Genomic DNA, 56,988 nt, shown 5'->3' on the forward strand with positions numbered 1-56,988 from the left:
CATCAGGGCCATCGGCCCCACGTCGCGGCGGATGGAACTCTGGTTTGCCATCGATCAACCCCTGTGCGGCGAGGATCGCCGCTATCGAAAACCACGATAGTGGCAAAGTGGGCCGGGGCTGTCACGCCGCGCCGGCACCCCGGGCGTTCGCATCTTTGCCGCGGTGGCGCGACCGCACGCGCCGTGGGACGCGCCGCCGCCGACGGCCGGCCACCTCACCGCGCCGCACCATTTCCACGGCACCGGTCCTGCGGACGGCGGGCGCACTCCAGACGCCAGCCGCTCCTCCCGCGCACGCTCCAGCCGCCAATCCCGCGCACGGGCCGGCCGTCACTCCCGCCCGCATCCCAACCGTCACTGGCGCCACGCTCCAGCCCCCGCGCCCCCGCGCTGACGCGCCCCTCACCAGCGCATTCCCGGCCTTCACCCGAGCGCATTGCCAGCGCTCACCCGCGCCCCCGGCCGTCATTCCCGCGCACGCGGGAATCCACCTTCGCTTGCACGCTTCGCTTGCATGCCCCGCGCACCAGCCGGCTCCAGGCACCGTCGCCCCCAGCCGCAGCGGCAGGCTGCAGACACAGACTTCAACCGGATGCCTTCGCGCGCGGGGACTGCCGCCACTCGCCCCGCTACCGCGGCGGTGCGGGCGTTGCCCGCATGACCTTCGCCGTCTCAGCCGCGCGCCAGGCGCAGGTGGCGGCCACCCAAACCCGCGCGTCCGACGCGCAAGCCCCCGCGCACCTACCTCCCCAACCCGCCCTCCTGGCAATCATGGCGAACGTCGCCTGCAGCACGCGCTCGCCGCCTGGAACGCGATCCGTGCAGGTGGACGCCGCGCAGCCGAACCCGTTCACCGCACCGGCGCACGGGAGCGCAGGCGCGCCTCCACCCTCAGCATTCGATAACGTTCACCGCCAGGCCGCCGCGCGAGGTTTCCTTGTACTTGTCCTTCATGTCGCGCCCGGTGGCGCGCATGGTGGCGATCACCTTGTCCAGCGACACACGGTGCTTGCCGTCGCTTTTCAGCGCCATGCGGCTGGCGTTGATAGCCTTCACCGAGCCCATCGCATTGCGCTCGATGCACGGGATCTGCACCAGCCCGCCGATCGGGTCGCAGGTGAGGCCCAGGTTGTGCTCCATGCCAATCTCAGCGGCGTTCTCCACCTGCCACACGTTCCCGCCCAGCGCCGCGGTGAGGCCGCCGGCGGCCATCGAGCAGGCCACGCCCACCTCGCCCTGGCAGCCGACCTCGGCGCCGGAGATCGAGGCGTTCTCCTTGTAGAGAATGCCGATCGCGCCCGCCGTCAGCAGGAAATCGACCACGCCCTTCTCGTCGAAGCGCGCGCAGAAATGCTTGTAGTACATCAGCACCGCCGGCACGATGCCGGCCGCCCCGTTGGTGGGCGCGGTCACCACGCGACCGCCGGCCGCGTTCTCCTCGTTCACCGCCAGCGCGTACAGGTTGACCCAGTCCAGGATGGTCAGCGGATCCTTCAGCGCGGCCTCGGGCTGATTGCGCAGCTCCACCGCCATTGCCGGGGCGCGCCGCGCCACCTTCAGCCCGCCCGGCAGCACGCCGGGTGAGCGCAGCCCGCGGGCTACGCAATCCTGCATCGCCTGCCAGATCGTCAGCAGGCCGGCGCGGGTCTCGGCCTCGGGCCGCCACACGCTCTCGTTGGCCAGCATCAGCTGGGCAATGCTCAGCTGGTGCTTCTCGCACAGCGCCAGCAGCTCGTCGCCGCTGGAGAAAGGGTAGGGCTGCTCGGTGGTGTCGGCCACGATGCGGTCCTCGGCCGCCTCGTCGTGGTTCACCACGAAGCCGCCGCCGACCGAGTAGTAATCGCGCGTGGCCAGCTCGGCGCCGTCGGCGTCGTAAGCGGTGAAGCGCATGCCGTTGGTGTGGAACGGCAGCTTCTGGCGCTTGTTGAAAATCAGGTCGGCCTTCTCGTCGAACGCGATCTCGCGCTTGCCCAGCAGCATCAGCCGGCCGCTGGAGCGGATGCGCCTGAGCGCCTCGGGAATCGCGTCCGGATCGACCGTGTCCGGGTGCGCGCCCTCCAGCCCCAGCAGCACCGCGGTGTCGGTGCCGTGGCCGCGGCCGGTCATGGCCAGCGAGCCGTGCAGTTCCACCCGCACGCGCGCCACCCGGTCGAACACGCCCTTTTCCTCCAGCCAGCGCTCGACGAAGCGCGCCGCCGCGCGCATCGGCCCCACCGTGTGGGAGGAGGACGGCCCGATGCCGATCTTGAACAGGTCGAAGACGCTCACAGCCATAGGAAAAACAACGCAAAGTCGGGGAGAAGGGGTCGGCTATTCTACGCGGCATGCCCGTGAGGGCGTCTGTACGCAGGCGTGTGTTGATGAGCCACCTGATCCTCTACCAGCGCGACTACTGCCACCTGTGCGACCAGGCGCTGGCGGTGATGGCCGAGGCGCGTGCGCCGGATTTCGATAGCGCCTGGGTGGACGACAGCGCGGAGCTGGAGGCGCGCTACGGCACGCGGGTGCCGGTGCTGCGGGATGTGCGCGATGGGCGGGAGTTGGATTGGCCGTTCGATGCGGGGCAGGTGCGCGCATTCCTGGCGCGGCCGGCGCAGTAGGTCTGTCCGCCTGTCATGGTGCAGCGTGCATGGCGGGATCGTCCCGCCAATGCCGACATCTTCCTAGCCGTCACCCAGCGAAGGCTGGGGTCCAGTGTCTTTTTTCGTTGTGCGCCTTCTTGTGCCCGTGGAAGGAGCAACGGCGTTTCGAACCGCTTCGCGGCCCGAGTCACTTTCTCTTGCGTGGCCAAGAGAAAGTAACCAAAGAGAAGGCCACCCCGCTTGGCGCTTGCCGGGCATCCCTGCCCGGCAAGTCCGTGAGCCAAGGCCGGGCTTTTCGACAGGACTCCTGTCCTGACGAAAAGGAGCCGACATCCCTGTCGACTCCCCTGCGGGCCTCATCGACCCCACCTCACCGCCGCACAGGGGCCCCGGTAGAGCCGCGGGCCATCCTGGCCCGCACTCGGAACGCCACAGCTGCGCAGCGGCGAAAGCCGTAGAACCGAGAGCAAGAAAGCCCCGCTGCGAGCGGGGCTTTCTAATATCGCGAATGTCTCAATTCGGCCAGAAGCAGCCGGTCAGCGATCAGGTTAGCCGGCTCGGGCTTGGCCAGCGTCCTCGTCGGACCCATTATTACGATATCCGATACACGTCCTCTGACTCGCTATACGATGCAATGCCAGATTCTCGCAGCCTATTCCATACTTTCGTCGCATCACTAGTACGGTAGACGTTGCCGCCCCCCATACGAGGACTGGATGACACAATTCTTCCAAGCTCCCTATGTATCGCCGGCAATAACGCATCTGGTATTCCCATTGCGACATATGCTGGCTCTCCGTGGTGATACATTGCGGTCACTCTAACTTCTGCATCAGATACTTCTGAGACAGTTATTTCGAATGCTTCGTTAGATGCTAGCGGCGGGTTCGATCTTACCCGGTAGCACCACTCTTCTCGTAGGTCGTCCTTAGTCACTGAATACTGATAAGTTCTCGAGAGCCCGTCGCGACCAATGCACGTAATGGCTTCCATAACTCCTCCCAATGATGAGTTAAGCGGCGCGCATCAGCGGCAGCAAATTGTTAGAACTCAAGTCCACTTCCCTCACAAGCTCTTTCCAAGAGCTCCCCAGAAAACGGGAAGGCCCATATCCAATTCTCTGTACCGGGAAGGTCATCAGGTCCAACATCACCGAACCCCCGACCTTCGAACAGAATGCCTTGAAACTCGTAGTTGTGATCACCGGTCAGGGCAAAGACAGGGCCTCCGCTCATTCCGCCAAATCTATGCTCTGGGCCGGGCTGATCAAACGCATCTTGCAGAATTATCTTTCGGTCGGAAATACCGTGGCATGTTGCTACGACATGAAAAAGCCGATGCGACATCGTTTGGGGACTAACAACCTTCCGATGCGAACCGGGAAATCCGACCGCCAGTCCTTTCGAACCTGGCGCCAATAGTATCGGGGTCGATTGATTCAGGTTGATCGGGGTCTTGTCGCTACCATCCAAGAAGCATTCAGGCAAGCGAAAGATAGCAAGATCGAAGGGCACATGGGGATCATCTTGAGTGAAACGCGCAATTGGCATGGCACGAATTTGCTCATGTTTCTGCAGCGCCACAAGAAACACGTATTGATCGGTTTTGTCTTCATAGGCGTCGATCGCCTTCTTTACCACATGCTCGTTGGTGACGCCGAACAGGTGCCCTTTGTACCGAAGGAAAGTCAGAGTACCTTGGCCCTCGATGAAATTGTCGCTTCCTTTCCAGATGAGATTGGACAGCGTCCCGTAAAACAAGGCAGCGCAGTGGGATGCAGTGGGGCGCGATATCTCACGAGGCAGCTTGGTGTCCATTCCAGTTCTAACTAGCGAATATAAGGGCCGGCAGATCCGGGCATACACAATTGGTTATGCCAAGAGAGTCTGGCGCACCCCATTGCTCTTTCACGAGCTTATCATTGCCACGCCCGGGTAACAATCGGAGATATAAACGGATGGCGAGCCGTAGCCTTGAAGTGGCCGCTTTGGGTCGGAAGCGGTCTTCGACAAGGTGGAATTTCACTCCTTGACTCGCTACTAGGTAACGCGCATCCGCCCGGTAGCCCGAATCACAGCTTTGGAAAGCAGACTCATCGGCATCGTCTTAGTTAAGAAGAAGATGGGTAACTAGGGCAGGAAATCGTCTTGTAACATTGTCAAGAAATTGCTCGATCACTGGCAGTAGCATGTCGTCAACAGGCCTGTTGGAAATCGGCTGCCTATAAACACAGGCGGTCCAAATGTGGGGGAAATAGCGAACTAAAGAGCTGAGTCCTAGAAGAGAAGCGAGCATCAGGCTGAACTCGGAAACTTGGTCGCCGTCGATGCCTTCTACGTAGGCTTGGGTTCCGCCCCAGCCTCCCGCCAAAGGCGCGAAGTGGTCGAAGGGGTCGAATGCGACTCCAGGCGTATCGCAGCGATAGTGGCTTGCACTGTCTGTCAGAGGTGCGAATTCATGAGTGTCGGGCACAATGTTCTCGAACTGCAATACCGAGTTGTCCCAAGCCTTATCGGCAGCCTTGAGTCGCCATTGGCTCAAGAATGGAACCCTGTTTCTCACTGAAGTGATGACGCCTTGCAGCGATTCGGCACCATCATATAATTGCGGCACATAGATCCTAACGCCAAATCCGCCTTGACTATAGGTGTCGCTGTCAAATTGGAGATGTTGAGCCTTTGATGGTTTTCCAGTGCATAATTCGTAAACGGATTTCAAGTCAGGAATGCGCGAGAAGCAGTCGCTTAGTGTCAGCTCCAGATTTCCTAGTTTAACGGATGCTGTCGTCGGGATGACCTTCGATCGGGCGCTTGTGCCCTCGAAAAACTGAACATGGTTCTGCGATGCCACAACGTCGTTGAACTGCTGAAATAGCCCGAAGCCTTCCGCTTGAATGCAGAATTCAGCAATTTTTTCGCTGTGCTTCGCGGAGCATCGAAGTCCGTGGGACTGGCGCAAGTCCTCCGGCCTGCATCCTGTAAACGCGATCACAAGTGCCTTTGCATATGCGGCGGCACCGTAATAGAGCAGCAGAGGTTTTGTTTCTAATGTCGCGGAAGAAGCCGACTCCCAGAACAGACGACCATGTAGAAGGCACGACGCTGCGAACGACTTTTGACTGTCGTTAGCGTGGCCGCCCGAGTGTCTTCGAATCCGTTCACCAATTGCCGCACGACCTTCCAAGTAGCGCAAATCGACAGCAGTCATCTGGGGCTCTTCATTGTCGTGCGCATTTGCGGAAGTCCGTCTAGATCTGAGCGGATATGCATAGGGCGAACCTTCATAGTGTTTAGCCTTTACTCCACCGTGAATGTGGGCCTAGTAAACAGCGTTGGCGGTACGACATTCGACGCCAAGACGAGAACCAGCACAGCTACGTAGTGGTCTTCATTGTATGCCCCTCCCTTGGTCTAGAACTCTTCTCGTGGTCGCTTTTGGTCAGGTCCGCTATAGGTCAAAAGCGGTCGCTCACTTGCTTGATGACTCAGGATCAAGCGCTCCGCGCCTTCAAACGCTTGAGTATCTCCTCCCGCGCCTCGCGCAAAATCGAATCGCGATCCAGGCTCGCAACGACGTCCGCCACGGCGCGCTTGGCGCCCTGTTCGCCCCAGGATTTGCCGGCGATCAGATAGCGCTCGGCGGCGCGGCCGATGAGGACGGTGGCGTACCAGCCGAGGGCGCCTTGGGCGGCGGCGGTGGCGACGACGGAGAGGCCGGCGCTGACGCCCTTGAGGGCGGAGGCGACCAGGTGCATGCCCCAGATGGCGGCCATCAGCGCGGCGAGCTGGGCGGAGATGGTGGCGACGAGGCGGCCGGATTCGGCGCGGGTGAGCGGCAGGCCGTAGATGCGCGAGAGCTGCACGACCATCGCTGCGTCCAGGCCGGCGGCGGCGAGCAGGTCGGCGACGGGAATCGGGTTGAGTGCGACCGCCACGCCCTTGGCCAGGCAGTACTGGCGGATCAGCTTGGCTGCCACGGTGCGGCGGGTTTCGGCGATGCGGGCGCTGACCTGGTCGGTGAGGCGGCCGGCGTAGAGGCCGGCGTTGACGGCGGAGAGGGTCTTGCCCTCGCGCGCGGCGATCGCCAGCAGGCGTTCGCGCAGCGAGGCCACTTGCGGTGGCAGGGCCTGTTCGTGGATATGTTCGCGCTGGCGCGCGTCCACCTGCACCACGCGCTGCGGTGCCGGGCGTGCGGCCACGGCGATCACGTCGTGCGGTTGCACCAGGCCGGCTACGCGCTCGCGCAGATGGTCCAGCAGAGACTCGCGCTCGTCGTCGTGGTAGCGGTCGGCCTTGTTCAGCGCCAGCAGCATGGGGCGCTGGGTCTGCGCCAGTGTGCGCAGTGCGTCGAGTTCTTCGCGGGTGAGATCGCCGTCGCAGACGAACACCACCAGGTCGCTAATTTCGGCGACGTCGAAGGCGAGCTTCTCGCGGGCTTCGCCGTCCAGCTCGTTGATGCCGGGGGTGTCGATCAGCACCAGGCCGTCGTTGGCCGCTTCGTCCAGCGTGGCCTGTTCGGCCTCCACCGTGGTGCCGTGCAAAACGCCGACGGTGAACGCCTCGCGCCCCAGCAGCGCGTTGCCCAGCGCCGACTTGCCGGCGGACACGCGGCCGAACACGGCCACGTGCAGCTCGCCGTTCTCCAGCCGCGCCAGCATCGCCTCGATGCGGGCGAAGTCGGCCGCCATCTCGCTGCGCACCGAGGCGGGCACGGCCGGATCGTCGAGCAGGCCGCGCAGGCTCTCGGCGACGCGGCTGGAGGCATCGCCGGCACGGGGCGTGGGTACCTCGGCGGGCGTCGGCGCGGCTGGGCGGAACCAGCCACGCAGGCGCCGCCAGAGCGCATCGCGCTCCATCGCGGCGCTTACTTCGCCGTCAGCTGGAGGTGGCCGGTGACCTTCACGTCGTTGGCGATCACCGAGGTGTCGGCGTAGTCGCCGCCGCCCACGCCGAAGTCCAGCCGCTGCACGGTACCGGCCACGTCCAGCGTGGCGCCGGCGGCTGTGGGTTTGAAGTCCACCGTGAGGCTCACCGGCTTGGTCACGCCGTGCAGGGTGAGCGTGCCGTCGGCGATGACCTGGTTGCCGCTCTTGTGGAAGCCGGTGGTGACGTAGTGCGCCTTGGGAAATTTCGCCACGTCGAAGAAGTCGCTGCCGGGCAGGGCGCTGTCGCGGTCGCCATCGCCGGTCCTGGCGCTGGCGAGGTCCACGGTTACGTCGAACTTCGATGCGTCCAGATGGGCCGGGTCGTAGCTGATCGCCGCGTCGAAGCGCTCGAAGTGGCCGTCGAACGGCGCACCCTGGAAGCTGCCGCTGAAGCCGAGCGTGCTGCCGGCCGGTTGCATCGCGTAGTCCGTGGCCGAGGCGGCTGCCGGCAGGGCAAGGGCGCACACGAGCAGGGCAAGGCGATGGATGGCGTGCGTTTTCATGGGGTGTCTCCTTCGGGCGGGGCGACGCGGCGCGGACGGCCAAACGGAAGCATCCGGCGCAGCACGTTGTCGTTGTCGAACACGTGGTGCTTGAGCGCCGCGCCCACGTGCACCACCAGGATCAGCAGCAGCGCCCAGAACAGCAGCTCGTGCACTTCGTGGACGGTCTTGGCCAGCGCTTCGTCCTTGCCGGCGATGGCCGGCAGGTTGAACAGCTTGAACCACTGCAGCGGAAAACCGCGCAGCGAGTTGAACCACCAGCCGGACAGCGGTATCGCCACGATCATCAGGTACAGCACGCCGTGGGTGGCGTGGGCGGCGAGCTGCTGCCAGCGCGGTGCCGGCTCCTCGCGCGGGCGGCGGTCCAGCGCGCGCCACATCAGCCGCAGCGCGAACAGCGCCAGCACCGTCAGGCCGATCGACTTGTGCCAGGCGTACACGCTGATCTTGCTCATCGACGGGGCCATGTCGGTCATCAGCAGGCCCCACACGCCGTTGATCAGGATCGCCAGCGCCATGGTCCAGTGGAAGAACTTCGCGACACTGCCCCACTGGTGTTCGGTACTGCGCAGGCTCATGGGTGTTCCTTGCCGCTGGGGGTGGCCGGAGCCGGTGTGGCGTCCGCGCCGTCGTCGCGGATCGCCTCGATCTCCAGCCACACCACCACGTCGTCACCGATGGAGTTGGCGAACGCGGTGATGCCGAAGTCGCGACGGTGCAGCGTGGTGCGGCCGGAGAAACCGGCCACCGTGTGCATGCCGTAGATGGTGGTGGCCAGCCGGTTGAAGGTGAAGGCGATATCCAGTGGCCGGCTCACGCCGCGCAGGGTGAGCGTGCCGTGCAGCACGCCGTGGCGGTCGCCGGTGCGCTCCACCGAGGTGCTCGCGAAATGTGCATAGCGATGCCCGGCGCCATCCAGCAGCGCGGGCTTGAGTACGGCGCGATTCCAGTCCGCGTCGCCCATGTCCAGGCTGGTGAGGTCAATGTCCAGCTCGGTGGACGAGGATGCCCAGTCGTCCGGATCGAACTTGAGCCAGCCGCGGCTCACGTGCAGCCGTCCAAACGGCCGCGAGTAGCCGTCGTGGGTGATGCTGAAAAGCACCTGGCTGTGCACGGTGTCGTAGCGGTAGTTCTGCAGCGCGGCGTGGGCGGGGACAGCCCACGTCACGGCGGCAAGCGCGACGGCGACATGGCGAAGTAAGCGGAGCGAGCCCATCGCCGCAGTCTGGATGATTGTCGATGACGGTTCCAGCGTGCCTCGGCGAACAGATTGTCCTGCCCCGCGGTGGTTGGCCGCAGGGCAGGAGCCGCGCTGCGCCATGCTAGCGGTGGGCGGGCGGCCGCCGGCTCCTGCGGCAGCTCGCCGAAGGCCTTGCCGTGGCCGTCAGCGCCAGCGCGCAGGACACTCCCACGGCAAGCCCCATGGCCAGCGCGGTCAGCAGGCCGGTGCGGCTGGCGCCGGACACGGCGGCGAACATCAGCGTGAAGCCGGCGATCAGCACGGCAAATATGAAAATGCGCTGTCTTTTCATGCGGCATGCCCTCGACGGCGGCGGATCTCAATGCATGCCGCGTCGGATCGACAGCGTGGCGCTCACCACCAGGTACACGGCCATCATCACCACCAGGGCGTCCCACAGGCTGGCCGCCGGCAGCAGGCCGAGCTTCTCGCCCGATGCCCACAGCAGCAGCGCCGACTGCAGCACCCAGAAGCAGATGATCGAGCCGTCGGCCACCAGGGCGCGCAGGAACTCGTCCGACTGGCGCCAGATGGCGTAGTTCCAGAACGTCTGCAGGGCGAACAGCCCCACGATCAGCGCCATCGCAGCCATGCGCATGGTGCTGGATGCACCGCCGGGCAGCAGCCCCACCAGCACCGGCAGCGCGAGCAGCACGCCGGCGAGCAGCAGCACGACGCTTTGTGTGCGGTAGAAGCGCATCTGCGCCGGCGTGGCAGGACGCGGTTCGGCCGGGTCGGCCATGCGTCCGGCGATGCGGCGGTTGGAACCGGCCACCAGGATGGCCAGCCCGGTGGCGATCATCCACGCGGCAATCGCCAGGGCGGCCACGTCCGACCACGCCAAGTGCAGCCCGGGCGCGCCGTGCTTGACCAGCCGGCCGACGAGATAACCGAACGGCGCACCGACAATCATGCCGGCCACGGCCAGCACGGCAGTGTTGCGGCGCTTGCGTGACTTGGTAGCGGCTTCGTTATTCATGTTGGGAGGCTCCCGTTGCAGGGGTGAGATCGGGCCGGAAGACGGCCTCGACCGTCTGTCCGAACACGTCGGCAATCTTGAAAGCGAGCAGCAGGCTGGGATCGTGCTTGCCGGTCTCGATGGCGTTGACCGCCTGGCGCGACACGCCGATGCGGTCGCCGAGCTCGGCCTGGCTCCAGCCCTGTTCCGCGCGCAGCACGCGCAGCCGGTTTTCCATGGATCGTTTCTCCGCGAGGGGTCGCCGTGACGGCGACCTGGGGCAGCACCGCGCGAGCGCGGCGCTGCCGCCGTGGGCTTACTGCACCCGTTCGACCGTGTAGCCGCGCTGGGTCAGCAGCGCCTGCACGCTGTCCGGCCCGCCGTTGAGGTGCGCCGCACCTACCGCCACGAAGCTGGTGCCCTGGCCTTTCAGCCGCTGGTCCAGCGCGTCCGCCCAGGCGCGGTTGCGCTGGACGATCAGCGTGTCGTAGAGCGCCGGCGACTGCTTGGCCATGTACTGGCTGGTGATGCGGGCGATCGTCGGCACGTCGCCCGCCTGCCAGGCGGTGACCAGCTGGTCGAGCCGCTTGGCGCCGCCGTCGACGTCGTCCAGCGTGGCGCGCAGCATCGCCACTTCGGTGGCCTGGGGCATGTCGGCGAAGAAGTGCATCTGCTGCTGCATCGTCTCCAGCCCGCGCACCGGCTTGCCCAGCTCAGCCGACTTGGCCTTGAGCTTGATCTCGACGCCGCTCTTGGGGTCGTAGCCGGCCTGCAGCAGCGGCAGCGTGGCCAGCGACAGGCTGACCAGCCACGGGCGCATCGGCTCCAGCGCCTTTTCGCCGGCAGCGATGCCGGCAGCCTTGGCCGCCGCGTCCACCCGGGCGAGGTCGGCAGCATCGACCTTGCCCGACAGCGGGTGCGCCGGATCCAGCCCGAGCGACTGGATCATCGGCTGCAGCTTGGCCGCGTCATCGGCATCGGGTACTTCGAGCCAGAGGTCGTCGCTGGCGGCGAGCGCCTTGTCCAGCGCCGGCGTGTCCCACGGCTGCGCGGGGCGCAGCACGTGCACGGTGCCGTAGAGGTAGATGCTGGCGTGCGGCCCGGTCACCCGCCACAGCGCAGGGTCGGCCGCGGCCACGGTAGAGCACAGCAGGGCGCCCAGCCCCAGCGCGAGGCGCAGCAGGCGGGTGGAGAAACCGGAACGGCTGGCGCGGGTGGAACCGCTGGCAACGAGCATGGCGAGCACTCCGTGGCATGGATGGTGGAAGGCGCAGCGATCGCGCAAATGGAAGGTCGACGCGACATTGTGACAAGCAAACCTTACATTTGCCGCGACGCAGGTGTCAAGTAGGCCTTACATTGTGTCGTGATGACCTGACTTGGCGAGAGGGCGGTCCGACGCCGCGATGCAGGTGCCGTCGTCTCGGCGGCCGGGTTCGCGGGATCGGCCGCGTGCCTGATCAGTCCCGGGCGATGCGCGGCGCGCGTTCGCGCAGGGCGTCCGCCGTGAGCGTGGCCATCGCGGCAAGCCGGGTGCGGTTGCCGTCGGTGAGCAGGGTTTTCAGGCGGTCGCCCGCGTCGTGCTGGTCCAGCGCATGGCGCTCGCTGAGCGACGCGGCCAGCGCGCGACCCATGGCATCGAAGATCAGCGCGTAGGCGAATGCGTGCAGCACGCCACCGCCCAGCGTGCCCAGGCCCGGGAACGCCTTGAGCGCGTTGCCGGCAATCGCCAGCACGATCGAGCTGCCGGTACGCACGGTCAGCCTGGCCTGTTGCACGAAATCGTCGATCTGCACGTCGCTCACGCGCACCTCGTACAGCGCCGCCAGCTCGCGCGTCAGCGCTGCGGCGAGCGCGCCCTGGATCAGCAGGTCGCTGCCCGGTGCCACCGCGGCCATCGCGCCGACCACCGCGCGGCGGGCGTATCGGCGCACCACCTGCTCGGCCTGCTCGCTGCGCGTGCGCGCCTCGAGCGAGCCGGTACGTTCGTGCAGGCCGGCCAGCACGGCGTTCTCCCGCGCCGGCTCCAGCGCGTCCGCGCCCGGCGCGGTGAGCCGCGACAGTGCCTCGAGCAGGGGCCCGATCGCCGGCGCGCGCTGGCGCTGCACCCGTTCCGATCCCCCATCGTGCGCGAGCCGGCGCTGGAACTGCTCGCTGCCGCCGGCGCTGATCGCCACCACCGCGGCGGCCTCGGGCACGCGCTCGCGCAGGCGGTGCAGGAGCTGGTCCAGCTCGTCCGCGCGCCACTGGTCGGCCTTGTTCAGCGCCAGCAGCAGCGGCTTGCCGAACCCCGCCAGCCAGCGCACCTCCTGCGCCTGGCTGCGGCTGAGGTCGCCGGCGCAGAGGTAGACCACCGCATGCGCGCGCAACGCCTCGTCGCGCGCCAGCGCCTCGTGCGCCTCGCCGCCGGCCTCGCGGCTGCCGGGCACGTCCGCCAGCACCAGCGTGCGGCCGTCGGGGAGTTGCCCGTCGACGTGCGCCACCTGGCGGGTGGTGCCGCCGCGCACGTCGCTGGGTGCGATCGCCTGCGGCGCCAACGCGCGCAACAGGCTCGACTTGCCGGTGGAAATTTCGCCGAACAGGGCAACGTAGACGCGGCCGCTGGTCTTTCGCCGATCCAGCTCGCCCAGTTCATGCTGCAGCGGCTGCGTGTCGGCGCCGTGCTCGCCCAACCGCACGATGCGCGCCTGCAGGCTGGCGCGATCCGGCGCGCGCACCGGCCGCCGCCGGGGCGCGGGCCGCAGCAGCCACCACAGCACTGCCAGCCCGAGCGCAGCAAACCCCGCCAGCGCCGCCCCGAGGGTCCACTGCAGCCAGCCCGGCAGGGCGAGAAAACGCTGCGCCAGCGCCAGTGCGCGCTCGGCCGCGCCAAACAGCAGCCACAGCAGGGCGGCGATGGCGATGGCGGCGAGCAGCAGGCGCAGGCGACGGGACATGCCCCGATTCTAGGTGCAGCTCCCAGGCCCCTGTCATCGCGGGCAGACGCCATGGGTCGGCGGAGCGGGCTTTTTTTGGCATCATCTGCCGCTTGCGCCAGTCCGCGGGGAGCGTGTTGCGGCGGCGCAGGGCTGTAGGGGATACGTCTTATGCGGGCGGTTTGGCTTGGAGGATGGTTGGCGCTGCTGACAGCGGCCGGCACCGCCGTGGCTGCCCCTCCCGCAGGCTCGCCCGCGGCGTCGCCCGCCGTGGTGCCACCGGCGCAGGCATTGCCGCTGGCCACGCCGCAGTTTCGCCGCTACGGGCTGGCCGACGGCCTGCCCGGCGCGCTGGTCTACGCGGTGGCGCAGGATCACCAGGGCGCCATGTGGTTCGGCACCACCAGTGGTCTGGCCCGCTACGACGGCGTCGGCTTCACCGTGTTCCGCCATGACGTGGCCGATCCCGATTCGCTCGCCAGCAATCCCATCTACACGGTGACGGTGGATCGCGCCGGGCGCGTGTGGGCTGGCGGCGTGTCCGGCGGCCTGAGTCGCTACGAGCCGACCCGCGGCGGCTTCACGCACTGGCAGCACGACGATGCCGATCCGGCCAGCCTGTCGCACGACGAGGTGTGGTCGATCGCGCAGACGCCGGACGGCCAGCTGTGGGTGGCGACCGAGGGCGGGCTCGATCGGCTGCGCGAGGATGGCCGCCACTTCGACCACGTGCAGGACACCACCCGGCCAGCCGGTGCCGGCGACCGTGGCCTGGGCACCACCCGCGCGCTGCTGGCCGAGGACAACGGGCGCCTGTGGATCGGCACCGAGCAGGCGATCTACCGGCGCGACGGCGACGGCAGCCTGCATCGGGTAACGCTGGATCCGTCGCTCCGCGGCACGCCGGGCAAGATCTGGCGCATCGAGGGTGGCGGCAACGATGTGCGCATCGCCACCAGCGACGGGCTGCTGCAGATCGGCGACGACGGCGTCGCCCGACCGATCTCGCCGCAGCTCGATGGCGTGCGCACGATGAGCAGCCAGCGCGACAAGCGCGGGCGGCTGTGGCTGGGGACCAAGGACGGCGCGTGGTTGCGCGAGGCGGACGGCCGCTTCCGCGCCTTCCCCGGCCACCCGCTGCTGCCGGGCGGATTCCCCGCCGACTGGATCTGGCAGATCGCGCGCGATCGCGAAGGCGGCCTGTGGTTTGCCGTGGCCGACGGCGGCGTGGCGTACCTGGGCCCGAACTGGGACGGCTTCAGCCGCATGACGCACGTGCCGGACGACCCGGCCAGCCTCGCCACCACCGCCGCCGAGGTGGTGCAGCTCAGCCGCGACAACCAGCTGTGGGTGGGGGAGGTCGGCGGCATCGACAAGCTCGACCCGGCCACCGGCCACGTCGAACACGTGGTGCGCCACCTCGACGACTCGATCATCTCGCTGGCCGAGGACGCACGCGGCCAGCTGTGGGCGGTGGGGCAGGGCGCGCTGTACGTCGTGGCCGACGGCAAGGCGGTGCCGCTGGACGTCGGCGCCGACGGCCCGTCGCGACCCAACCGCGTGGTGGCCGCCAGCGACGGGCGCATCTTCGTCGCCTCCTGGGGCGACGGCATCTTCGCCATCGACACCCAGACCCGCCAGGTGCAGCCCGTGCCGATGCCCGACGGCGACCTGCTGCGGCAGGTGTCGGTGCTGTGCACGCGTGCCGGCGAGCCGTGGTATGCCACCGCCGGCGGGCTGCTGCGCTACGACGCGGACCAGCGCCGGATGGTGTTCGTGGAGGGCGTGCCGCGGCGGTTCGTGGTGGCCGTGGCGATGGACAGCAGCGGTTTCTGGGTGGCCTGGGAGAACGCGCTGGAGCACTACCGCTATGTCGACGGGCGTGCCCTGCGCGACCAGGTGGCGCCGGTGCCGGTGGACTGGCAGAGCCGCGACATCCTGGGCATGCGCGCCGACCGCGAGGACCGCCTGTGGCTGTTCGCCAACCAGGGCCTGTGGCGGTTCGAGCCGTCCAGCGGGCGGTTCACCCGCTTCGGCGCGCAGGACGGCCTGCTCGATGGCGAGTTCGACAATGACCGCACCGCGCTGCTCGCCAACGGCATGATCTACGGCGCCACCAAGAGCGGCGTGGTCGGCTTCAGCCCGGAGCGACTGGCCGCACGGCCGCCGCTGCAGGTGGCGCCGACGGTGGCGGTGAGCGCGATCTCGGTGCGTCGCGACGGCGCGATGCGCGCGCTGCCGCTGGATGGGCGGCAGGTGTCGGTGGGCTGGCACGATCGCGACCTGCGGATCGTGGCGCGGGTGTCTTCGTACATCAATCCGGCGGCCAACCGTTACCGCTTCCGGCTGCGCGGTTTCGACACCGACTGGGTCGACGTGGGCGCCCACGGCGAGCGCGAGTTCGCCGGCCTGGGCGCCGGCCAGTACACGCTGGAGATCATGGCCGCCGGCCCGGCCGGTCCGTGGGGCGCGCTCGCCGTGCCGCTGTCGATCCAGGTGCAGGCGCCGCCGTGGCTGCGCTGGTGGGCCTGGCTGGCCTACGCGGGCCTGCTGCTGCTGGGCGCGGTGTCGCTGGCGCTGGCCTGGCGCCGCCGCGTGGCGCAGCGCCACCGGATCCAGCTGGCCGAGCAGCAACGGTTCCTGGCCGAACAGGCCAGCGCCGCGAAGACCCAGTTCCTGGCCACGCTGAGCCACGAGATCCGCACGCCGATGACCGGCGTGATCGGCATGGCCGAGCTGCTGCTGACCACGCCGCTGCAGCCGGACCAGAACGACTACGCCCAGGCCATGCAGCGATCCGGCGTGATGCTGCTGAAGCTGCTCAACGACGCGCTCGACCTGGCGCGCATCGAGGCGGGCCGGTTCGAGCTCGATCCGGCGCCGTTCTCGCCGCGCCAGCTGCTGGCGGACATCGCCCACCTGATCGGTGCGCAGGCCCAGGCCAAGGGACTGGAGTTTGCACTGCAGATCGCCGACGACCTGCCCGCCACGCTGGTCGGCGACGTGGTGCGGGTGGAGCAGGTGCTGCTCAACCTGACCACCAACGCGGTGAAATTCACCGAGCGCGGGCGCGTCACGCTGGGTGCCGAGCGCTACCGCGACGGCGTGATGTTCAGCGTGCGCGACACCGGTCCGGGTATTCCGGAGGCCAGCCAGTCGCGGCTGTTCCAGCGCTTCGAGCAGGAGAACGGGCCGCAGCGGCGTGCCGGCAGCGGACTGGGCCTGGCGATCTGCCGCGAGCTGGTCACGCTGATGCGCGGCTCGATCGAGCTGGAGTCGCGGCTGGCGTACGGCAGCACCTTCCGCGTGCGCCTGCCGCTGCGCGAGCCGATCGACCCGGTGGCGCTGGCGCCGGCCGCGGGCGCGCGGCGCCAGCGCGTGCTGCACGTGCTGCTGGTGGAGGACGACGTCACCGTGGCGGCGGTGATCCGCGGCCTGCTCGAGCGCCAGGGCCATTCGATCACCTACGTCGGGCACGGCCTGGCAGCCCTGGTCGAGCTCGGCAACGGACCGTTCGACGTGCTGCTGCTGGACCTGGACCTGCCCGGCGTGGACGGCTTCCAGCTGGCCCGGTTGATCCGCCAGCGCGAGCAGCCGGGCGAGCACCTGCCGATCGTGGCGATCACCGCCCGCGCCGGCGGCAACGAGGAGGTGCTCACGCGCGAGGCGGGCATGGACGGTTTCCTGCGCAAGCCGCTGTCGGGCGACCAGCTGGCGCGGGCGATGGACCTTGCGATCGCCGCCGCCGCCGTGCCGGCCTGAGAGCGGACCACACGATGCCGCGGATTTGGCATCATCGGGCCCGGCCGTCCGCTGGACGGCACCGGGGAAAACACATGCGGGCATGGCTGGTGGTGTTGCTGGGAATGGCGTGGTTCGCCGCCCCCTCGCCGGTCCGCGCGTTCGATCCGCCGGTGGCAAGCGGCGCGCTGCCCACGCCGCAGTTCCGCCGCTACGGCTCCGCCGACGGGCTGCCCAGCAGCAGTGTCTATGCGGTGGTGCAGGATCCCACCGGCGCCATGTGGTTCGGCACCAAGGGCGGGCTGGCGCGCTACGACGGCGTGCAGTTTGAAACCTTCCACCACGTGGCCGACGACCCCGGCTCGCTGCCGCACAACACGGTCGGGTCGCTGCTGGTGGACCACCAGGGGCGCCTGTGGACCGGCGGGCTGGAGGCGGGCCTCAACCGGTATCTGCCGGCCACCGGCACCTTCGCGCACTGGGCGCACGATCCGGCCAATCCGGCCAGCCTGGCCACCGACAAGGTGTGGACCATGGCGCAGACCGCCGACGGCACGCTGTGGGTGGGCACCGAGGAAGGCCTGGACCGGATGCGTGCCGACGGCACGCACTTCGACCACCTCGCGCCGCCGGCGGACGCGGGTACGCCGGCGCGCTTCGGCGCGGTCGCCTCGCTGTTCGTGGATCGCCATGACCGGTTGTGGATCGGCAGCGCGCACGGCGTGTTCCGGCGCGAGCCGGACGGGCGCATCATCGCGATCCACGCCGAGCAGCCGACGCTGATAGACGCCTGGTCCATCGACGGCAATGCCGGCGACGACGAGATCCGCATCGCCGCCACGCGCGGGCTCTACCTGGTCGGCAAGGACGACGTGGCGCGTCCGTTCGAGGTGCCCGGCCTGCCGGCCACCAACATCATGAGCAGCGTGCGCGACCGCGACGGCCGGCTGTGGATCGGCACCCAGCGGGGCCTGTACCTGCAGCAGGCGCCGCACCAGCCGTTGATCGCGGTGATGGACAAGCCGGTGCTGTACGGCAACCTGCCCGGCACCTGGATCTGGAAGATGATCGTGGGCCGCGAGGGCGGGCTGTGGATCACCCTGTTCGACGGCGGCGTCGCCTACCTCGCGCCGGGCTGGCACGGGATGAGCCGCTACACGCACATTCCCGACGAGCCGGAGAGCCTGCGCGACTCGATGGCCACCGCGGTGGCCCACGCGCGCGACGAAACCGTGTGGGTGGGCGAGCGCGGCGGCCGGGTGGACAAGCTCGAGCCATCGACCGGCCGCGTGCAGCACGTGCTGTCGGGGCTGTACGGCGACGTGGTCGGCATGACCGAGGACGCCCAGCACAATCTGTGGATCGCCACCAAGGGCGCGCTCTACCGCTATGCGGCCGGCAAGCTGGACGAGGTCGATCCCGCGCATGCGCACTTCAGTCGCCCGCTGGAGGTGGAAGTGGGCCCGGATGGACGTCTGTACGCGCGCACTTTCGGCGAGGGCCTGTTCCGCATCGACCAGCGCACGTTGGCGGTCAGCCCGGTGCCTATCGTCGGCGCCACCGAGAAGGCGCGCTGGGGCAGCCAGATGACGCTGCGCTTTGGCGTGTTCTGGTACGCCGGCGACGGCGGCCTGCTGCGGCTGGATGCCCGGCACGAGCATTTCGAGCCGGTGCCGGGCGTGCGCAACGATCGTCCGGTCGACGCGTTCGACACCTCGCCGCAGGGGTTCTGGCTGGCGCGCAGCGATGGCCTGGAGCACTACCGGCTGGTCGGCGACGCGCTGGTGATCGATCGTAGTGTGCGCGCGGACGAGGGCTGGCCCTCGATCAACGTGGTCGACTTGCGCATCGATGCGCACGAGCGGTTGTGGATCTTCGGCAGCGACGGGCTGTGGCGGTTCGATCCGGGCACCGGCCGCTTCCGTGCGCTGGGGCTGCAGGACGGGCTGGCCAACGGCGAGTTCTTCCGTGGCTACAGCCACCTGGCCGACGGCACCATCTACGCGCCCACGTTCGGCGGCGTGATCGGCTTCAATCCCGACCGCATCGTCGAGCAGCAGAGCACGCCGCCACTGCACATCACCGGCGTGCGTGCGCGCCGCCACGGCAAGCTGCGCGAACTGCCCGCCGACGGCGTGCTGCGGATCGACTGGCGCGACCGCGAGATGAGCGTGGTGGCGCGCCTGTTCTCCTACATCGACCCCACCGCCAACCGTTACCGCTTCCGCATGGTCGGGCTGGACCAGGGTTGGGTGGAGGTAGGCAACCGCGGCGAGCGCGAATTTGCCGGACTGGTGCCCGGCGACTACACCCTGGAGGTGATGGGCGCCGGCGCCAGCGACCGCTGGGTCACGCTGGGCGAGCCGCTGCGCATCCACGTGGCCGCGCCGCCGTGGGCGCGTTGGTGGGCCTGGCTGGCGTATGCGCTGAGCGCGGTACTGGTGGTGGCCTGGGCGCTGTGGCTGTGGCAACGGCGGTTGGCGCAGCGGCACCGGCTGGCGCTGTCCGAACAGCAGCGCCAGCTGGCCGAGCAGTCCAGCGCGGCCAAGACCACCTTCCTGGCCACGCTGAGCCACGAGATCCGCACGCCGATGACCGGCGTGATCGGCATGGCCGAGCTGCTGCTGTCCACGCCGCTGCGCGCGGAGCAGAACGACTACGCGCGCGCCATGCAGCGCTCCGGCGCGATGCTGCTCAAGCTGCTCAACGATGCGCTCGACCTGGCGCGGATCGAAGCGGGCCGCTTCGAGCTGGAGCTGGCGCCGTTCGATCCGCGCGAACTGCTGCGGGACGTGGCCGACCTTACCGCGGCGCAGGCGCAAGGCAAGGGCATCACCTTCGAGCTGCAGGTCTCGCCGACGCTGCCGCCACGGCTGCTCGGCGACGCGATGCGGATCAAGCAGATCTTGCTCAACCTCACCGGCAACGCAGTGAAGTTCACCGAATACGGCGGCGTGGTGCTGGCGGCGGAGTCCACCAGCCACGGCGTGACCTTCAGCGTGCGCGACACCGGCCCGGGCATTCCCGAGGCCAGCCAGTCGCGCCTGTTCCAGCGCTTCGAGCAGGAGCGCGGGCCGCGCCGCGGCGCCGGCAGCGGCCTGGGGCTAGCGATCTGCCGCGAGCTGGTCACGCTGATGCACGGGTCGATCGAGCTGGAGTCGCGGCTGGCCCACGGCAGCACGTTCCGGGTACGCCTGCCCCTGCAGGAGACCACCGAGGTTCCGCCGCCGGAACCCGCCGCGCCGCCCGCGCCACCGGCCGCGGCCGTCGCCGACCATCTGCGCGTGCTGCTGGTGGAGGACGATGCGATCGTGGCGGCGGTGATCCGCGGCCTGCTCGACGGCCAGGGACACACCGTGGTGAGCGCGGTGCACGGCCTGGGCGCGCTGGCCGAACTCAGCACCTGCGCCTTCGATGTGATGCTGCTGGACCTGGACCTGCCCGGCGTAGACGGGTTTCAGGTGGCGCGACTGGTGCGCCAGCGCGAGTCGGGCCATCGGCGGCTGCCGATCGTGGCGATCACCGCGCGTTCGGGCGGCGACGAAGAGGTGCGCTCGCTGGCCTCGGGCATGGATGCATTCCTGCGCAAGCCGTTTTCCGGCGCGCAGCTGGCGCAGACCCTGGCGCAGGTGACGGCGTGGCGGTCGGCGCAGGACGCTCCGGAGCATCAGGCAGGGGCGCCGGCAGAGAGCTGAGCCTGCGTGCCCGGAGCGGGCGCGCGCTTACATGTCGAACTTGTTCACCTCGAACCCGCGCCGCGCGTACTCGCGCCAGCGGGCGCGCGAGCCGGTGCGTTCGGCCTCGTCGGCGGCGACCACTTCCAGCACGCGCTCGAACGTCAGCGTGGGGCACTCCTCGCGCAGGTTGATCACCAGCGGGCGGTCGGCCGTCTCCACGCCCGGCGGCACGATCAGCACCGCGGTGTCGGCATCGTCGTCGTCGCCGGCCAGCTGGTGCGGAAGGAAGGCGTCCTCGTCGAACGACCACAGCAGGTCGTCCACCGCCTCGGCCTGCTCGAAGTCACGCACCAGGATCAGCGTGGGCTGCTGTGCCGCGAATGCGCGCTTGGTCAGCTCGCACACCAGCAGCAGCGGCTGCTCGCGGAAGCGCGGCTTGTCGATCAGGTAGAAATCGGCGCGGGGCATGGGGTTACAGCGCAGGGAACGGGGAACGCGGAACGGGGAACGTGACCAGGGTGCGCAGTCGCCACTTCGGCGCTCGCTCCGGCTGCAGGGAAAAACGGCTGACGGCACGGCGTCGAGATGCCGTGCGTTCCCCGTTTCCCGTTCCCCGTTCCCCGCCCCTCATCAGCCGCGATCCAGCAGCCACTGCGCCAGCAGCGACACCGGGCGACCGGTGGCCAGACCCTTGCGGCCCTCGTCCCACGCCGTGCCGGCGATGTCCAGGTGCGCCCAGCGCTGGCCTTCGGTGAAGCGCGACAGGAAGCAGCCCGCGGTGATCGCGCCGGCGCTCTTGCCGCCGATGTTGGCGACGTCGGCGAAGCCCGATTCCAGCTGCACCTGGTAGTCGTCCCACAGCGGCAGGCGCCAGGCGCGGTCCAGCGCGGTCTCGCCGGCGGCGACCAGCTCGGCGGCGAGGTCGTCGTGCTTGCTCATCACGGCGGAGGCATGCTTGCCCAGCGCCACGACGCAGGCGCCGGTGAGCGTGGCGGCGTCGATGATGGTGTGCGGCTTGTAGGTCTGCGCGGTCCAGGTGAGCGCGTCGCACAGGATCAGCCGGCCTTCGGCGTCGGTGTTGAGCACTTCGATGGTGAGGCCCGAGAGGCTGGTGAGCACGTCGCTGGGGCGGTAGCTGTCGCCGTCGGGCATGTTCTCCACGCTCGGCACCACGCACACCAGGTTGCTCTTGACACCCAGCTTCACCGCCGCGACGAATGCGCCCAGCACGCCGGCCGCGCCGCCCATGTCGAACTTCATCTCTTCCATGCCCGGGCCGGGCTTGAGGCTGATGCCGCCGGAGTCGAAGGTCACGCCCTTGCCGACGAATGCGTAGGGCGCGTCGCCTTCGTTGCCGCCCTTGTACTCCAGCGCGATCAGGCGCGGCTTGTTGGCCGAGCCGCGGCCCACGGCCAGCAGCGAGCCAAAGCCGAGCTTCTCCATTTCCACTTCATCCAGCACGCGGCAGCTGACCTTGTCGCCCTCGCCATCGGCGAAGGCCTGCGCCTGGTCGGCGATGTAGGCCGGGGTGCAGATGTTCGGCGGCAGGTTGGCCAGCTCGCGCGCGAAGCGCACGCCCTCGGCGATGGCCAGGCCCTGGTCCAGCCCGGCGCGGGCATCGTCCGGGGCGGCGAACATCATCGTGGCCAGCTCGGGCTGGCTGCTCTTGTCGCGCGGCTTGAAGGTGGCCGTGTAGCGATAGTTGGCATGGTCGGCCGCCAGCACCGCAGTGCGCAGGCGCCAGCTGGCGTCGCGGCCGGGCACGTCCAGTTCGGTGAGGAACGAGGCGGCGCTGTCTACCGGCAGCTTGCCCAGCGCGCGGGCGGCGTCGGCGTTGATCCGCTGGAAGCGTGCCGCGTCGAACGATTTCTGCGGGCCCATGCCCACCACCAGCACGCGCCGCGCGGTGACGCCGGCGGGCGCGAACAGCAGCGTGGCGCTGCCACCCTTGCCGGTGATGTCGCCGCTTTCCACCTGCCGCTTGATGGCGCCTTCGGCTGCGCTGTCGATCCGCGCCGCGGCGCTGGAGAGCACGCCACCTTCGAACACGCCGACCACCACGCAGGCGGCATCGACGGTTTCGGGAGAGGCGTTGGCAAGGCTGAACTGAAGCGTCATGGAAGGGTCCTGCGGTGGGCGCCGGCATAGCCGGACAGGCTAGACTTGCGGTTTGCCAGCACCCTCGAGGGTGTGGCGCGGGACCCTCGATTCTATCGCATGCTGAGCATCCTCGACCGTTACTTCCTGCGCGAGCTGGGCCAGACCATGGCCGCCACCGCGATCGTGCTCGTCACGGTGCTGGCCGGCAGCAGCTTCGCGCACGTGCTGCAGCAGGTCGCCAACGGCAGCTATCCGGCCAGCGTGATGTTCCAGGTGCTGGGCCTGAACATGCTCGACGGGCTGTCGAACCTGCTGCCGCTGTCGGGCTACGTGGGTGCGCTGTGGTCGATGGGGCGCATGTACCGCGAAAGCGAGATGCACGTGCTGGCCTCGTCCGGCATGGGCGCCCGCGGCCTGCTGCGGCCGGTGGCGATGCTGGCCGTCGCCATCGCGCTGGCGGTGGGCGCGGTGTCGCTGTGGCTGGGGCCGTGGGCCTCGCGCACGTCCAATGCGCTGGTGGACGCGGCCAACCGCTCGGTGATTGCCGCTGGCCTGGACGCCGGCCGCTTTACCGAGCTGCCGGGCAAGGACGGCGTGATCTTCGTCGACACGCTCAGCCGCGACGGCAGCGAGCTCGGCAAGACCTTCATCGCCACCGAGCGCAAGGGCGACGACGGGCTCACCCACCTGCGCGTGATCACCGGCGACAGCGGCCAGCTGTATCAGGAGAGCGACGGCAACGGGCGCTTCCTGGCGCTGCTCGACGGCTGGCAGTACGAGCTGCCGCTGGGCGCGGACAACTGGCGGCGCATCCGCTACCAGCGCAACGACGCTTCGCTGACCAACGTGCAGGGCGGCGACAGCGACAACGATCCGATCCACAACCTCGACACCCTGGCACTGGCGCGCACCGACACCGCCGAGGCGCGGGCCGAGCTGGCCTGGCGGATCGGCTCGCCGGTGATGGCGCTGGTGCTGATGATGCTGTCGCTGCCGCTGGCGAAGCAGAACCCGCGCGAGGCGCGCTACGGCCGGTTGCTGCTGGCGGTGCTGGCGTTCTTCCTTTACGAGAACCTGCTGGCGCTGTGCAACGGGCAGATCAGCAAGGGCCACTGGCACAGCGCGTGGCCGATGTGGCTGGTGAGCCTGGTGACGTTCGCGATCGGCGCGTGGATCTTCCGCAGCCAGTACCAGCCGCGCCGCGTGCCCGCGCGCCGCCCGCGGGTGAGCGCATGAGCCCGATGCGCGTGCGCCGGGTCGACTGGCTGATCGGCACCACGGTGCTCGGCGCGCTGCTCACGGTGTGGTTCCTCATCGCCGGGCTCGACGCGGTGCTGCAGTTCCTGCGCCAGCTCGGCCACGTCGGTAAGAACGGTTTCACCGTCACCGACGCGGCGCTGTACGTGCTGGTGACCTTCCCGCGCCGGCTGTACGAGAACTTCGGCTACGCCACGGTGATCGGCGGACTGCTCGGGCTGGGCGGCCTGGCCGGCAGCGGTGAGCTGACGGCGCTGCGTGCGGCCGGCATGTCGCAACTGCGCATCGCCGCCTCCGCCGCGGGCGTGGTGGCGGTGCTGATCGTGGGCGTGGTGATCCTCGGTGAGACCGCCGCGCCGTGGGGCGACCAGCAGGCGCAGGCGATGCAGCTGCGCCAGAAGGGTGGCGCCGTCGGCATGGCCGGCTCCAGCGGGCTCTGGGCGCGTGACGGCAACCGCGTGATCAACGCCAAGGCCAGCCTGCTCAAGGAAGTGAAAGGCCACAACCAGGTGGAACTGGCCGACGTGCGCGTGTTCACCTTCGCCGACGACGGCGAGCTCACCCGGCTCGACTGGGCACGCGGCGCGCAGCACGACGGCAGGCACTGGACGCTCACCGGCGTGCGCACCACCACCCTGGACGCGGCCGGCACGCACACCACCACCGCCGCCAGCGCGCCGTGGGACGCCAAGCTCAACCCGCGCGTGCTGGAGCAGTCGCTGGTGCAGCCGCAGTACCTGCCGATGCGCGACCTGCGGCGCAACATCCGCTACCTGGAAAGCAACGGCCAGAGCCCGGGCGTCTACGCGGTGGCGTTCTGGACCCGCGCGCTGTACCCGCTCAACGTGCTGGTGCTGGTGCTGTGCGCGATGCCGTTCGCCTTCGGCAGCCTGCGTTCGGGCGGGCTGGGCAAGCGCATCTTCATCGGCATCCTGATCGCCATCGCGTGGTACTTCCTGCAGCAGGCGATGATCAACTTCGGCACCGTCTACGGCGTGCCGCCGCTGCTGGCCAACCTGCTGCCGGCCACGGTGCTGGCGATCGCCGCGTGGTTCTACTTCCGCCGCCATCGCTGAGTACCGGCGCAAGGCGCCGCTCAGTGCGTGAGCTTGTCCTGCTGCCCCAGCGCGGCGCGGCGTGCGCGCCAGGTCTGCGGCGTCTGCGGCTTGATGAACAGCGCGGCCAGCTCCGGGTGCTCGGCCTTGGCGCGCGATTCGATGCGGCCGATGCAGGCCTCGATCTGCGGCGTGGCCAGTGCGTCCTCGAACTCGGCGCTGAGCGCGGCGACCATCCGGTTCGGGCCCATCTGCACGGTCAGCACGCCGTTGGCGGTGCGCACGTCGTCATCGTCCCCGGCGATGCGCATCAGTGATTGCGCCACGCCGGGGCGGGCCGACTCGCCGATCAGCAGGCCCTTGGTCTCGCGCGCCATGAGCAGTGCCGAACACGCCAGCACCGCACCGATGCCCAGCGAGGCGATGCCGTCGAACACCGGCATCTGGAGCATCTGCGCCAGGCCGAGCCCGGCGGCGGCGATCAGCAGGCCCAGCAGCGCGGCGCTGTCCTCGAGCAACACCGAGAACACGCTCGGATCCTTGCTTTGCCGGAATGCCTCGACGTAGCCCTGCTTGCCCTTGCGCCGGCGGAACTCGCGCAGCGCCATCCACCATGAGCCGCCTTCGAACAGCACCGACACCCCCAGCACGATCAGGCTCGGCAGCGGATCCTCCACCGCCTGCGGATGGCGGATGTGCGACACGCCCTCGTAGAACGACACGCCGGCGCCCATCGACAGCACCAGCAGGGCCACGATGAAGCTCCAGAAATACAGCTCGCGCCCGTAGCCGAACGGATGGCTGTCGTCGGCCGGCTTGCGCGCGCGGTGCAGGCCGTACAGCAGCAGCACCTCGTTCATCGTGTCCACCAGCGAGTGCACGCCCTCGCTCAGCATCGCCGAGCTGCCCGAAAAGGCGGCGGCGGTGAACTTGGCCACCGCGATGGCGAGGTTGCCGACCAGCGCGGCAATCACCACGGTGTTCGACTCTCCCCCCTTGCGATCCTGGCTGGCCATGCAGTGCTCCTGAAGCGGGCGGAAGTCCCGACCATGCCCGCGCCGGCGTGGATGGCCCGTGGAAGCGCGCCCGTCCGATGCCGCGGTCGCGAAGCGTCGCCATGGCGTGTGGCGGCTTGTCCGGAGCGGGGCGCTGCGGTCATGCTGCGCGCTTGTTTGTTCTTGCATGAGGAGTGACGCCAGTGGCCTGGGTGGATCTGCGCAGTGACACGGTGACCCGACCGACCGCGGCGATGCGCGCGGCGATGGTCGAGGCGGCGGTGGGCGACGACGTCTACGGCGAGGACCCCACGGTCAACGCGCTGCAGCAGCGGCTCGCCGACGACCTGGGCTTTGAGGCCGGGCTGTTCGTGCCCACCGGCACCCAGTCCAACCTGGTCGGGCTGATGGCGCACTGCGAGCGCGGCGACGAGTACATCGTCGGCGCCGATGCGCACACCTACCGCTGGGAAGGTGGTGGCGCCGCCGTGCTCGGCTCGATCCAGCCACAGCCGATCCCGCAGGATGCCGATGGCACGCTGCCGCTGGACAAGGTGGTCGCAGCGATCAAGCCGATCGACCCGCATTTTCCGCGCACGAAGATCCTCGCTCTGGAGAACACCTGGTGGGGCCGCGCGCTGCCGCTGGATTATCTCGCGGCCGCCCGCGCATTCACCCGCGAGCGCGGCCTGGGTCTGCATCTGGACGGTGCGCGGCTGTTCAACGCCGCGGTGGCCTGCGGCGTGCCGGCGCGCGAGATCACGCAACACTTCGACAGCGTGTCGGTGTGCCTGTCCAAGGGCCTCGGCGCGCCGGTGGGTTCGGTGCTGGTGGGCTCCGCCGAACTGATCGACAAGGCACGGCGCTGGCGCAAGGTCGCCGGCGGCGGCTGGCGCCAGGCCGGCCTGCTCGCCGCCGCCTGCACGTATGCGCTGGATCATCACGTGGCGCGTCTCGCCGACGACCACGCCCGCGCCGCGCGGCTGGCCGAGGGGCTGGGGGCGATCGCCAACGTGAAGCTGCTCGGCCAGCACACCAACATGGTCTACGTCGACGTGCCGGTGGAGCGGCTGCGCGATCTGGACGTCCATCTGCGGGCGCACGAGATTCGCATCGGCATCGGCTACACGCCCACGCTGCGGCTGGTGACCCACCTGGACGTGGACGACGAGGGCGTGGATCGCACGGTGGCGGCGTTCGAGGCGTTCTTCGCGGGCTGAGCGCGCCAGTCACGCGTGCGCGTCGAGCGCGCAGGGTCGATCAGAAAATCGACAGGCCGGTCAGGCTGGTGAAGCGCTCCAGTGCCAGGCTGCCGGCCAGCGAGTTGCCCTTGGCATTGAGCGCCGGCGACCACACCGCCACCGCGAGCTTGCCGGGAATGACCCCGACGATGCCGCCGCCGACCCCGCTCTTGGCTGGCATGCCCACGTGGTAGGCGAAGTCGCCGGCCGCGTCGTAGGTGCCGCAGGTGAGCATCAGCGCGTTGATGCGCTTGGCCAGGTCCGGCGACAGCAGCGCCTTGCCCGACCACGGGCAGCGGCCCTGGTTGGCCAGGAACAGGAAGCCGCGGGCGAGATCCACGCAGCTCATCGCCAGCGAGCACTGGTAGAAGTAGAAATCGAGCACCGCGTCGAGCGGCTGGGCGAGGTTGTCGAAGCTGCGGATGAAGTTCGCCAGCGCCGCGTTGCGGTAGCCGTGCGCCTTCTCCGAGGCCGCCACCTCCGGATCGTCGCGCACGTCCGGGTTGGCCGCGCAGCCGCGCACCGCGGCCAACAGGTTGGCCCGCGCATCGGCATGGCTGGCCAGCACCACGTCGGCCACCACCAGGGCTCCTGCGTTGATGAACGGGTTGCGCGGCACGCCGTGTTCGACTTCCAGCTGCACCAGCGAATTGAACGCGCTGCCGGACGGTTCGCGGCCTACCCTGTCCCACAGCCGCTCGCCTACCGCCTGCAGCGCGAGGGTGAGCGTGTAGACCTTGGAGATGCTCTGGATCGAGAACGCCTCGTCGGCGTCGCCGGTGCGGTGGAGCTGGCCATCGAGGGTGACTACCGCCATGCCGAATTTCCCGCGCGGCACGCTGGCCAGCCGCGGGATGTAGTCGGCCACATGGCCCTGCGCCAGCCGCGGCCGCATCTCGGTCGCGATGGTGTCGAGGATGGCCTGGTAATCCGGCGCGCTCATGCGTGCCGGGCGTTGCACTGTCGGATCATCACGCCTTGCGCTGGTCGAACCGGCGGATGAAATCGCGCACCTGCGGGTAGACCGTCTCGCGCCAGCGGCGGCCGCTGAAGATGCCGTAGTGGCCGGCGCCCTCGATCACCCAGTGGGCGCGCGATTTCGCCGGGATGCCGGTGCACAGGTCGTGCGCGGCCTCGGTCTGGCCCAGGCCGGAGATGTCATCCAGCTCGCCTTCCACGGTGAGCAGGGCGGTGCGCTTGATCGCCGACGGGTCCACGCGCTCGCCCGCCACGTCCCACACGCCGCGCGGCAGCAGGAACTGCTGGAATACCTTGGCGATGGTGTCGAGGTAGAACTGCGCGGGCATGTCGAGCACGGCGTTGTATTCGTCGTAGAACTTGCGGTGCGACTGCGCGTCGTCGAGGTCGCCGCGCACCAGGTCCTGATAGAAATCCCAGTGCGAGTTGAGGTGGCGGCTGGGGTTCATCGCGATGAAGCCGGCGTGCTGCAGGAAGCCCGGATACACCTCGCGCCCGTGGCCCGGATAGTTGGTGGGCACGGTGTGGATTACGTTGCCCTTGAACCACGACAGCGGCTGGCGCGTGGCCAGGTTGTTGACGCTGGTGGGGCTGCGGCGCGGATCGATCGGGCCGCCCATCATGGTCATCGAGCGCGGGGTGGTCTCGCCGCGCGAGGCCATCAGCGAGATCGCCGCCAGCACCGGCACGGTCGGCTGGCACACCGAGATCACGTGCAGCGACTCGGCACCGATGTGGCGGATGAACTCCTGGATATAGGCGACGTAGTCGTCCAGCCCGAACGCGCCCTGGTTCAGCGGCACCATGCGCGCGTCGACCCAGTCGGTGATGTAGACCTTGTGGTCGCGCAGCAGCGTGCGCACGGTGTCGCGCAGCAGCGTGGCGTGGTGCCCGGACAGCGGCGCCACCACCAGTACCACCGGGTCGGCCTTCATCTTCTCGATGGTGTCCGGGTCGTCGCTGAAGCGCTTGAAGCGCTTGAGCTGGCAGAACGGCTTGTCCAGCGCCACGCGCTCGACGATGGCGATCTCGTGCTCGTGCGCCACCGCCTGGTGCAGGTTGAACTCGGGCTTCTCGTAATCCTTGCCGAGGCGGTGCATCAGCTCGTAACCGGCGGCCCAGCGCTCCACCCCCGGCCACTGCGCCAGCGGGCTGGCGGGGTCGTTGAGCATCTTGGCGCTGGCTTCGGCGAAATGGCTGAGCGGGCCGAGGAAGGCGCGCTGCCATTCGTGGATCTGATAAAGCATGAGGGAGGACCGTGGGGCGTAAAGCGCTGATCTTAGTCCGATTCGACGCGTCGTGTTGCGCTGCCGCACGATCCGTCCCGGCGACATACCAGCAGCAGCTCGTCGACGCCCTCGATGTCGCCCAGCCCGTCGCGCCAGGCCAGCGGCTTCTGCAGGCGCAACCCCAGCGGCATGAACACGCGGTTGTACCACCACATCGCGCGTTCGCGCTGATGGGTGAGGAACCACTGGCCCAGGTCGAGCAGGCGCGAGGACTCCGGTTTCATGCCGTAGATCGCGCTGCGTTCGATGTGCCAGCCGTGGCCGGCCAGCATCGCGGCGATCTGCGCCGGCTCGTAGCGGCGATAGTGGCCGACGAAATCGTCGAAGGCGGTCCAGGCGTCCGGGTCCAGCGGTACCGACAGCAGCAGCGTGGCGTCGGGCGTGGCCACGCGGGCCAGCTCGGCCAGCGCGCCGGCGTCGTCGACCACGTGCTCGAGTATGTCCAGCGCGCAGACCAGGTCGAACTGCGCGTCGGCGAACGGCAGCGCGCCGATCATCGCGTGGGTGGCGCGTGCGCCGTGGCGACCCAGGCCGCGCAGCGCCGCGTGGCTCATGTCGACGAAGCAGGTATCCGCCAGCGGCAGGCGCGGGCGCAGGCCCGGCGCCACCTCCAGCCGCTGGCGCGCGGCGCCGGCAAGGCTTCCGAACAGTGGCCAGGTGTTGAAGCGTTCCGGGGCGATCAGCCGGGCTTCGGACCACAGCGCCTCGTAGAAGCGGCGGTTGGTGCGCAGCACCTCGTCGGCGCTGCGGGTCGGGCCGGTGGCGGTACGTGTGGCGGTGTGGGGCTGGTTCATGTCCGGCAGTGTGCCCGCGAACGCCGGTCGCGTCTGTGGTGCGTCAGTCGAAGCGGCGCACTTCGGTGCCGGCGGCGATGTCGTGCAGGGCGCGCCGGCGCCGATCGACCAGCGCCGGCGCGAACCAGACCACCCACCCGGCGAGGGTCGCCCACAGCGCGCCGCGCAAGCCCAGCAGCGGGGCCAGCGCCAGCAGCGCCAGCGGCAGTCCGGCCACCACCACGCGGACCAGCGCCTGCCGCAGCCCCGCTGCGGTGCCGTCGCGGGCAGTGACGCGCAGATGCCACGGACGCATGCCCAGCGTCTGGCCGCCGCGCAGCCACGACACCACGAAGTACGCCGACACCACCACCGCCTGCAGCGGCCGGTACCACCACGCGATCGCGGTCTGCGCGCCGGTGGTGACGACGCGGCCGCCGGTCGCCAGCTGGCACACCAGCCCGACCACCATCACGATCGCCACCACCGCGAGCAGGTCGTAGACCAGCGCGATCAATCGGCGCCACAGCGGGCAGGGGAGGGAGGCGGGGGAGTCGGTCATGGCGTCGCTTGCGTCGCGCGCGTGCGGTGTCCAGCATGCACGCATGAAAGAGGAAAACCGCATCAGTATCGCCGAAGCGGACCGCCGCAGCATCGCCGCCTTCCTCGAGCAGGTGTGGTCCGAGGACGGCCTGTCCGATCGCACGCTGGAGGCATACCGGCAGGATCTCGAGGCGCTGGCGCGCTGGCTGGCCGGTCGCGGCCGCGCGCTGCGCGACGCCCGACGCGAGGATCTGTCGGCCTACCACGGCGCCACCCCGGTGGCGGTGCGCTCGCTGGCGCGGCGGCAATCGTCGTTCCGGCGCTATTACGGATTCGTCGCCCGCAACGAGCCGGGGTTCGATGATCCGACGCGGCTGATCGAGCGCCCCAAGACGCCGCGCAGCCTGCCCAAGGCGCTGGCCGAGCGGGAGATCGAAAGCCTGCTGCACGCGCCGGACACCTCCACCGCGCTCGGCCTGCGCGACCGCGCGATGCTCGAGCTGATGTATGCCTCCGGCCTGCGCGTGTCCGAGTTGGTGGAGCTGCCGCTGAGCGGGCTCAACCTGCGCCAGGGCGTGGCCCGGGTCACCGGCAAGGGCGGCAAGGACCGGCTGGTGCCGGTCGGCGAGGTGGCGCTGGAACACATCGATGCGTACCTCGCCAGCGCGCGGCCGGGACTGGCGCGGGGTCGGCAGCCGGCGGCGCTGTTCCTCAGCAACCGCGGCGAGGGCATGACCCGGCAGATGTTTTGGACGCTGGTGAAGCGCTACGCACTGACGGTGGGGATACCCGCTGCGCGCGTGTCGCCGCACGTGCTGCGGCACTCGTTCGCCACGCACCTGCTCAACCACGGCGCCGACCTGCGCGCGCTGCAGATGCTGCTCGGCCACAGCTCGCTCAGCACCACCCAGATCTACACGCTGGTGGCGAAGGAAGGCCTCAAGCGGCTGCATGCGCAGCACCACCCGCGCGGCTGAGCGTCGCAGTGAGCACAACCGGGCGAGCGCGCACCGAACCGTTCAGCGGCCTGTGCGAGAATCCAGCTCCTTTTTGTGGCGCCGCGGGCGCTGCCGGTTAGAGAGGTTGATCGCGATGTGGAAGAAGCTTGCGCTTGCGCTGTGCCTGGGCAGCCTGACGGTGGGTGTTGCCGCGGCGGCGGATGACGGCGTGCCGCCGGCGGTGGAAAAGACCCTGCGCGCGGCGATCGGCAACTTCGGCCCCAACGTGCGCATCGACTCGATTGCGCCTTCGCCGTTGCCGGGCTTCTATCAGGTGATCGCCTCGGGCCAGCTGGTCTACCTCAGCGCCGACGGCAAGTACATGATGAACGGCGACCTGGTCGACGTGGCGGCGCGCAAGAGCCTCAGCGACGGCGCCTGGGCCGGCTTTCGCAAGGCGCAGCTGGCGACCGTGCCGGCGGCGCAGCGGATCATCTTCGCCCCGCCTCACCCCAAGACCACGCTGACCGTGTTCACCGACGTCAACTGCGGCTTCTGCCGCCAGCTGCACGAGCACATCGACGATTTCACCAAGGCCGGCATCGCGGTGGAGTACCTGGCCTGGCCGCGCGAGGGCGTCACCACCACGGCCGGCCGGCCCACGCCGACCTATACCGAGATGGTCTCGGTGTGGTGCGCGGCCGATCGCAAGGCCAGCTTCACTGCCGCCAAGGAAGGTCACGCGCCCAAGCCGGCGCAGTGCGACAACCCGGTCAAGCAGCAGTTCGAGCTGGGCGAGCGGCTGGGCGTGAATGGCACCCCGGCGGTGTTCACCGCCGACGGCCGCCAGCTCGGTGGCTACGTCACCGCCGAGCAGGTGCTGGACGACCTGCGCAAGCATCCGGCCGCCGGCGGCTGAGCCCGCCCGGACGAGGGGGCGACGTTTGGTCGCCCCCGATGCCGTATTGCAGCATCGGGTAGAATGGCGGTTTTCCCGTACAGCGCCATCCCCTCCCGCATGATCGCTTTCGACGGGCAAAGCGCCCTCTCCACGTTCCGCCTCGACCGCCTCAACGCCCGCCTCGATGCCCTGCATCGCGGTGCGCGCATCCAGGCGTCGTGGTTCGTCTATTTCCTCGACGCCGAGCACGCGCCCGAGGGCGCCGTGCGCCAGCGCCTGCTCGAGGTGCTCGAGGCGCGCGACGCGCAGCCCGAGCCGGCCACGCTGTGGGTGGTGCCGCGCCTGGGCACGATCTCGCCTTGGTCCAGCAAGGCCACCGACATCCTGCACGGCGCCGGTTTCGACGTGCGGCGGGTCGAGCGCGGGCTGGCCTGGCAGGCGATCGGCCTGCCGCAGCCGGAGGCGCCGGACCACGCCGCGGTGATGGGCGTGCTGTACGACGCGATGACGCAGTCGGTGCTGACGGATCTGGCGCAGGCGCAGGAACTTTTCCTGGCCGGCTCGCCGGGCGACCTGGCGCACGTGGCGCTGGGCGATGACGCCCGCGGCGCCCTGGCGGCGGCCAATGCGCGACTGGGCCTGGCGCTGGCCGAGGACGAGATCGACTACCTGGCCGATCGCTACGCCGAACTTGGCCGCGACCCGACCGACGCCGAACTGTTCATGTTCGCCCAGGCCAATTCCGAGCACTGCCGGCACAAGGTCTTCAACGCCAGCTGGACGGTGGACGGCGAGGCGCAGGACGCCACGCTGTTCGGCATGATCAAGAACACCCACAAGCACTCGCCCGCGCACACGCTGTCGGCCTACAAGGACAACGCGGCGGTGATCGAAGGCTCGGCGGGACGGCGCTTCGTCGCGGGCGAGGGCGGTGTCTGGCAGGCGCGCGACGAGCGCGTGGATTACGCGATCAAGGTGGAGACGCACAACCACCCCACCGCCATCGCGCCATGGCCCGGCGCGGCCACCGGCGCCGGCGGCGAGATCCGCGACGAGGGCGCCACCGGTCGCGGCGCCAAGCCGAAGGCGGGGCTGACCGGGTTCTCGGTGTCGGACCTGCGCATCCCCGGCCATCCGCAGCCGTGGGAGGTGGAGCGCCCGCTGCCACCGCGCATGGCCAGCGCGTTCGAGATCATGCGCGACGGCCCGCTGGGCGCGGCCGCGTTCAACAACGAATTCGGCCGGCCGTGCCTGGGCGGCTACTTCCGCACCTACGAGACCGAGCTGCCGGGCCAGGTGGGTTTCCGCCGCGGCTACGACAAGCCGATCATGCTGGCCGGCGGGCTGGCCAACATCCGCTCCGGCCACGTGCAGAAGCGCGAGCTCGAACCTGGTCACAAGGTGATCGTGCTGGGTGGCCCGGCGATGCTGATCGGCCTGGGCGGCGGTGCCGCCTCGTCGGTCGCCTCGGGCACCTCCAGCGCCGAGCTCGACTTCGCCTCGGTACAGCGCGACAACGCCGAGATGGAACGTCGCTGCCAGCAGGTGATCGACAGCTGCTGGTCGCGCGGCGAGCGCAACCCCATCGTCAGCATCCACGACGTCGGCGCCGGTGGACTGTCCAACGCGATCCCCGAGCTGCTCAACGATGCCGGCGTGGGTGGCGACCTCGACCTGTCGGCGATTCCCTGCGACGACCCGTCGCTCTCGCCGATGCAGGTGTGGAGCAACGAATCGCAGGAACGCTACGTGCTGGCGATCGCCGCCGAGGACCTGCCCGAGTTCGAGGGCTACTGCCGACGCGAGCGCTGCCCGTTCGCGGTGGTCGGCACGGCCACCGCCGAGCGCCAGCTGGTGCTGCGCGATCCGCGCCGCGACCTGACCGTGATCGACCTGCCGATGGACGTGCTGTTCGGCAAGGCGCCGCGCATGCATCGCGACGCCAGCCGCGTGCGGGCGCGCATCGACCTGGTGCCCGACCTGTCGGGCATCGGCATGGACGAGGCGGTGCTGCGGATCATGCGCCTGCCCACGGTGGGCTCGAAGAACTTCCTGATCACCATTGGCGACCGCACCGTCGGCGGCCTCAACCACCGCGATCCGATGGTCGGCCCGTGGCAGGTGCCGGTGGCCGATTGCGCCGTCACCCTGACTGATTTCGACGGCTACGCCGGCGAGGCGATGGCGATGGCCGAGCGCGCCCCGGTGGCGCTGCTCAACAGCGCCGACGCGGCGCGGCTCGCCGTGGGCGAGGCGATCACCAACCTGGCCGCCGCGCCGATCGATTCGCTGGGCGAGATCCGCCTGTCGGCCAACTGGATGGCCGCCGTCAACCATCCGGGCGAAGACGCTGCATTGTTCGATGCGGTCAAGGCCGTCGGCATGGAGCTGTGCCCGGCGCTGGATATCTCGATCCCGGTGGGCAAGGACTCGCTGTCGATGCAGACCGTCTGGCACGACGGCGAGATGGAGCAGCGCACAGTGTCGCCGGTGTCGCTGGTGATCACCGGCTTCGCCCGCGTCAGCGACGCCCGCCGCACGCTCACCCCGCAGCTGAAGATGGACCGCGGTCCGTCGGACCTGTGGCTGATCGACCTCGGCGGCGGCCGCGACCGCCTGGGCGGCTCGGCACTGACCCAAGTATTCAATCGCGCCGGTGGCGTGCCGCCGGACCTGGAAGATCCCAAGCGCCTCAAGGCGCTGTTCGAGGCGGTGCAGGAGGCCAACCGGGCCGGCCTGCTGCTGGCGTACCACGACCGTTCCGACGGCGGCGTCATCACCACGCTGCTGGAAATGGCTTTCGCCGGCCATTGCGGTCTGGAGATCCATCTGGACGGCTGGGCCGAAGCGACCCTGCGCGCGCTCTTCAACGAGGAGCTCGGCGCCGTGCTGCAGGTGGCCGAAGCCAATCGCGAGGCGTTCGAGGCGCTGCTCGTGCGGCACGGCCTGGCCGGGCTCAGCCACCGCGTCGGCCGGCCGAAGGAGAAGCTCGGCATCAAGCTGTACCTCGGCAACGAGGTCACCTTCAAATGGCAGTGGAGCACGCTGTTCGGTGCCTGGAACGAAACCAGCCACGCCATGCAGCGCCTGCGCGACAACCCGCACAGCGCCGACGCCGAGAACGACTGGCGTCATGACGATGCCGATCCGGGCATCACGCCCAAGCTCACCTTCGACATCGCCAAGGACATCGCCGCGCCGTTCATCGCCCAGGCACGTTCACGGCCACGCGTGGCAATCCTGCGCGAGCAGGGCGTCAACGGCCAGGTGGAAATGGCCGCCGCGTTCACTCGTGCCGGCTTCGAGGCGGTGGACGTGCACATGTCCGACCTCGCCAGCGGGCGGGTGAAGCTGGAAGACTTCCGCGGCCTCGCCGCCTGCGGTGGCTTCTCCTACGGCGACGTGCTCGGCGCCGGCCGCGGCTGGGCCACCTCGATCCTCTACAACGCCGACCTGCGCGCGCAGTTCGAGGCGTTCTTCGCCGACCCGTCCAAGTTCGCCCTGGGCGTATGCAACGGCTGCCAGATGATGAGCCAGCTCAAGGACATCATCCCCGGCGCGCAGCACTGGCCGAAGTTCCTGCGCAACGCCTCGGAGCAGTACGAGGCGCGCGTGGCGACGCTGGAGATCCTCGATTCGCCCAGCCTGTTTTTCCGCGACATGGCCGGCTCGCGCATTCCGGTGGCGGTGGCGCACGGCGAGGGCCGCGTGAGCTTCCCGCAGGTGTGCAGCCCGTCCAAGGCGCATGCGGCGGCGCGCTTCGTCGACAACCGCGGCCGGCCCACCGAGAACTACCCGCTCAACCCGAACGGATCACCCGGCGGGCTGGCCGGTTTCACCGCCGCCGACGGCCGCGTGACCATCCTGATGCCGCATCCCGAGCGCGTGTTCCGCAGCGTGCAGATGAGCTGGCATCCGGAAGCGTGGGGCGAGGATTCGCCGTGGATGCGGATGTTCCGCAACGCCCGCGTGTGGTGCGGCTGAGCGCTTCGCGCTGCTGCCGCAGCATCCGCGCCGCCCGGCGCGGCCGCTGACCATGTTGCCGCCCGTGCCCGCTGCCCGATGGTGGCGCCGCTGGGCGCCGTACCTCGGCTGGCTGGTACTGCTGGCGATGTTGCCGTGGTGGCTCGGCCTGCCGCTGCTGCTGGCTGGCGCAGCCGTGCTGTTGATCGGGGTGGAGCGCCTGCAGGATGTGGCCGGTACCGTGCGGCTCGGTCTGCGCTGGGGCTTGCCCGGGGTCGTCCTGGCGCTGAAGCGCTGGCTGGGTGACGACGCGCTGGCGTGGACCATCGCCGCGGTCGCGGCGCTGGTCGGTTTCACCCTGCTGGCCGGGCTCGAATCCTGGCTCGACCGCGGCCTTCGACGCGCCGCCGCGCAGGAGGACGCCACGGCCACGGGCACGGCCGAGTGGCCGGAGCTGGCACTGGCGCCGCTGCGCGCAGGCGCGGCCATCGTCGAACTGCAACCGGTGCACTGGCAGGCGATTGCCGAAGCGCCCGACCGCACCTTGGCCGATCCTGCCGGCGGCGTCGTGCGCTATCGCAGCGAGCCCGGCGGCTTTGCCGGCTACCTGTTCGATCCACACCACGGCCTTCATGGCGGCCGCATCGAGGCGCCGCTGGGCCGCTGCAGCTTCAGCCCCGGTGGCCGCTGGTTCGCGCTCGAGGCGCGTCCGGGCGTGCTGCTGTGGGACCGCGAACGCGACGTCGTGCACCGTCTGCGTCGGCGCCGGCTGAGCGGCTGGCACGCCGAGCAACCATGGTTGCAGGGTGCCGGGGCAGACATGCCGCGACCGCTGCGCCAAGCCGGCGACCGTCCCACCGGACGCTGACATACCCGATCGCGCGCCGCTCCCGCATACTTGCGCGGTGAACTCCCATCCCCCGATTCCCTCCGCCCCCGCCGCGGGCGCCGCCAGCGTGAGCGTCATCATCGTCTCGGCCGACAGCGGCCCCGGCCTGCAGGACTGCGTGCGGCGCGCGCTGGCGCTGGCCCAGGTGCACGAACTGCTGCTGATCGACAATGCCTCCGCCGACGGCGTGCCCGAGGCGATCGCGCGCGCACACGAACACGAGCCGAAGCTCTCGGTGATCTTCAACCACGCCAACCTGGGCTTCGGACCGGCAGTGAACCGCGCCGCCCGGCGCGCCAGCGGCGAACACCTGCTGGTGCTCAACCCCGATTGCCTGCTCGAGCCGGATACGCTGGTTCGCCTGCTGGCGGTACTGGCGGAGCACCCCCGTGCGGGCCTGGTCGGCGCGGTGGTATGCGATGCCCAGGGCGTGCCTGACCCGGCGTCGTATCGGCGCGACCCGCTGCTGCATCGCGCGTTGAACACGCTGCTCAAGCGGGGTGGCGAGGGCGTGGAAATCGGCGGGCCGATGCCCACGGCGGCGGTGGAAGCCGAGGCCGTGTCCGGAGCCCTGATCCTGATGCCGCGGCGGCTGTTCGATTTCCTCGGCGGGTTCGACGAGCGCTACTTCCTGCACTGCGAAGACCTCGATCTGTGCCGTCGCGTGCGCGACGCCGGCTACCGCGTGGTGCTGGCCGGCGACGTGCGCGTGCTGCACGGCAAGGGCGGATCCAGCCGGCACCGGCCGGTGTTCGTGAGCTGGTACAAGCATCGCGGCATGTGGCGCTGGTTCCGCACCTTCGATCCGGCCGCGCGCAAGCCGCCGCTGGCGGCGCTGGTGTGGCTGGGTATCTGGGCGCACTTCGCGCTGAAGGTGCCCGGCCAGCTGTGGCGACGGCTGGCCGCCCGGGCCGCAGCACGGGACGCCGCGCCGTGAGCGCCCCGCAGGCACGCCGTGGTGCGGCACTCGCCACCGTCGCGCTGATCGCGGTGACGGCGGTGTGGGGCTCGACCTTCTTCCTGATCAAGGACGTGGTGCAGCGCGTGGCGGTGGCCGATTTCCTCGCCGTGCGCTTCGTGCTCGCCGCCCTGGCGATGGCGTTGATGTTCGCCCGTCCGCTGATGCGCCTGCCGCGCCGGCAGTGGCTGCAGGGCCTGGCTCTGGGTGCGCTGTACGGCGTGGCCCAGTTGCTGCAGACCACCGGGCAGATCTACGCCTCGGCCAGCGTCAGCGGCTTCGTCACCGGCATGTATGTGGTGTTCACCCCGCTGCTGGGCACCGTGCTGCTGCGCCAGCGCATGCCGTCGGTCACCTGGATCGCGGTGCTGCTGGCCACGGGCGGCCTGGCGCTGCTGTCGCTGCAGGGTTTCACCGTGAACAAGGGCGTGGTGCTGGTGCTGATCTCCGCGGCGCTGTACGGCCTGCACATCGTGGGGCTGGGGCAGTGGTCGCGGCCGGGCGATGCGTTTGCGCTGTCCACGGTGCAGATGCTGGCGATCGCCGTGGTGTGCCTGTTGGCGACGCTGCCGCACGGGCCGAAGCTGCCGCCGGATCGCGGCGTATGGCTGGCGCTGATCTACATGGCGCTGGCCGCCGGCGCCGGTGCGATGCTGGTGCAGACCTGGGCGCAGGCGCACATGCCGGCCACCCGCGCCGCGATCGTGATGACGCTGGAGCCGGTGTTTGCCGCCGGCTTCGCGGTGGCCTTCGGCGGCGAGTCGCTGACCTGGCGCATGCTCGGTGGAGGCGCGCTGGTGCTGGCGGCGATGTACCTGGTGGAGCTGGCGCCCCGGCGCAACGCGCGCAAGGCCGCCGAGATGCCGGCCGAGGCGATCCACCACGAGGTGTGAGTGCATCCGCGCAGTCACCCGTGCGGCGTGAAGCCCCCCTGCGCACCCATCGCTGGTTGCCGTCATTCCGCGAACGCGGGCATCCGGTTTGACCCTTGCATCAGCGCAAGTGATTGACCGGCAGCCGCCGTCGGGAAACGCCTCCCGCCTGATCAGCCTGCGGCTGTTGCAAACTCTTCGCGGGAATGACGCCGAGGGGAATGGACACTGCCGGGAGCCACGCCATTCGTCGACGGCTCGACCTGACGCCCGCGCGCTGGACGTCTAAACCGCCGCCTGCAGCACGCCCAGCACCGCGTTCTCCGCCACGCCGCTGACGATCTCCGCCCGCCCGATGCCCCGCCACAGGATCAGCCGCAGTGCGCCAGCGCTGTTCTTCTTGTCCAGCCGCATCAGCGCGAGCAGTTGCTGCGGGTCCATGCCGGGCGGCACGTCGGTGGGCAGGCCCAGCGTATCGAGCAGGCGCTGCAGGCGCAGCGTGTCGTCCAGCGTACCCATGCCCAGCTGCTGCGAGAGCTGCGCGGCCAGCACCATGCCCACCGCCACCGCCTCGCCGTGCAGCAGGGTGGTGTAGCGGCCGGCGGTTTCCAGTGCGTGGCCGAAGGTGTGGCCGAGGTTGAGCAGGGCGCGTTCGCCCTGTTCGGTTTCGTCGCGGGCGACCACCCCGGCCTTGTAGGCAACCTTGCGAGCGATCGCTTCGGCCACCACGGCGGGGTCGCGCGCGGCCAGCGCGTTGGCGCGTGTTTCCAGCCAGGCAAAAAAGTCCGCGTCGCCGATCGCCGCGCCCTTCACCACCTCGGCCAGTCCGGCACGAAACTCGCGCTCGGGCAGCGTGGCCAGCGTGTCGATGTCGGCAAACACGCCGCGTGGCTGGTGGAACGCGCCGACCAGGTTCTTGCCGGCCGGCAGGTTCACGCCGGTCTTGCCGCCGACGGAGGAGTCGACCATCGCCAGCAGCGTGGTGGGCAGCTGGATGAAGTCGATGCCGCGCATCCAGCACGCCGCGGTGAAACCGGCCAGGTCGCCGACCACGCCGCCGCCCAGCGCGATGACGCAGGCGTCGCGGGTGGCACCGAGCTTGGCCAGCGCGGCCAGCGCGCGGCCGACGTTGTCGAAGGTCTTGTGCGCCTCGCCGTCGTCGAGCAGGAACGTGTCCCACTGCAGGCCGTCCAGGCCCTGTGCCACGCGTTCGAGATACAGCGGCGCCACCGTGGTGTTGCTGATCACCAGCGCATGGCGGCCGCGGATCGCCCGGCGCCAGCGCGGGTGATCGCCCAGCAGGCCGCTGCCGATGTGCACGGCGTAGCTGCGCGGGCCGAGGGTGACGTCGATGGTTTGCGTGGCGGGGGTATTCATGCGGCTTGCGTGCGCTTCCAGTGGGTGTCGATCAGCGCGATGCAGCGCTCGGTGGCGGTGGTCACGTTCTCGTGCTCGCCGTTGACGGTGAGGTCGGCGATCTCGCGATACAGCGGCGCGCGCGTCTCGCGCATGGCGGCGAGCTTGCCGCGGCGGTCATCGCCGGCCAGCAGCGGGCGCTTGGTGTCGCGCGCGAGGCGCTCGAGTTGCTGCTCGATGGTGGCCTGCAGCCACACCACGTAGCCGCGCCCGGCGAGATGCCCACGATTGACCGGATCGAGCACCGCACCGCCGCCGGTGGCCAGCAGCACGCCGTCGCGGCGGCTGCAGTCGTCCAGCAGCTGGCTCTCGCGCTGGCGAAAGCCCGCCTCGCCCTCGATCTCGAACACGGTGCTCACCGGCACGCCACAGTGGCGCTCGATTTCCTGGTCGAGATCGACGAAGGGCAGGCCATAATGCGCGGCAAGGCGTCGACCGATCGAGGTCTTGCCGGCGCCGGTAGGCCCCACGATGAACAGGTTGCACGACGGATTCATGCGCAAATGCTAGCAGGGCACATCATGCCGACGAGCCGGAACTCCGCCGCATGAGCGAGCGCGTGCTGCTGGCCGGCTGCGGCGATCTGGGCGAGCGCGTGGCGCGACGGTTGATCGCACGCGGTGACACGGTATTCGCGTTGCGCCGGCATCCGCCGGACGATGGCGTCGAAGGTATCCAGTGGCTGGCCGGCGACCTGACGCGGGTCGATCGCCTGCCGCGATTGCCGCCCGGCATCACCCAACTGGTGCATCTGCCCACGCCGGGTGCACGCGACGAGGCGGCGTATCGCGCAGTGTTCTTGGACGGCTTGCGCCACGTGATGGCGGCCATCGACGCCGGGTCACTCACGCGGGTGCTGTTCGTGTCCTCCAGCGCGGTTTATGGCGAACGCGGTGGCGGCTGGGTGGACGAGGACACGGCCCCCGATCCGCCCGGATTCAATGGCACGGTGCTGCTGCAGGCCGAGCGCTGGCTCGCCGCGCAGCCGGTCACCGGCATCGCGCTGCGGCTGGCCGGGCTGTACGGGCCGGGGCGGCTGCAGCTGATCGACCGCCTGCGCGCCGCGCAGGCGCGCGTGCCCCGCACGCAGGTGCACTGGGCCAATCGCATCCACATCGATGACGCCGCCGCGGCCGTGGTCCATCTGCTCGCGCTGCCCGCGCCGAAGCCGGTCTACGTGGGTGCGGACGACACGCCGTTGCCGATCGATCAGTTGTACGGCCACCTGGCAAAACTTGCCGGGGCGCCGCCGCCGGGCGAGGGTCCGGCACCGGCCGGCATTGGCAGCAAGCGCCTGTGCAACGCCCGCCTGCGCGCCACTGGCTGGAGCCCGCAGTGGCCGGACGCCCGCCAGGGCTATGCCGCACTGCTGGCCTCGTCCGCGCCGCCGGATTGAGCCTGCAGGCGCGGCGTCCGTTCGCGGTGGAGACGGATGTGGCGCTGCGGCGTGCCGGCACCGGCCGCACACGCCAGACTGCGCCGGGCAGGGGGGCGTGCCGCACCGCTCGCGCGGCTCAGCAGAGGGTCACGCCATGTCAGTCGCCAAGGTCATCGAAATCAACGCGTCCTCCGGCAAGGGCATCGAGGACGCCGTGCATCACGGACTCGCCAAGACGTCCGAGTCGATCAAGAACATCAAGGGAGCCTGGCTCAACGAGATCAAGGTGGTCACCGATCCCGACGGCAAGGTGACCGAGTGGCGCGTGAACATGCGCGTCAATTTCGTCGTGGAGTAGGGCCCCGCGCCGCTTCAGCCGGTGCTGAATCGCCCGTGGTTCAGCCCGGTCACGTGGCGCTCCGTGTCGTACTCGACCGAGCTGTCGGCCAGCGGTGGCAGCGTGGCCAGCGCGTGCCGGCTGAGGCGCTCGAAGTGCGCCAGGAAACGCACCATGCTCTGCGCATCCATCGCCAGCGGCGCATGCCGGGCAATCAACGCCTCTTCCTGCTCGCTGCGCCAACGGCGCACCACATCCCAGTTCGGTGCCTGCAGCACGATCAGCGCGTCGAGCTTGCGCCACAGCGGCTGGTAGGCGCGCAGCTGCTTGTTGACCCAGCGGCGCCAGGTGCCGTCCGGGTCCTCGACGCGTTCCAGCTCGTTGACCGGGCTGGCGAGCGCCGCGGCGTTCTGGGGACGGATGCCGAGAGCCCAGCCTTCCAGGATGATCAGCTTCGGCGGTCGGGTGACCTTGGGCCAGCGCGACGGCGGCAGGCGCGTGTCACGACCCTTGTCGAAGCGCGGATACGGCACCGGCAGTTTCTCCGACGCCTTGCGCAGCCCGACCAGCACCGACAGCAGCAACTCGATCTCGTGGGTGCCCGGCACGCCGCGCGTGCGCAGCAGCGGATGCACTTCCTTGGCCAGCATCTCGCGCTCGGCGCGGGAGTAGTAGAAGTCGTCCAGCGAGAGCACTTCGGTGGCGATGCCGCGCGCTTCCGCCTGTGCCTTGATCACGCGCGCCAGCGTGCTCTTGCCGCTGCCCTGCAGGCCGGAAAGACCCATCAGGTAGGGGCGTCGCGCGCGCGCGATACGGCCGGCGTAGTGGTCGAGCAGGTGCACGGCCAGCGCCAGATTCTGCGTGCTAGGATCGTTGTTCATCCGCGCCATGATGACGCGCGCTGGCCACGATTCAAGACCTTATGCTCAAACAAGAGATGCTGGACACCTTCACGCGGTTGCTGGACGAAGCCAGGGCAGCGGGGGATCGGGAGCCGACGGCGATGAATCTGGCCACGGCCGATGCGGCGGGCCGGGTCAGTTCGCGCATCGTGTTGCTGAAGGGAGTGGACGAGCGGGGCTTCCGCTTCTTCACCAACTATCTCAGCGACAAGGGCAGCCAGCTCGAAGAGCATCCGCAGGTGGCGCTCAACTTCCACTGGAAGGGTGTGCGCGACGGCATCCAGGTGCGCGTGGAAGGCCTGGCGCGCAAGCTCGTGGCCGAAGAGTCCGATGCCTATTTCGCCACCCGCCCGCGCGGCAGCCAAATCGGCGCATGGGCCTCGCTGCAGTCGCAGACGCTGCCCGACCGGGAGACCTTCGACCACCGGGTGGCGCGCTACGAGCAGGAGTTCGAGGGCCGCGACGTGCCCCGTCCGCCGCATTGGGGCGGCTTCGTGGTCGAGCCGGACATCGTCGAGTTCTGGTACGGCGCCGAGTTCCGCCTGCACGAGCGGGTGCGCTGGAGTCGTCACGGCCAGACCTGGACCCAGCGCATGCTGTACCCGTAACGCCATGTGCCGCCACGTCGCCGATCATGTCGCCCAGGCCGCCTTTACCGTGCACACGCGCGGGCGCGGCTTCAGCGAGATCACTGACGAGGTGGCCAACGCGGTGGCCGCCAGTGGCGTGCAGGTCGGGCTGGCGAACGTGTTCATCGCGCACACCAGCTGTTCGCTGCTGATCAGCGAGAACGCCGATCCGACGGTGCGCGCCGATCTCGAGCGCTGGTTCGCCCGTGCCGTGCCGGACGGCGATCCGCTGTTCCGGCACGACGCCGAGGGGCCGGACGACATGCCGGCCCACGTGCGCTCGATCCTCACCGGAGTGAGCCTGGCGATACCGGTACACGCGGGACGACTTGCGCTGGGCACCTGGCAGGGCGTGTACCTCTGGGAGCAACGCCTGGATGCGCATCAGCGCCGGGTGATGGTGACCGTTCTCGGCGGTGCCGGCGTCGGCTAGCGATGCGCTGATCGACCCAATGCAGGGTTCAACTGCATAGTTTGCCAGCAGTTGGCAGACGGCAGCGGTGATGGCAGCGGCGCCGGCGTTCTGCAGGCAAGGGCCATGGCAGGTGCTCGGGTAGCGCGTTGTCTACGCTGCGTCCGCCCGATGCGAAGGGGACCAGCGCGGAAGATCGTTGCACTGCGGGAAGATCGACCCAAGTGCGCACCGGCACGCGATTGCGCTGGGCATCCCGGCGCGGGTGGTTACCATGGACGGCCCGCCTCGTGCGCCACTCACACCACGGCCGATTCCATGTCCGACAGCTTTCCGCAACGCATCGTGTGTCTCACCGAAGAACCGACCGAGGTGCTTTACGCGCTGGGCGAGGAGCACCGCATCGTGGGCATCTCCGGCTTTACCGTGAGGCCCGCGCGGGCGCGACGGGAAAAGCCAAAGGTGTCGGCCTTCACCAGCGCGAAGATCGGCGAGATTCTCGCGTTGCAGCCGGACCTGGTGATCGGCTTCTCGGACATCCAGGCCGACATCGCCCGCGAGTTGATCAAGGCCGGCGTGGAGGTTTGGATCTCCAACCACCGCAGCGTCGACGGGATTCTCGCCTACATCCGCCGGTTGGGCGCGATGGTCGGCGCGCACGAGAAGGCGCATGCGTACGCGCAGCAGGCCGAAGCGCACCTGGCAACGATCCGAGCGGCCGCGGCGGCGTTGCCGCGGCGGCCGCGGGTGTACTTCGAGGAGTGGGACGAGCCGCTGATCACCGGCATCCGCTGGGTGGCCGAACTGGTCACCATCGCCGGCGGCGACGATATCTTTCCGGAGCTGGCGCGCGAGCCGCTGGCAAAGCAGCGCATCCTGGCCAGCGGCGACCCGGTGATCGCGCGCAAGCCGGACATCATCTTCGGCTCGTGGTGCGGCAAGCGCTTCCGCCCGGAAAAGGTCGCCGCGCGGCCCGGCTGGGATGCCATGCCCGCCGTGCGCGATGGCGCGCTGCACGAGGTGAAGTCGCCGATCATCCTGCAGCCGGGGCCGGCGGCGCTGTTCGACGGCGTGTCGGCAATGCACCGGATCATTGCCGACTGGGCCGCGCGCGGCTGAACCACAGCGTCGCGGCAACCGTTGACTCTTAAATGCGAATGGTTATCATCCGTGGCGTAACCCGCTGTGGAGAAAGACCTCGTGAATCATCCCCTGCACACGCTCCGCACCCAGGCCGCGACCACGCGCGCCGGCAGCCTTTCGCTCACACGTGACCCCGTCGCGCCGGTGCGCACACTCTCCAGCGACCAATTGCTGGACGGCGGGCGCGAGCTGGTCATCCGTCACCAGGGTGGTGAATACCACCTGCGGCTGACCCGCAACGACAAGCTGATCCTCACCAAGTAGCAGGTCCGCCGGCGGCCCCGCGGCGGCCGGTGAGGTTTTCGTTTCCGGCCTATTGCCAGCGTCGTCGCGGACGAGCAGCCGGGCCCTCCGCTGGAGGCTGATCGCATGACCCCCTCGCTGACCCGGCGGCTGCTGCGCAGCTCCGCCATGACCGGCACCACCGCGCGCTGGCTGCGTCCCGAACCGCAACGCCTGGCACGCGACCTGGCCACGCTCGGGCCTGTGCTGTGCCTGTGGTCCGAGCCGCCGCAGACCGCCAGCCTCGCCAGCCATCGGCTGTTGGTGGCCGCACCGGAGCTGCAGGTGCTGGCGCGGCCCGGGTTCCTCTGCCACGCCTGTGCAGTCACTGCCGATGGTCCCCGCGAGTGGCTTACCGCGTGTGACGACGCCGGCGTGCCGCGCCTGCAACTGCACCTGCTGCCGGACACCGACTATCTGGCATGGGACGGCCTGGTCGCCACGGCGCCGGAGCTACCGTCGCTGGGGCCGCCGCCGTCGCTGCGCGGCAGTCGCGCCCGTCGGCTGCGCTTCACCCTGCAGCCGCTCGGGCCGTGCGCGCTGCTGAGCGTGCGCAACGCCGGGCCCGCCGGCGCGTTGAGCTGGCAAACCGCCCGCTCGCTGGCGCACGGCGAAGGCGCCCGGCTGATCGACTGACCGCAGCGTCCGGGCCGAGGGTACGCGCCTGTCCGGCTTGTCCGTCCGCGTGTCCGCGGACACCGGGCACGGCCGCAGCGGAGGCGCCCAAACCCTTGGCGCACAACGATCGCGCGCTTCGCGCCGCGCTGGCACGGCGCTTGCTGAACAGTCTCCATGGCCGCACCTGTCCGCGGCCACGGGGACTGCAATGATTCGTGACACTTCCGCCCAAGACCGCATGGTCGAGGTCAAGCCCAACCGCAAGCGTCGCCTGCTCTGGATCGGTGCCGGCGTGGCCGTGCTCGCCGCGCTGGCGATCGCCATGCCCGGCGTGATGCGGCTGTTCTCCGCCGATGCATCGGTCAGCGCCTCGCGACTGGCTTTCGCCACGGTGAGCCGCGGCCCGTTCGTGCGCGACATCGCGGCCGAGGGCAAGGTGGTCGCGGCGGTCAGTCCCACGCTCTACGCCACCTCCAGCGGCGCAGTCACGCTGAAGGTGCACGCTGGCGACACGGTGAAGCAGGGCGACGTGCTGGCCACCATTGTCAGCCCCAAGCTCACCAACAAGCTGGCGCAGGAGCAGTCCAACGCCGACGCGATGGAAGTGGAATACAAGCGCGCCCAGATCGACGCGCAGAAAAAGAAAGCCGAGCTGCAGCAGGCCTACGACAACGCCCAGATCGACGCCCAGGCCGCCCGCCGCACGCTCGAGCGCAACACGGCCGCCTTCGGCAAGGGCGCCGTCTCAAAAACCGACGTCGACACCGCCAACGACACGCTGCAGAAGGCCGAGATCGCCCAGCGCCACGCCAAGGCCAACCTCGGCATGGACAACGACAGCCTGGCGTTCGACATCCAGTCCAAGAAGCTTGCGCACGATCGCCAGGTGCTGCTGGTGAAAGACCTGCAGCGCCAGGTGGACGATCTAAACGTGAAGTCACCGGTGGACGGGCAGGTCGGCCAGCTGTTCATCGCCGAGCGCGCCACCGTTGCCAAGGACGCCCAGCTGCTGAGCGTGATCGACCTCAGCGCACTGCAGGTGGAGATGCAGGTGCCGGAAAGCTTCGCCCGTGATCTGGCGATCGGCATGCCCGGCGAGATCAGCGGCAACGGCCGCACCTGGCAAGGCAAGGTGAGTGCGATCTCGCCCGAGGTGGTCAACGGCGAAGTTGCCGCGCGGCTTGCCTTCGATGGCTCCACGCCCAAGCAGTTGCGCCAGAGCCAGCGGTTGTCGGTGCGGGTGCTGCTGGACAAGCGCGACGACGTGCTCACCGTGCAGCGCGGCTCGTTCGTGGATGAGTCCGGCGGCAACTACGCCTACGTCGTCGCCGACGGCATCGCCACCAAGACGCCGATCCGCGTGGGCGCCAGCAGCATCGACAAGGTCGAGATCCTGGATGGCCTCAAAGAGGGCGACAAGATCGTGATCTCCGGTACCGACAGCTTCAAGAGCGCGGCGCGCGTCGCCATCAGTAACTGACCGTTGCCATCAGCTGGCGCCATCACCGCTCCAGGCTCCATTCCGTCAGATCCTGCATGACGTCATTCCCGCGCAAGCGGGAATTCATGGGGATCTGATGCACCAACGCAAGAAGGCTTTCCGCTCGCGCGGGAATGATGACCAAAGGACTGGTCAGGTCGCCGACCCCAAGACGGGCGAGGCGACACCCATCTCCAGGTTCTCCGTATTCAACCCCGGCTCATCCACCGAAGGACTCCACCATGCTCAAGATGACTCACCTGTCCAAGGTCTACCGCACCGAAGTGGTGGAGACCTACGCGCTGCGCGACTTCAACATCGACGTGAAGGAGGGCGAGTTCGTCGCGGTCACCGGGCCGTCCGGCTCGGGCAAGACCACCTTCCTCACCATCGCCGGGCTGCTGGAGACCTTCACCGGCGGCACCTATCACCTGGACGGCATCGAGGTGAGCAAGCTGGATGACAACGCGCGCTCGAAGATCCGCAACGAGAAGATCGGCTTCATCTTCCAGGCGTTCAACCTGATCCCCGACCTCAACGTGTTCGACAACGTCGAGGTGCCGCTGCGCTACCGCGGCATGAAGTCGGCCGAGCGCAAGCAGCGGATCATGGACGCGCTCGAGCGCGTGGGCCTGGCCTCGCGCGCCAAGCACTACCCGGCCGAACTGTCCGGCGGCCAGCAGCAGCGCGTGGCGATCGCCCGCGCCCTGGCGGGCAGCCCGCGCCTGCTGCTGGCGGATGAACCGACCGGCAACCTGGACACCCAGATGGCGCGCAGCGTGCTGGAGTTGCTCGAAGAGATCCACCGCGACGGCGCCACCATCGTCATGGTTACCCACGATCCCGAGCTCGCCGCGCGCGCGCAGCGCAACGTGCACGTGATCGACGGGCAGGTGGTGGACCTGGCCGAGGATCCGCGCTTCCACACGCACCCGGCCCACGCCGAGGCCGGCCGCAGCTGAGCCACCGACGGCTCCTCCGGGAGCCGCCGCCGAACGATTCCGCGCACCAGGACTCTCCCCATGTTCGCGTACTACTTCCAGCTCGGCCTGCGCAGCCTGCGCCGCAACCCGATGCTCACCGCGCTGATGGTGATGGCCATCGGCTTTGGCGTAGCCGCATCGATGACCACCTACTCGGTGTTCCGCGCCACATCGAACAACCCCATCCCTGGCAAGTCCGACCAGCTCTACGCGGTCCAGATCGCCAACTGGAAGGCGGAAGATCTGGACAAGGGCGAGCCGCCCTCGGCGCTGACCTATACCGATGCCATGGCCTTCATGCAGGCGCACCGGGCCAAGCGGCAGACCGCGCTGTATCCGATCGCTCCGTCGGTGATTCCGGCGGACGCCACGCGCCTGCCGCTACAGGAGAACAGCTACGCCTGGTACGGCGACGCGTTCGCCATGTTCGACATTCCGTTTCTCTATGGCGGCGCCTGGACCCAGGCGCAGGACGATGCGCGCGCCGCCGTGGTGGTGATCGGCAAGAAGCTCAACGACAAGCTGTTCAACGGCGCCAACAGCGTCGGCAAGTCGATCAACTTGGACGGGCACGACTACCGCATCACCGGCGTGATCGACGCGTGGGATCCGCAGCCGCTGTTTTTCGACCCGGTCAACACCGGTGGCTTCGGTGACCCGATCGGCCTGTTCATTCCGTTCACCCGTGCCGTCGACCTGCAGATGCCCTCCGCCGGCAACAACAACTGCAACGCCACGCCGGGCCCAGGCTGGGACAGCTGGCTGCATTCGGAATGCATCTGGATCGAGTACTGGGCCGAGCTCCCCGCAAAGGCCGACGCCGACGCATACCGTCAGTGGCTGACCGGCTACGCCGCCGAGCAGCAGCGTGCCGGTCGTTTCACGTGGGCGCCAAACGTGCGCCTGCGCAACGTCGCCGACTGGCTCGACTTCCAGAAGGTGGTGCCGCCGGAGTCGAAGATCTCGCTGCTGGTGTCGCTGGGCTTTCTGCTGATCTGCCTGGTCAACACGGTCGGGCTGTTGCTGGCCAAGTTCATGCGCCGCTCGCCGGAGATCGGCGTGCGACGGGCGCTCGGTGCCTCACGGCGAGAGATCTATCTGCAGTTCCTGATCGAAGCGGGCACGGTGGGGCTGACCGGCGGTGCGCTTGGCCTGCTGCTTACCGGCCTGGGCGTGCTGGGCGTGGGCTGGGTGTTCGACGAGCAGATCGCGCGGCTGGCCACGCTGGACCTGAAGCTGGTGATGCTGACCCTGGTGGCCGCTGTGCTGGCCACGCTGATCGCCGCGTTCTATCCCACATGGCGGGCGGCGCAGGTGCAGCCGGCCTGGCAACTGAAGTCCAACTGACGGAGGCGATGACAATGCTGCAGATCAAGCCCATTCTCGTCGCACTCAAGCGGCACAAGGCAGGCACGCTGCTCATCGCACTGCAGATCGCGCTGACCCTGGCGATCGTGTGCAACGCGCTGTTCATCATCCGCCAGCGCACCGAACATCTGGCGCGACCGACGGGTCTGGTGGAAAGCAATCTTCTGACCGTCGCCAACCGGTGGGTGGGCGCGGACGAGGGCGCCACCACCGCGCTCACCCGCACCGATCTCGCCACGCTGCGGCAGATTCCCGGCGTTGCCGATGCCACCACCATCAACTCCTACCCGCTGCGCGGTGGCGGCTGGTCGACCAGCGTGGACACGCGGCCTGAATCGAGGAAAGAGCAAGCGCACACCACGCTGTACTTCAGCGACGACCACGCGCTTTCGGTGCTCGGCGTGAAGCTGGTCAGCGGGCGCAATTTCCGCGCTGACGAAATCGGTGCGATCGATGCCAAGAGCTTCGACACCGCACCGGCGGTGATCATCTCCAAGGCATTGTCGGACAAGCTCTACCCCGCCGGCGGTGCGCTGGGCAAGCCGATCTATCTGTCGGGCCTGTCCAAGCCGAGTACCGTGATCGGCGTGGTCGAGCGCCTGCAGGTGCCGTGGACCGGCAACTGGGCCAACAACTTCGCCGAGAACTCGGTGCTCATCCCGGTACTGCTGACCGGCAACTTCGGAACCTATCTGGTCCGCGCACAACCGGGCCAGCTGGCGGCGATCACCGAGCGTGTGCCGGCTACGCTGATCAAGACCAACCGCATGCGCGTGATCCCGGAAGAACGCGGCGTGCGCACGTTTGCCAGGGTGCGGGAGGATGCCTACAAGAGTGATCGCGGCATGGCGATCCTGATGGGTGTCGTTTGCGCCGTGCTGCTGACCATCACGGCGGCCGGCATCGTGGGCCTGACCAGTTTCTGGGTCGGCCAGCGCCGCAAGCAGATCGGCGTGCGCCGCGCGCTGGGGGCGACCAAGCGCGACATCCTGTCCTACTTCCTTACCGAGAACCTGCTGATCGGCATCGGCGGCGTGCTGGTCGGGGCGACGCTGGCGATCGGCATGAACCTGTGGCTGGTCAACCACTTCGAGATGGAACGGCTGTCGCTGTTGTACGTGGTCGCCGGTGTCGTCGCGCTGCTGCTTCTCGGCCAGGGCGCGGTGCTTGCTCCGGCGCTGCGCGCCTCGCGCGTGTCCCCGGTAGAGGCAACCCGTTCGGTGTAGGGCGACTGGCTGCGCGTCGAATCATCCATGGACGCGCCGTCGCGCACGGCGCGTCCACTCACCAAGGCACAGCGGGGGAACCTCCTTGATCGCTCGATCCACCACGATCTGCCTGGCGCTGCTGGCGCTGTCCCTGCCGGCGGTCACCCCGGCGGCGGATGCACGCCCGGCCGGGCTGGCACCTTCGGACCAGTTGTTCACCACGATCGCCGCGCTCGACACGGCGGTGTTCGACGCGTTCAACCACTGCAGCCTCCCGGGCCAACTGCAAAGGCACGCCAGCTACTTCGCGCCAGACGTCGAGTTCTATCACGACAACGGCGGCGTCACCTGGACGCGCGAGGAGATGCTCGCCCGGACCGAGCAGAACGTGTGCGGTCACTTCCGGCGCGAGCTGGTCGCGGGCAGCCTGCAGGTGTTTCCGATCAAGGATTTCGGCGCCATCGAACAAGGCGTGCACCGCTTCTGCCAGTTCGATACCGGCAAGTGCGACGGCATCGCCAACTTCGTGGTGGTCTGGCGCCACCAGGGCGACACGTGGCAGATCACGCGCGTGCTGAGCTACGGGCATCAGGCGCTCGAATAGCGGGGTTCGCGCGCGCCACGCAAAGGCCTGGCCGCGAGCTGAAGTTTTTTCTCGTGACTCACGTTCTGGAAATCCGCCCATGTTTGCCTACCACCTGGACCTGGCGCTGCGCAGCCTGAAGCGCAACAAGGTGCTCACCACGCTGATGGTGCTGGCACTGGCGCTGGGTATCGGGGCATCGATCACCACGCTCACGGTGCTGCGACTGCTCTCGGGCGATCCGCTGCCGCAGAAGAGCGCGCGGCTGTATTACCCGCAGCTCGATCCCAACGACAAGGATGGCTACGTGGCAGGGGAGAGCAAGCCGCCACCGACGATGACCTATGTCGACGCGATGAGCCTGCTGCACGCGCGGCGCGCCACGCGCCAGGCAGTGATGGCGCTCACCCAGGCCAAGATCGTTCCGCAGCAGGCCAATGCCCATCCGTTCTTCAGCGACGGGGTCATGACCACTGCGGACTTTTTCGCCATGTTCGACGCGCGCTTCCAGTACGGCAGTGGATGGACCGCGGAAGACGACGAGCGGGGAGCACCGCGGGTGGTGATCGCCGGCTTCCTCAACGACAAGCTGTTCGGCGGCGCCGATAGCGTGGGCCGGACGATTCGGCTGAACGATCACGACTTCCGCGTTGCCGGGGTGCTCGAGCCGTGGGCGCCGCAGCCGCGCTTCTATACACAGGGACTGGGCGGTCGCAGTTACGGCGACGGCGACGCGGTGTTCCTGCCGCTGAAGACCGCCCGCGACCTGAAGATGAGCCCGCAGGACACCGAGTGCTATGCCGAAGTGCCGGACTTCACCCACGTCGAGACGGCGCCGTGCATGTGGCTCGGCTTCTGGGTGGAGCTGGACGATGCCGCTGCCGTGGCCAGCTATCGCGCGTTTCTGGACGGCTACGTGCGCCAGCAGATCGCCACCGGCCGCTTCGAGCGCAGCGATACCCGACTGCTGGATTTGATGGCCTGGCTGCGCGAGCGCCAGGTGGTGCCGGACGACGTGCGCCTGCAGGTGTACATGGCGTTCGGTTTCCTGCTGATCTGCGTGGTCAACACGGTCGGTCTGCTGCTGGCCAAGTGCCTGCGTCGGTCCCAGGAGATCGGCGTGCGCCGCGCGTTGGGTGCCACCCGCGGCGAGATCTTCAACCAGTTCATGGTGGAGGCGGGCATCGTCGGGCTGGTCGGTGGAATGCTGGGGCTGGGATTCGCCGAGCTGGGCCTGTTCGGCATCCGTCACCAGCCCGCCGAGTACGCCGGGCTGGCGCGGCTGGACGCGGGGATGTTTGCGCTGACGTTTGCGGTGGCACTGGTAGCGAGCCTGGTGGCCGGCCTGCTGCCGGCGTGGCGCGCCTGCGTGCTGGCACCCGCTCCCCAACTCAAGGCGGCCTGAGGCCAGACCATGGAAATCCGTCCCATCTTTGCCAGTCTCCGCAAGCACCGGATTCCCGCGCTGCTGATCGTGCTGGAGATCGCGCTCGCCTGCGCCGTGCTGTGCAATGCCGTGTTCATGATCAGCCAGCGGGTGGCGGCGATCCATCTGCCCAACGGCATCGACGAGCAGGGCATTGCGGTGGTCACCCTGCGCGGTTCCGACGACGAGCGCGTTGCCAGCGAGATCCCGCGCAACCTCGATGCGTTGCGCAGGCTGCGCGGAGTGCAGGCGGTGGCTGCGGTGAACACCCTGCCGCTGAGCCACAACAACTGGGGCTGGAGTTTCGGCACCACGCCCGACGCCACGCTCACTGCCAAGAACAGCCAGAACATCTCGATGTATTTCATCGGCAGCGGCGGCGAACGCGCGCTCGGGCTGCAACTGCTGCAGGGGCGCCTGTTCACCGAGCAGGAGTATGCGGACTCGCATTTCGATACCTCTCCGCTGGCCGAGGCCCACTCGGTCATCGTCAACCAGCGCCTGGCGCAGGCCATGTGGCCAGGCCAGCCAGCGCTGGGCAAGGTGCTGTACTCGCTGCCGCACTACTACACGGTGGTAGGCGTAGTGGCCGATACGCTTCGACCCAACGTAGGCGATGGCGGCCCCTACAGCTACTACGCGGCCTGGTTCCCGATGAGCGCCGCCGGCTCCAAGGGGGCGCTCGGTCACTATGTCGTGCGCAGCGCTCCGGCCGATCGCGACCGCCTCGCGCGTGAGGCCGAGCAGGCGTTGACCGCCCTCAACCCCGACGCGGTCGCTCATGGCGTCAGCTATGGCGAGATCCGCGACAGCTACTTCGCCGACATGAGCGCCATGGCATGGATGCTGGTGCTGGTGTGCGTGGTGATGCTGGCGGTCACTGCATTCGGCATCGTCGGCCTGACCAGTTTCTGGGTCAATCAGCGACGTCGGCAGATTGGTATCCGCCGTGCGGTGGGCGCGTCGCGCGGCCACATCATGCAGTACTTCCTGACCGAGAACTTCCTGCTCACCGGCGCCGGCGTCGCCCTGGGCATGGTGCTGGCTTTCGGCATCAACCTGCACTTGATGCAGCACTACGAGATGGCGCGCATGCCCTGGTTCTACCTGCCCGGTGGTGCCGTCGCGCTGTGGCTGATCGGGCAACTGGCCGTGCTCGGCCCGGCCCTGCGCGCCGCCGCGGTGCCGCCCGTAGTAGCAACGAGGTCGGCGTGATGAGCGAGCTGACCCACCACCGGAGCCCGGCTGCGGGCTTTTCCCGGAACCTGACCCTGCGTGCGGAGTGATGACGATGTTCCAGTACTACCTTGACCTGGCCCTGCGCAGCCTCAGGCGCAACAAGGCACTTACCGCGCTGATGGTGTTCGCGGTGGCGCTGGGCATCGGCGCCAGCATGACCACGCTGACCGTGTTCCACGTGCTCTCGGGCGATCCCATCCCCGGCTCCAGCGGCACGCTGTTCTATCCGCAGCTCGATCCGCAGGACAAGGACGGCTACGAGCCGGGCAAGGAGCCGCCGGCGCAGGTCACCTGGATCGACGGCATGAACCTGCTCAAGGCGCACCGCGGCTCGCGGCAGGCCTTGATGACCGGCGGCGCGGTACCGGTGCAGCCGGCGCAGTCCGGCATGGAGCCGTTCTTCAGCGATGCGCGCTACACCACCGCGGATTTCTTCGCCATGTTCAAGGCGCCGTTCCTGTATGGGCACGGCTGGAGCCAGGGCGACGACGACGCCAAGGCGCGCGTGGTGGTGATCAGCCGTGAGCTCAACGACAAGCTGTTCGGCGGCAAGGACAGCACCGGCCAGACCCTGCGGCTCAAGGACGCCGCGTTCCGCGTGGCCGGCGTGCTCGATACCTGGCGGCCCAATCCGCACTTCTACGACCTGAACATGGGCGGCTACCACGCGCTGGAAGACGTGTTCCTGCCGCTGACCACCTTTCGCGATCTGAAGCTGGACCGCAACGGCTCGATGGACTGCTGGGGCCGCGGCGGCGGTGACGACGAGCACCTGGAAACGGCCACCTGCGTGTGGCTGCAGTTCTGGGTGCAGCTGGAGGGCGCCGACCAGGTCGCGGCGTACAAGGACTACCTCACCCACTACTCGCAGGAGCAGCAGTCGCTGGGCCGGTTCCAGCGCCCGCCGAACGTCAAGCTGCGCAGCCTGATGGAGTGGCTGGACTTCAACCAGGTGGTGCCCAGCGACGTGCGCCTGCAGGTGTACCTGGCGTTCGGTTTCCTGCTGGTGTGCCTGGTCAATACGGTAGGCCTGATGCTGGCCAAGTTCATGCGCCGCGCCGGGGAACTGGGCGTGCGCCGGGCGCTGGGCGCATCGCGCCGTGCGGTATTCGCGCAGCTGCTGGTGGAGTCCGGCGTGATCGGCCTGGCCGGCGGCATCGGCGGGCTGGGGCTGGCGCTGCTCGGCCTGTGGGCGGTGCGGCACCAGCCGTCGGACTACGCCAAGCTCGCCCAGCTCGATCCGGTGATGCTGCTGACCACCTTTGCGCTTGCCGTGGGCGCCAGCCTGCTGGCCGGCCTGCTGCCCGCCTGGCGCGCCTGCCAGGTCACGCCCGCGCTGCAACTGAAAAGCAACTGAGACCGGAGCATCCCTGATGGAAATCCTGCCCATCCTCGCCACGCTGCGCCGGCACAAGATCACCGCCGCACTGCTGATCCTGCAGATCGCGCTGACCTGCGCCATCGTCTGCAACGCGGTGTTCCTGATCAGCCAGCGCCTGCACCGCATGGACATGCCCAGTGGCGTGGCCGAGCGCGAACTGGTGCACCTGGAGCTTGCCAACATCGGCGCGACCAGCGACGAAAAGGCGCGCACCGCCGAAGACCTGGCCGCGCTGCGCCAGGTACCGGGCGTCACCGACGTGGCCTCGGTCAACCAGGTGCCGTTCGGCAACTCGTCCTGGAACAGCGGCATCAAGCTCGACCTGCAGCAGAAGACGTCGACCCTCAACATGACCACCTACTACGGCGAGAACGCCGCCCAGGCCCTGGGCGTGCAGCTGGTGGCGGGGCGCATGCTGCAGGGCGACGACTACATGGATTTCGACGACGTGGTGAAGGCGGCCCAGGCCGGCGACACCAAGCGCCTGCCCAGCGTGCTGGTGATCACCCAGGCGCTGGCCGAGCGGCTGTGGCCGGGGCAGAGCGCGCTGGGCAAGCAGCTGTATCTGGGCAGCGATACCCCGCTGCGGGTGGTCGGGGTGGTCAGGACGCTGGTGCGGCCCTCGGTGTGGGACGACGCGCTTGCCCAGTACAGCGCCCTGCTGCCGGTGCGTATCTACAACAACAACTACATCATCCGCACGGCGCCGGGCGATCGTGAACGCGTGCTGCAGGCGGCGATCGCGGCGCTGAAGAAGGCCGACCCGCATCGGGTGGTGATCAACAAGCACATCTGGTCGGACATGCGCCGCGACTTCTTCCGCGACGACCGCGCCATGGCCACGCTGCTGGCCGGTGTATGCGTGGCGCTGCTGGTGGTCACCTCGTTGGGCATCGTCGGGCTGGGTAGTT

The 56,988-nt window shown here is 69.0% G+C and carries 50 protein-coding genes (1 of these 50 only partly in view); 28 read left to right on the forward strand and 22 right to left on the reverse strand.

Going from position 1 to position 56,988, the window contains the following annotated elements; all coding sequences use genetic code 11:
- Positions 1 to 891: 891 nt before the first annotated feature.
- Positions 892 to 2,274 (reverse strand): L-serine ammonia-lyase, encoded by a 1,383-nt coding sequence (locus VFG40_RS05585; RefSeq protein ID WP_324895764.1) that lies wholly within the window; start codon positions 2,272 to 2,274, stop codon positions 892 to 894.
- A gap of 86 nt (positions 2,275 to 2,360) precedes the next feature.
- On the opposite strand from VFG40_RS05585, the gene VFG40_RS05590 reads away from it, so the two are divergent.
- Entirely contained in the window at positions 2,361 to 2,600 is a 240-nt protein-coding gene (locus VFG40_RS05590; protein WP_324895766.1) for a glutaredoxin family protein, read from the forward strand.
- A gap of 1,025 nt (positions 2,601 to 3,625) precedes the next feature.
- Here VFG40_RS05590 and VFG40_RS05595 read toward each other — a convergent pair.
- From VFG40_RS05595 to VFG40_RS05645, 11 genes are all read right to left on the reverse strand, one after another.
- Positions 3,626 to 4,399, reverse strand: a complete 774-nt coding sequence (locus tag VFG40_RS05595) for a S1 family serine peptidase (protein WP_324895768.1) — start codon at positions 4,397 to 4,399, stop codon at positions 3,626 to 3,628.
- A gap of 289 nt (positions 4,400 to 4,688) precedes the next feature.
- Positions 4,689 to 5,789 carry a YaaC family protein gene (locus VFG40_RS05600; RefSeq protein ID WP_324895770.1) on the reverse strand — a complete coding sequence of 367 codons (1,101 nt, stop codon included), beginning with the start codon at positions 5,787 to 5,789 and terminating at the stop codon, positions 4,689 to 4,691.
- Between the two features lie 283 nt (positions 5,790 to 6,072).
- Positions 6,073 to 7,437, reverse strand: a complete 1,365-nt coding sequence (locus VFG40_RS05605) for a DUF697 domain-containing protein (protein ID WP_324895772.1) — start codon at positions 7,435 to 7,437, stop codon at positions 6,073 to 6,075.
- Positions 7,438 to 7,445: 8 nt separating this feature from the next.
- Complete coding sequence (locus VFG40_RS05610; protein WP_324895878.1) at positions 7,446 to 7,994, reverse strand: YceI family protein; 549 nt, start codon at positions 7,992 to 7,994, stop codon at positions 7,446 to 7,448.
- Positions 7,995 to 8,005: 11 nt separating this feature from the next.
- Positions 8,006 to 8,587, reverse strand: coding sequence for a cytochrome b (locus tag VFG40_RS05615; protein ID WP_324895773.1), 582 nt, complete (start codon positions 8,585 to 8,587; stop codon positions 8,006 to 8,008).
- A complete protein-coding gene (locus tag VFG40_RS05620; RefSeq protein WP_324895774.1) occupies positions 8,584 to 9,177 on the reverse strand; it encodes a YceI family protein in 594 nt (197 codons plus the stop codon). Before VFG40_RS05620 ends, VFG40_RS05615 begins: the two co-directional genes overlap by 4 nt.
- Positions 9,178 to 9,331: 154 nt before the next feature.
- Positions 9,332 to 9,541: a hypothetical protein gene (locus tag VFG40_RS05625; RefSeq protein WP_324895776.1), complete on the reverse strand. Its 210-nt coding sequence runs from the start codon at positions 9,539 to 9,541 to the stop codon at positions 9,332 to 9,334.
- A gap of 27 nt (positions 9,542 to 9,568) precedes the next feature.
- Positions 9,569 to 10,228 carry a hypothetical protein gene (locus tag VFG40_RS05630; protein ID WP_324895778.1) on the reverse strand — a complete coding sequence of 220 codons (660 nt, stop codon included), beginning with the start codon at positions 10,226 to 10,228 and terminating at the stop codon, positions 9,569 to 9,571.
- Positions 10,221 to 10,445 carry a helix-turn-helix transcriptional regulator gene (locus VFG40_RS05635; RefSeq protein ID WP_324895780.1) on the reverse strand — a complete coding sequence of 75 codons (225 nt, stop codon included), beginning with the start codon at positions 10,443 to 10,445 and terminating at the stop codon, positions 10,221 to 10,223. Before VFG40_RS05635 ends, VFG40_RS05630 begins: the two co-directional genes overlap by 8 nt.
- Positions 10,446 to 10,523: 78 nt before the next feature.
- On the reverse strand, positions 10,524 to 11,444 hold the full coding sequence (locus tag VFG40_RS05640; protein ID WP_324895782.1) for a TraB/GumN family protein: 921 nt from the start codon (positions 11,442 to 11,444) through the stop codon (positions 10,524 to 10,526).
- Between the two features lie 223 nt (positions 11,445 to 11,667).
- Entirely contained in the window at positions 11,668 to 13,143 is a 1,476-nt protein-coding gene (locus VFG40_RS05645) for a GTPase (protein WP_324895784.1), read from the reverse strand.
- Positions 13,144 to 13,350: 207 nt separating this feature from the next.
- On the opposite strand from VFG40_RS05645, the gene VFG40_RS05650 reads away from it, so the two are divergent.
- Positions 13,351 to 16,884 (forward strand): hybrid sensor histidine kinase/response regulator, encoded by a 3,534-nt coding sequence (locus VFG40_RS05650; RefSeq protein WP_324895786.1) that lies wholly within the window; start codon positions 13,351 to 13,353, stop codon positions 16,882 to 16,884.
- 74 nt (positions 16,885 to 16,958) lie between these two features.
- The gene (locus tag VFG40_RS05655) at positions 16,959 to 20,558 is read left to right on the forward strand and encodes a hybrid sensor histidine kinase/response regulator (RefSeq protein ID WP_324895788.1); all 3,600 of its coding nucleotides are present in this window, start codon (positions 16,959 to 16,961) and stop codon (positions 20,556 to 20,558) included.
- Between the two features lie 27 nt (positions 20,559 to 20,585).
- On the opposite strand, the gene VFG40_RS05660 is transcribed toward VFG40_RS05655, so the two are convergent.
- Complete coding sequence (locus VFG40_RS05660; protein WP_324895790.1) at positions 20,586 to 21,008, reverse strand: DNA polymerase III subunit chi; 423 nt, start codon at positions 21,006 to 21,008, stop codon at positions 20,586 to 20,588.
- A gap of 162 nt (positions 21,009 to 21,170) precedes the next feature.
- The gene (locus tag VFG40_RS05665; protein WP_324895792.1) at positions 21,171 to 22,658 is read right to left on the reverse strand and encodes a leucyl aminopeptidase; all 1,488 of its coding nucleotides are present in this window, start codon (positions 22,656 to 22,658) and stop codon (positions 21,171 to 21,173) included.
- 99 nt (positions 22,659 to 22,757) lie between these two features.
- On the opposite strand from VFG40_RS05665, the gene lptF reads away from it, so the two are divergent.
- The gene (gene lptF, locus VFG40_RS05670) at positions 22,758 to 23,876 is read left to right on the forward strand and encodes an LPS export ABC transporter permease LptF (RefSeq protein ID WP_324895794.1); all 1,119 of its coding nucleotides are present in this window, start codon (positions 22,758 to 22,760) and stop codon (positions 23,874 to 23,876) included.
- A complete protein-coding gene (gene lptG / locus VFG40_RS05675) occupies positions 23,873 to 24,973 on the forward strand; it encodes an LPS export ABC transporter permease LptG (RefSeq protein WP_324895796.1) in 1,101 nt (366 codons plus the stop codon). The genes lptF and lptG overlap by 4 nt, the downstream gene beginning before the upstream one ends.
- 20 nt (positions 24,974 to 24,993) lie before the next feature.
- Here lptG and VFG40_RS05680 read toward each other — a convergent pair whose 3' ends face one another.
- Entirely contained in the window at positions 24,994 to 25,968 is a 975-nt protein-coding gene (locus VFG40_RS05680) for a cation diffusion facilitator family transporter (protein ID WP_324895798.1), read from the reverse strand.
- 182 nt (positions 25,969 to 26,150) lie between these two features.
- Here VFG40_RS05680 and ltaE point away from each other — a divergent pair, with 182 nt between their 5' ends.
- Positions 26,151 to 27,167 carry a low-specificity L-threonine aldolase gene (ltaE, locus tag VFG40_RS05685; RefSeq protein ID WP_324895800.1) on the forward strand — a complete coding sequence of 339 codons (1,017 nt, stop codon included), beginning with the start codon at positions 26,151 to 26,153 and terminating at the stop codon, positions 27,165 to 27,167.
- A gap of 40 nt (positions 27,168 to 27,207) precedes the next feature.
- Here the strand turns inward: ltaE and VFG40_RS05690 are convergent, their stop codons facing one another.
- The 4 genes from VFG40_RS05690 to VFG40_RS05705 are packed head-to-tail and all read right to left on the reverse strand — an operon-like array spanning position 27,208 to position 30,790.
- Entirely contained in the window at positions 27,208 to 28,131 is a 924-nt protein-coding gene (locus tag VFG40_RS05690) for a glutaminase (protein ID WP_324895802.1), read from the reverse strand.
- Between the two features lie 28 nt (positions 28,132 to 28,159).
- A complete protein-coding gene (locus VFG40_RS05695) occupies positions 28,160 to 29,413 on the reverse strand; it encodes a polyhydroxyalkanoate depolymerase (protein WP_324895804.1) in 1,254 nt (417 codons plus the stop codon).
- Between the two features lie 32 nt (positions 29,414 to 29,445).
- Entirely contained in the window at positions 29,446 to 30,249 is an 804-nt protein-coding gene (locus VFG40_RS05700; protein WP_324895807.1) for a class I SAM-dependent methyltransferase, read from the reverse strand.
- A 43-nt stretch (positions 30,250 to 30,292) separates the two neighbouring features.
- Positions 30,293 to 30,790, reverse strand: coding sequence for an RDD family protein (locus VFG40_RS05705; protein WP_324895809.1), 498 nt, complete (start codon positions 30,788 to 30,790; stop codon positions 30,293 to 30,295).
- 43 nt (positions 30,791 to 30,833) lie between these two features.
- Here VFG40_RS05705 and xerD point away from each other — a divergent pair, with 43 nt between their 5' ends.
- From xerD to VFG40_RS05735, 6 genes are all read left to right on the forward strand, one after another.
- Positions 30,834 to 31,748: a site-specific tyrosine recombinase XerD gene (gene xerD / locus VFG40_RS05710; protein ID WP_324895811.1), complete on the forward strand. Its 915-nt coding sequence runs from the start codon at positions 30,834 to 30,836 to the stop codon at positions 31,746 to 31,748.
- Between the two features lie 115 nt (positions 31,749 to 31,863).
- The gene (locus tag VFG40_RS05715) at positions 31,864 to 32,628 is read left to right on the forward strand and encodes a DsbC family protein (protein WP_324895813.1); all 765 of its coding nucleotides are present in this window, start codon (positions 31,864 to 31,866) and stop codon (positions 32,626 to 32,628) included.
- Between the two features lie 99 nt (positions 32,629 to 32,727).
- Positions 32,728 to 36,594, forward strand: coding sequence for a phosphoribosylformylglycinamidine synthase (gene purL / locus VFG40_RS05720; protein ID WP_324895880.1), 3,867 nt, complete (start codon positions 32,728 to 32,730; stop codon positions 36,592 to 36,594).
- Positions 36,595 to 36,658: 64 nt separating this feature from the next.
- Positions 36,659 to 37,441, forward strand: a complete 783-nt coding sequence (locus VFG40_RS05725; RefSeq protein WP_324895815.1) for a hypothetical protein — start codon at positions 36,659 to 36,661, stop codon at positions 37,439 to 37,441.
- A 37-nt stretch (positions 37,442 to 37,478) separates the two neighbouring features.
- Positions 37,479 to 38,399 (forward strand): glycosyltransferase family 2 protein, encoded by a 921-nt coding sequence (locus VFG40_RS05730; protein ID WP_324895817.1) that lies wholly within the window; start codon positions 37,479 to 37,481, stop codon positions 38,397 to 38,399.
- The gene (locus VFG40_RS05735) at positions 38,396 to 39,313 is read left to right on the forward strand and encodes a DMT family transporter (RefSeq protein WP_324895819.1); all 918 of its coding nucleotides are present in this window, start codon (positions 38,396 to 38,398) and stop codon (positions 39,311 to 39,313) included. The genes VFG40_RS05730 and VFG40_RS05735 overlap by 4 nt, the downstream gene beginning before the upstream one ends.
- 264 nt (positions 39,314 to 39,577) lie before the next feature.
- Here the strand turns inward: VFG40_RS05735 and aroB are convergent, their stop codons facing one another.
- Positions 39,578 to 40,669, reverse strand: coding sequence for a 3-dehydroquinate synthase (gene aroB, locus VFG40_RS05740; RefSeq protein ID WP_324895821.1), 1,092 nt, complete (start codon positions 40,667 to 40,669; stop codon positions 39,578 to 39,580).
- The gene (locus tag VFG40_RS05745) at positions 40,666 to 41,205 is read right to left on the reverse strand and encodes a shikimate kinase (RefSeq protein WP_324895823.1); all 540 of its coding nucleotides are present in this window, start codon (positions 41,203 to 41,205) and stop codon (positions 40,666 to 40,668) included. The genes aroB and VFG40_RS05745 overlap by 4 nt, the downstream gene beginning before the upstream one ends.
- 50 nt (positions 41,206 to 41,255) lie before the next feature.
- On the opposite strand from VFG40_RS05745, the gene VFG40_RS05750 reads away from it, so the two are divergent.
- Positions 41,256 to 42,104, forward strand: a complete 849-nt coding sequence (locus VFG40_RS05750) for an NAD-dependent epimerase/dehydratase family protein (protein ID WP_324895825.1) — start codon at positions 41,256 to 41,258, stop codon at positions 42,102 to 42,104.
- A gap of 136 nt (positions 42,105 to 42,240) precedes the next feature.
- Positions 42,241 to 42,444 carry a dodecin family protein gene (locus VFG40_RS05755; RefSeq protein ID WP_324895827.1) on the forward strand — a complete coding sequence of 68 codons (204 nt, stop codon included), beginning with the start codon at positions 42,241 to 42,243 and terminating at the stop codon, positions 42,442 to 42,444.
- Between the two features lie 14 nt (positions 42,445 to 42,458).
- Here VFG40_RS05755 and VFG40_RS05760 read toward each other — a convergent pair whose 3' ends face one another.
- Positions 42,459 to 43,304: a kinase gene (locus VFG40_RS05760; protein ID WP_324895829.1), complete on the reverse strand. Its 846-nt coding sequence runs from the start codon at positions 43,302 to 43,304 to the stop codon at positions 42,459 to 42,461.
- Positions 43,305 to 43,345: 41 nt separating this feature from the next.
- Between VFG40_RS05760 and pdxH the strand changes: the two genes are divergently transcribed.
- The 14 genes from pdxH to VFG40_RS05830 form a co-directional block, all read left to right on the forward strand.
- Positions 43,346 to 43,933 carry a pyridoxamine 5'-phosphate oxidase gene (gene pdxH / locus VFG40_RS05765; protein WP_324895831.1) on the forward strand — a complete coding sequence of 196 codons (588 nt, stop codon included), beginning with the start codon at positions 43,346 to 43,348 and terminating at the stop codon, positions 43,931 to 43,933.
- 4 nt (positions 43,934 to 43,937) lie between these two features.
- Entirely contained in the window at positions 43,938 to 44,387 is a 450-nt protein-coding gene (locus tag VFG40_RS05770) for a secondary thiamine-phosphate synthase enzyme YjbQ (protein WP_324895833.1), read from the forward strand.
- Between the two features lie 297 nt (positions 44,388 to 44,684).
- Positions 44,685 to 45,485, forward strand: coding sequence for a helical backbone metal receptor (locus VFG40_RS05775; protein WP_324895835.1), 801 nt, complete (start codon positions 44,685 to 44,687; stop codon positions 45,483 to 45,485).
- 81 nt (positions 45,486 to 45,566) lie between these two features.
- On the forward strand, positions 45,567 to 45,773 hold the full coding sequence (hemP, locus tag VFG40_RS05780; protein ID WP_324895837.1) for a hemin uptake protein HemP: 207 nt from the start codon (positions 45,567 to 45,569) through the stop codon (positions 45,771 to 45,773).
- A gap of 105 nt (positions 45,774 to 45,878) precedes the next feature.
- Positions 45,879 to 46,427 (forward strand): hypothetical protein, encoded by a 549-nt coding sequence (locus tag VFG40_RS05785; RefSeq protein WP_324895839.1) that lies wholly within the window; start codon positions 45,879 to 45,881, stop codon positions 46,425 to 46,427.
- A gap of 190 nt (positions 46,428 to 46,617) precedes the next feature.
- Entirely contained in the window at positions 46,618 to 47,889 is a 1,272-nt protein-coding gene (locus tag VFG40_RS05790; RefSeq protein ID WP_324895841.1) for an efflux RND transporter periplasmic adaptor subunit, read from the forward strand.
- A gap of 242 nt (positions 47,890 to 48,131) precedes the next feature.
- On the forward strand, positions 48,132 to 48,851 hold the full coding sequence (locus VFG40_RS05795) for an ABC transporter ATP-binding protein (protein ID WP_324895843.1): 720 nt from the start codon (positions 48,132 to 48,134) through the stop codon (positions 48,849 to 48,851).
- A gap of 60 nt (positions 48,852 to 48,911) precedes the next feature.
- Complete coding sequence (locus VFG40_RS05800; RefSeq protein ID WP_324895845.1) at positions 48,912 to 50,219, forward strand: ABC transporter permease; 1,308 nt, start codon at positions 48,912 to 48,914, stop codon at positions 50,217 to 50,219.
- 14 nt (positions 50,220 to 50,233) lie between these two features.
- Positions 50,234 to 51,466 carry an ABC transporter permease gene (locus VFG40_RS05805; RefSeq protein ID WP_324895847.1) on the forward strand — a complete coding sequence of 411 codons (1,233 nt, stop codon included), beginning with the start codon at positions 50,234 to 50,236 and terminating at the stop codon, positions 51,464 to 51,466.
- An 85-nt stretch (positions 51,467 to 51,551) separates the two neighbouring features.
- Complete coding sequence (locus VFG40_RS05810) at positions 51,552 to 52,052, forward strand: nuclear transport factor 2 family protein (protein WP_324895850.1); 501 nt, start codon at positions 51,552 to 51,554, stop codon at positions 52,050 to 52,052.
- Between the two features lie 79 nt (positions 52,053 to 52,131).
- Entirely contained in the window at positions 52,132 to 53,436 is a 1,305-nt protein-coding gene (locus VFG40_RS05815) for an ABC transporter permease (RefSeq protein ID WP_324895852.1), read from the forward strand.
- Positions 53,437 to 53,445: 9 nt separating this feature from the next.
- Positions 53,446 to 54,672: an ABC transporter permease gene (locus VFG40_RS05820; protein ID WP_324895854.1), complete on the forward strand. Its 1,227-nt coding sequence runs from the start codon at positions 53,446 to 53,448 to the stop codon at positions 54,670 to 54,672.
- Between the two features lie 76 nt (positions 54,673 to 54,748).
- The gene (locus VFG40_RS05825; protein ID WP_324895856.1) at positions 54,749 to 56,053 is read left to right on the forward strand and encodes an ABC transporter permease; all 1,305 of its coding nucleotides are present in this window, start codon (positions 54,749 to 54,751) and stop codon (positions 56,051 to 56,053) included.
- A gap of 16 nt (positions 56,054 to 56,069) precedes the next feature.
- A protein-coding gene (locus VFG40_RS05830) for an ABC transporter permease (protein ID WP_324895858.1) crosses the window boundary here: on the forward strand, positions 56,070 to 56,988 show its 5' portion. Its footprint extends 305 nt past the window's final position; 919 of the gene's 1,224 nt are visible here — the first part of the coding sequence; it begins with the start codon at positions 56,070 to 56,072; its stop codon lies off the right edge, out of view.

It is taken from the genome of Dyella sp. (assembly GCF_035685805.1).
Classification (GTDB): Bacteria; Pseudomonadota; Gammaproteobacteria; order Xanthomonadales; family Rhodanobacteraceae; genus Dyella_A.

What these genes read in the sequence shown, in the direction of transcription:
- VFG40_RS05585 (WP_324895764.1), bottom strand. Translation starts at nt 2,274, where the DNA reads ATGGCTGTGAGCGTCTTCGACCTGTTCAAGATCGGCATCGGGCCGTCC.
- VFG40_RS05590 (WP_324895766.1), top strand. Translation starts at nt 2,361, where the DNA reads ATGAGCCACCTGATCCTCTACCAGCGCGACTACTGCCACCTGTGCGAC.
- VFG40_RS05595 (WP_324895768.1), bottom strand. Translation starts at nt 4,399, where the DNA reads ATGGACACCAAGCTGCCTCGTGAGATATCGCGCCCCACTGCATCCCAC.
- VFG40_RS05600 (WP_324895770.1), bottom strand. Translation starts at nt 5,789, where the DNA reads ATGACTGCTGTCGATTTGCGCTACTTGGAAGGTCGTGCGGCAATTGGT.
- VFG40_RS05605 (WP_324895772.1), bottom strand. Translation starts at nt 7,437, where the DNA reads ATGGAGCGCGATGCGCTCTGGCGGCGCCTGCGTGGCTGGTTCCGCCCA.
- VFG40_RS05615 (WP_324895773.1), bottom strand. Translation starts at nt 8,587, where the DNA reads ATGAGCCTGCGCAGTACCGAACACCAGTGGGGCAGTGTCGCGAAGTTC.
- VFG40_RS05625 (WP_324895776.1), bottom strand. Translation starts at nt 9,541, where the DNA reads ATGAAAAGACAGCGCATTTTCATATTTGCCGTGCTGATCGCCGGCTTC.
- VFG40_RS05630 (WP_324895778.1), bottom strand. Translation starts at nt 10,228, where the DNA reads ATGAATAACGAAGCCGCTACCAAGTCACGCAAGCGCCGCAACACTGCC.
- VFG40_RS05635 (WP_324895780.1), bottom strand. Translation starts at nt 10,445, where the DNA reads ATGGAAAACCGGCTGCGCGTGCTGCGCGCGGAACAGGGCTGGAGCCAG.
- VFG40_RS05640 (WP_324895782.1), bottom strand. Translation starts at nt 11,444, where the DNA reads ATGCTCGTTGCCAGCGGTTCCACCCGCGCCAGCCGTTCCGGTTTCTCC.
- VFG40_RS05645 (WP_324895784.1), bottom strand. Translation starts at nt 13,143, where the DNA reads ATGTCCCGTCGCCTGCGCCTGCTGCTCGCCGCCATCGCCATCGCCGCC.
- VFG40_RS05655 (WP_324895788.1), top strand. Translation starts at nt 16,959, where the DNA reads ATGCGGGCATGGCTGGTGGTGTTGCTGGGAATGGCGTGGTTCGCCGCC.
- VFG40_RS05660 (WP_324895790.1), bottom strand. Translation starts at nt 21,008, where the DNA reads ATGCCCCGCGCCGATTTCTACCTGATCGACAAGCCGCGCTTCCGCGAG.
- VFG40_RS05665 (WP_324895792.1), bottom strand. Translation starts at nt 22,658, where the DNA reads ATGACGCTTCAGTTCAGCCTTGCCAACGCCTCTCCCGAAACCGTCGAT.
- lptF (WP_324895794.1), top strand. Translation starts at nt 22,758, where the DNA reads ATGCTGAGCATCCTCGACCGTTACTTCCTGCGCGAGCTGGGCCAGACC.
- lptG (WP_324895796.1), top strand. Translation starts at nt 23,873, where the DNA reads ATGAGCCCGATGCGCGTGCGCCGGGTCGACTGGCTGATCGGCACCACG.
- VFG40_RS05680 (WP_324895798.1), bottom strand. Translation starts at nt 25,968, where the DNA reads ATGGCCAGCCAGGATCGCAAGGGGGGAGAGTCGAACACCGTGGTGATT.
- VFG40_RS05690 (WP_324895802.1), bottom strand. Translation starts at nt 28,131, where the DNA reads ATGAGCGCGCCGGATTACCAGGCCATCCTCGACACCATCGCGACCGAG.
- VFG40_RS05695 (WP_324895804.1), bottom strand. Translation starts at nt 29,413, where the DNA reads ATGCTTTATCAGATCCACGAATGGCAGCGCGCCTTCCTCGGCCCGCTC.
- VFG40_RS05700 (WP_324895807.1), bottom strand. Translation starts at nt 30,249, where the DNA reads ATGAACCAGCCCCACACCGCCACACGTACCGCCACCGGCCCGACCCGC.
- VFG40_RS05705 (WP_324895809.1), bottom strand. Translation starts at nt 30,790, where the DNA reads ATGACCGACTCCCCCGCCTCCCTCCCCTGCCCGCTGTGGCGCCGATTG.
- xerD (WP_324895811.1), top strand. Translation starts at nt 30,834, where the DNA reads ATGAAAGAGGAAAACCGCATCAGTATCGCCGAAGCGGACCGCCGCAGC.
- VFG40_RS05715 (WP_324895813.1), top strand. Translation starts at nt 31,864, where the DNA reads ATGTGGAAGAAGCTTGCGCTTGCGCTGTGCCTGGGCAGCCTGACGGTG.
- purL (WP_324895880.1), top strand. Translation starts at nt 32,728, where the DNA reads ATGATCGCTTTCGACGGGCAAAGCGCCCTCTCCACGTTCCGCCTCGAC.
- aroB (WP_324895821.1), bottom strand. Translation starts at nt 40,669, where the DNA reads ATGAATACCCCCGCCACGCAAACCATCGACGTCACCCTCGGCCCGCGC.
- VFG40_RS05745 (WP_324895823.1), bottom strand. Translation starts at nt 41,205, where the DNA reads ATGAATCCGTCGTGCAACCTGTTCATCGTGGGGCCTACCGGCGCCGGC.
- VFG40_RS05750 (WP_324895825.1), top strand. Translation starts at nt 41,256, where the DNA reads ATGAGCGAGCGCGTGCTGCTGGCCGGCTGCGGCGATCTGGGCGAGCGC.
- VFG40_RS05755 (WP_324895827.1), top strand. Translation starts at nt 42,241, where the DNA reads ATGTCAGTCGCCAAGGTCATCGAAATCAACGCGTCCTCCGGCAAGGGC.
- VFG40_RS05760 (WP_324895829.1), bottom strand. Translation starts at nt 43,304, where the DNA reads ATGAACAACGATCCTAGCACGCAGAATCTGGCGCTGGCCGTGCACCTG.
- pdxH (WP_324895831.1), top strand. Translation starts at nt 43,346, where the DNA reads ATGCTCAAACAAGAGATGCTGGACACCTTCACGCGGTTGCTGGACGAA.
- VFG40_RS05770 (WP_324895833.1), top strand. Translation starts at nt 43,938, where the DNA reads ATGTGCCGCCACGTCGCCGATCATGTCGCCCAGGCCGCCTTTACCGTG.
- VFG40_RS05775 (WP_324895835.1), top strand. Translation starts at nt 44,685, where the DNA reads ATGTCCGACAGCTTTCCGCAACGCATCGTGTGTCTCACCGAAGAACCG.
- VFG40_RS05785 (WP_324895839.1), top strand. Translation starts at nt 45,879, where the DNA reads ATGACCCCCTCGCTGACCCGGCGGCTGCTGCGCAGCTCCGCCATGACC.
- VFG40_RS05790 (WP_324895841.1), top strand. Translation starts at nt 46,618, where the DNA reads ATGATTCGTGACACTTCCGCCCAAGACCGCATGGTCGAGGTCAAGCCC.
- VFG40_RS05795 (WP_324895843.1), top strand. Translation starts at nt 48,132, where the DNA reads ATGCTCAAGATGACTCACCTGTCCAAGGTCTACCGCACCGAAGTGGTG.
- VFG40_RS05800 (WP_324895845.1), top strand. Translation starts at nt 48,912, where the DNA reads ATGTTCGCGTACTACTTCCAGCTCGGCCTGCGCAGCCTGCGCCGCAAC.
- VFG40_RS05805 (WP_324895847.1), top strand. Translation starts at nt 50,234, where the DNA reads ATGCTGCAGATCAAGCCCATTCTCGTCGCACTCAAGCGGCACAAGGCA.
- VFG40_RS05815 (WP_324895852.1), top strand. Translation starts at nt 52,132, where the DNA reads ATGTTTGCCTACCACCTGGACCTGGCGCTGCGCAGCCTGAAGCGCAAC.
- VFG40_RS05820 (WP_324895854.1), top strand. Translation starts at nt 53,446, where the DNA reads ATGGAAATCCGTCCCATCTTTGCCAGTCTCCGCAAGCACCGGATTCCC.
- VFG40_RS05825 (WP_324895856.1), top strand. Translation starts at nt 54,749, where the DNA reads ATGTTCCAGTACTACCTTGACCTGGCCCTGCGCAGCCTCAGGCGCAAC.